At 61.6% G+C, this 55,648-nt stretch carries 61 protein-coding genes and 1 pseudogene; 26 read left to right on the top strand and 36 right to left on the bottom strand.

From position 1 onward, the window contains the following. A pseudogene (locus QMA15_RS22575) lies at window positions 1-182 on the top strand (HNH endonuclease); the annotation flags it as partial. Window positions 183-282: 100 nt separating this feature from the next. Here QMA15_RS22575 and QMA15_RS22580 read toward each other — a convergent pair. The 4 genes from QMA15_RS22580 to QMA15_RS22595 form a co-directional block, all read right to left on the bottom strand. Then, complete coding sequence (locus tag QMA15_RS22580) at window positions 283-981, bottom strand: type 1 glutamine amidotransferase domain-containing protein (protein WP_290286573.1); 699 nt, start codon at window positions 979-981, stop codon at window positions 283-285. Between the two features lie 153 nt (window positions 982-1,134). Next, window positions 1,135-2,568, bottom strand: a complete 1,434-nt coding sequence (locus QMA15_RS22585) for a lipase family protein (protein ID WP_181447546.1) — start codon at window positions 2,566-2,568, stop codon at window positions 1,135-1,137. A gap of 144 nt (window positions 2,569-2,712) precedes the next feature. After that, entirely contained in the window at window positions 2,713-3,384 is a 672-nt protein-coding gene (locus tag QMA15_RS22590) for a TetR/AcrR family transcriptional regulator (protein ID WP_081051136.1), read from the bottom strand. Window positions 3,385-3,460: 76 nt separating this feature from the next. Next, window positions 3,461-3,631, bottom strand: coding sequence for a hypothetical protein (locus QMA15_RS22595; RefSeq protein WP_175470379.1), 171 nt, complete (start codon window positions 3,629-3,631; stop codon window positions 3,461-3,463). A 152-nt stretch (window positions 3,632-3,783) separates the two neighbouring features. On the opposite strand from QMA15_RS22595, the gene QMA15_RS22600 reads away from it, so the two are divergent. Continuing rightward, entirely contained in the window at window positions 3,784-4,197 is a 414-nt protein-coding gene (locus tag QMA15_RS22600; RefSeq protein WP_269576684.1) for a hypothetical protein, read from the top strand. Window positions 4,198-4,212: 15 nt separating this feature from the next. Here the strand turns inward: QMA15_RS22600 and QMA15_RS22605 are convergent, their stop codons facing one another. From QMA15_RS22605 to QMA15_RS22615, 3 genes are all read right to left on the bottom strand, one after another. Next, window positions 4,213-5,487, bottom strand: a complete 1,275-nt coding sequence (locus QMA15_RS22605) for an RNA polymerase sigma factor (protein ID WP_019745926.1) — start codon at window positions 5,485-5,487, stop codon at window positions 4,213-4,215. A gap of 3 nt (window positions 5,488-5,490) precedes the next feature. After that, entirely contained in the window at window positions 5,491-5,919 is a 429-nt protein-coding gene (locus QMA15_RS22610; protein WP_007735729.1) for a YciI family protein, read from the bottom strand. 159 nt (window positions 5,920-6,078) lie between these two features. Beyond that, window positions 6,079-6,672, bottom strand: coding sequence for a hypothetical protein (locus tag QMA15_RS22615; RefSeq protein ID WP_290286581.1), 594 nt, complete (start codon window positions 6,670-6,672; stop codon window positions 6,079-6,081). Between the two features lie 93 nt (window positions 6,673-6,765). Between QMA15_RS22615 and QMA15_RS22620 the strand changes: the two genes are divergently transcribed. Then, window positions 6,766-7,737, top strand: a complete 972-nt coding sequence (locus tag QMA15_RS22620) for an alpha/beta hydrolase (RefSeq protein ID WP_069145344.1) — start codon at window positions 6,766-6,768, stop codon at window positions 7,735-7,737. Between the two features lie 9 nt (window positions 7,738-7,746). Continuing rightward, window positions 7,747-8,826 carry a helix-turn-helix domain-containing protein gene (locus QMA15_RS22625; RefSeq protein ID WP_229756694.1) on the top strand — a complete coding sequence of 360 codons (1,080 nt, stop codon included), beginning with the start codon at window positions 7,747-7,749 and terminating at the stop codon, window positions 8,824-8,826. 22 nt (window positions 8,827-8,848) lie between these two features. On the opposite strand, the gene QMA15_RS22630 is transcribed toward QMA15_RS22625, so the two are convergent. Then, on the bottom strand, window positions 8,849-9,748 hold the full coding sequence (locus tag QMA15_RS22630) for a LysR family transcriptional regulator (RefSeq protein ID WP_290286584.1): 900 nt from the start codon (window positions 9,746-9,748) through the stop codon (window positions 8,849-8,851). Between the two features lie 141 nt (window positions 9,749-9,889). Here QMA15_RS22630 and QMA15_RS22635 point away from each other — a divergent pair, with 141 nt between their 5' ends. From QMA15_RS22635 to QMA15_RS22655, 5 genes are all read left to right on the top strand, one after another. Beyond that, the gene (locus QMA15_RS22635; RefSeq protein ID WP_141488170.1) at window positions 9,890-11,305 is read left to right on the top strand and encodes an FAD-binding oxidoreductase; all 1,416 of its coding nucleotides are present in this window, start codon (window positions 9,890-9,892) and stop codon (window positions 11,303-11,305) included. Window positions 11,306-11,318: 13 nt separating this feature from the next. Beyond that, window positions 11,319-11,960: a histidine phosphatase family protein gene (locus QMA15_RS22640; RefSeq protein ID WP_290286587.1), complete on the top strand. Its 642-nt coding sequence runs from the start codon at window positions 11,319-11,321 to the stop codon at window positions 11,958-11,960. Then, window positions 11,960-13,144 carry a winged helix DNA-binding domain-containing protein gene (locus QMA15_RS22645; protein ID WP_290286589.1) on the top strand — a complete coding sequence of 395 codons (1,185 nt, stop codon included), beginning with the start codon at window positions 11,960-11,962 and terminating at the stop codon, window positions 13,142-13,144. Before QMA15_RS22640 ends, QMA15_RS22645 begins: the two co-directional genes overlap by 1 nt. Before the next feature lie 133 nt (window positions 13,145-13,277). Further along, window positions 13,278-14,753 (top strand): aldehyde dehydrogenase family protein, encoded by a 1,476-nt coding sequence (locus QMA15_RS22650; RefSeq protein ID WP_290286591.1) that lies wholly within the window; start codon window positions 13,278-13,280, stop codon window positions 14,751-14,753. After that, on the top strand, window positions 14,750-15,487 hold the full coding sequence (locus tag QMA15_RS22655) for an SDR family NAD(P)-dependent oxidoreductase (RefSeq protein WP_153212901.1): 738 nt from the start codon (window positions 14,750-14,752) through the stop codon (window positions 15,485-15,487). The genes QMA15_RS22650 and QMA15_RS22655 overlap by 4 nt, the downstream gene beginning before the upstream one ends. An 82-nt stretch (window positions 15,488-15,569) precedes the next feature. Here the strand turns inward: QMA15_RS22655 and QMA15_RS22660 are convergent, their stop codons facing one another. Beyond that, window positions 15,570-16,211 carry a TetR/AcrR family transcriptional regulator gene (locus QMA15_RS22660; protein ID WP_021346000.1) on the bottom strand — a complete coding sequence of 214 codons (642 nt, stop codon included), beginning with the start codon at window positions 16,209-16,211 and terminating at the stop codon, window positions 15,570-15,572. 293 nt (window positions 16,212-16,504) lie between these two features. On the opposite strand from QMA15_RS22660, the gene QMA15_RS22665 reads away from it, so the two are divergent. Next, window positions 16,505-17,854, top strand: coding sequence for a lipase family protein (locus QMA15_RS22665; RefSeq protein WP_290286602.1), 1,350 nt, complete (start codon window positions 16,505-16,507; stop codon window positions 17,852-17,854). Between the two features lie 17 nt (window positions 17,855-17,871). On the opposite strand, the gene QMA15_RS22670 is transcribed toward QMA15_RS22665, so the two are convergent. Genes QMA15_RS22670 through fepB form a run of 6 tightly spaced genes read right to left on the bottom strand, consistent with a single transcriptional unit; the run spans window position 17,872 to window position 22,699 of the window. After that, window positions 17,872-18,714: an SIP domain-containing protein gene (locus QMA15_RS22670; RefSeq protein WP_290286604.1), complete on the bottom strand. Its 843-nt coding sequence runs from the start codon at window positions 18,712-18,714 to the stop codon at window positions 17,872-17,874. Window positions 18,715-18,735: 21 nt separating this feature from the next. Then, window positions 18,736-19,560 carry an ABC transporter ATP-binding protein gene (locus QMA15_RS22675; RefSeq protein WP_020909629.1) on the bottom strand — a complete coding sequence of 275 codons (825 nt, stop codon included), beginning with the start codon at window positions 19,558-19,560 and terminating at the stop codon, window positions 18,736-18,738. Window positions 19,561-19,583: 23 nt separating this feature from the next. Beyond that, a complete protein-coding gene (locus QMA15_RS22680; RefSeq protein WP_290286606.1) occupies window positions 19,584-20,042 on the bottom strand; it encodes an iron chelate uptake ABC transporter family permease subunit in 459 nt (152 codons plus the stop codon). After that, window positions 20,012-20,632 carry an iron chelate uptake ABC transporter family permease subunit gene (locus tag QMA15_RS22685; protein WP_290286608.1) on the bottom strand — a complete coding sequence of 207 codons (621 nt, stop codon included), beginning with the start codon at window positions 20,630-20,632 and terminating at the stop codon, window positions 20,012-20,014. The genes QMA15_RS22680 and QMA15_RS22685 overlap by 31 nt, the downstream gene beginning before the upstream one ends. Window positions 20,633-20,634: 2 nt before the next feature. Next, complete coding sequence (locus QMA15_RS22690) at window positions 20,635-21,681, bottom strand: iron chelate uptake ABC transporter family permease subunit (RefSeq protein ID WP_279163393.1); 1,047 nt, start codon at window positions 21,679-21,681, stop codon at window positions 20,635-20,637. 4 nt (window positions 21,682-21,685) lie between these two features. Further along, window positions 21,686-22,699, bottom strand: a complete 1,014-nt coding sequence (fepB, locus tag QMA15_RS22695; RefSeq protein WP_269576675.1) for a Fe2+-enterobactin ABC transporter substrate-binding protein — start codon at window positions 22,697-22,699, stop codon at window positions 21,686-21,688. A gap of 103 nt (window positions 22,700-22,802) precedes the next feature. Here fepB and QMA15_RS22700 point away from each other — a divergent pair, with 103 nt between their 5' ends. Next, window positions 22,803-24,416: a helix-turn-helix domain-containing protein gene (locus QMA15_RS22700; protein ID WP_279163392.1), complete on the top strand. Its 1,614-nt coding sequence runs from the start codon at window positions 22,803-22,805 to the stop codon at window positions 24,414-24,416. On the opposite strand, the gene QMA15_RS22705 is transcribed toward QMA15_RS22700, so the two are convergent. Continuing rightward, window positions 24,404-24,781 carry a VOC family protein gene (locus tag QMA15_RS22705; RefSeq protein WP_256064089.1) on the bottom strand — a complete coding sequence of 126 codons (378 nt, stop codon included), beginning with the start codon at window positions 24,779-24,781 and terminating at the stop codon, window positions 24,404-24,406. The two genes, QMA15_RS22700 and QMA15_RS22705, sit on opposite strands and share 13 nt — an antisense overlap. 97 nt (window positions 24,782-24,878) lie before the next feature. On the opposite strand from QMA15_RS22705, the gene QMA15_RS22710 reads away from it, so the two are divergent. Together QMA15_RS22710 and QMA15_RS22715 are read left to right on the top strand one after the other, a co-directional pair. Then, window positions 24,879-25,604: a TetR/AcrR family transcriptional regulator gene (locus QMA15_RS22710; protein ID WP_141488161.1), complete on the top strand. Its 726-nt coding sequence runs from the start codon at window positions 24,879-24,881 to the stop codon at window positions 25,602-25,604. 334 nt (window positions 25,605-25,938) lie between these two features. Further along, window positions 25,939-26,175, top strand: a complete 237-nt coding sequence (locus tag QMA15_RS22715; protein ID WP_172933139.1) for a hypothetical protein — start codon at window positions 25,939-25,941, stop codon at window positions 26,173-26,175. 7 nt (window positions 26,176-26,182) lie between these two features. Here the strand turns inward: QMA15_RS22715 and QMA15_RS22720 are convergent, their stop codons facing one another. From QMA15_RS22720 to QMA15_RS22730, 3 genes are read right to left on the bottom strand one after another with little or no spacing between them, the layout of a single operon-like run. Beyond that, a complete protein-coding gene (locus tag QMA15_RS22720) occupies window positions 26,183-27,838 on the bottom strand; it encodes an AMP-binding protein (RefSeq protein WP_290286615.1) in 1,656 nt (551 codons plus the stop codon). Beyond that, on the bottom strand, window positions 27,835-28,299 hold the full coding sequence (locus QMA15_RS22725; RefSeq protein ID WP_019745949.1) for a MaoC/PaaZ C-terminal domain-containing protein: 465 nt from the start codon (window positions 28,297-28,299) through the stop codon (window positions 27,835-27,837). The genes QMA15_RS22720 and QMA15_RS22725 overlap by 4 nt, the downstream gene beginning before the upstream one ends. Before the next feature lie 14 nt (window positions 28,300-28,313). Further along, the gene (locus QMA15_RS22730; RefSeq protein ID WP_019745950.1) at window positions 28,314-29,684 is read right to left on the bottom strand and encodes an MFS transporter; all 1,371 of its coding nucleotides are present in this window, start codon (window positions 29,682-29,684) and stop codon (window positions 28,314-28,316) included. Window positions 29,685-29,902: 218 nt separating this feature from the next. Between QMA15_RS22730 and QMA15_RS22735 the strand changes: the two genes are divergently transcribed. From QMA15_RS22735 to QMA15_RS22745, 3 genes are all read left to right on the top strand, one after another. Beyond that, complete coding sequence (locus QMA15_RS22735) at window positions 29,903-30,601, top strand: TetR/AcrR family transcriptional regulator (RefSeq protein ID WP_290286616.1); 699 nt, start codon at window positions 29,903-29,905, stop codon at window positions 30,599-30,601. 37 nt (window positions 30,602-30,638) lie between these two features. Beyond that, on the top strand, window positions 30,639-31,490 hold the full coding sequence (locus QMA15_RS22740; RefSeq protein ID WP_290286617.1) for a PHP domain-containing protein: 852 nt from the start codon (window positions 30,639-30,641) through the stop codon (window positions 31,488-31,490). 73 nt (window positions 31,491-31,563) lie between these two features. Then, on the top strand, window positions 31,564-31,776 hold the full coding sequence (locus tag QMA15_RS22745; RefSeq protein ID WP_019745952.1) for a hypothetical protein: 213 nt from the start codon (window positions 31,564-31,566) through the stop codon (window positions 31,774-31,776). Window positions 31,777-31,784: 8 nt separating this feature from the next. Here the strand turns inward: QMA15_RS22745 and QMA15_RS22750 are convergent, their stop codons facing one another. Further along, the gene (locus tag QMA15_RS22750; protein ID WP_290286618.1) at window positions 31,785-32,312 is read right to left on the bottom strand and encodes a CinA family protein; all 528 of its coding nucleotides are present in this window, start codon (window positions 32,310-32,312) and stop codon (window positions 31,785-31,787) included. Between the two features lie 77 nt (window positions 32,313-32,389). Next, window positions 32,390-33,538: a glutamate--cysteine ligase gene (locus QMA15_RS22755; protein ID WP_290286620.1), complete on the bottom strand. Its 1,149-nt coding sequence runs from the start codon at window positions 33,536-33,538 to the stop codon at window positions 32,390-32,392. Window positions 33,539-33,698: 160 nt separating this feature from the next. On the opposite strand from QMA15_RS22755, the gene QMA15_RS22760 reads away from it, so the two are divergent. Then, entirely contained in the window at window positions 33,699-34,004 is a 306-nt protein-coding gene (locus QMA15_RS22760) for a hypothetical protein (RefSeq protein WP_019745955.1), read from the top strand. A gap of 57 nt (window positions 34,005-34,061) precedes the next feature. Here the strand turns inward: QMA15_RS22760 and QMA15_RS22765 are convergent, their stop codons facing one another. The 4 genes from QMA15_RS22765 to QMA15_RS22780 form a co-directional block, all read right to left on the bottom strand. Further along, a complete protein-coding gene (locus tag QMA15_RS22765; RefSeq protein ID WP_205907097.1) occupies window positions 34,062-34,331 on the bottom strand; it encodes a Rho termination factor N-terminal domain-containing protein in 270 nt (89 codons plus the stop codon). Between the two features lie 104 nt (window positions 34,332-34,435). Continuing rightward, a complete protein-coding gene (locus QMA15_RS22770) occupies window positions 34,436-36,604 on the bottom strand; it encodes a catalase (RefSeq protein ID WP_029537226.1) in 2,169 nt (722 codons plus the stop codon). A gap of 143 nt (window positions 36,605-36,747) precedes the next feature. Further along, window positions 36,748-36,984: a CsbD family protein gene (locus tag QMA15_RS22775; RefSeq protein WP_003943084.1), complete on the bottom strand. Its 237-nt coding sequence runs from the start codon at window positions 36,982-36,984 to the stop codon at window positions 36,748-36,750. Between the two features lie 177 nt (window positions 36,985-37,161). After that, window positions 37,162-37,626, bottom strand: a complete 465-nt coding sequence (locus QMA15_RS22780; RefSeq protein WP_290286626.1) for a hypothetical protein — start codon at window positions 37,624-37,626, stop codon at window positions 37,162-37,164. A 271-nt stretch (window positions 37,627-37,897) separates the two neighbouring features. Here QMA15_RS22780 and helR point away from each other — a divergent pair, with 271 nt between their 5' ends. Next, on the top strand, window positions 37,898-40,120 hold the full coding sequence (helR, locus tag QMA15_RS22785; RefSeq protein WP_290286628.1) for an RNA polymerase recycling motor ATPase HelR: 2,223 nt from the start codon (window positions 37,898-37,900) through the stop codon (window positions 40,118-40,120). Here the strand turns inward: helR and QMA15_RS22790 are convergent. Continuing rightward, window positions 40,082-40,843, bottom strand: coding sequence for an IclR family transcriptional regulator (locus QMA15_RS22790; RefSeq protein ID WP_020909647.1), 762 nt, complete (start codon window positions 40,841-40,843; stop codon window positions 40,082-40,084). The genes helR and QMA15_RS22790 overlap by 39 nt on opposite strands. A gap of 69 nt (window positions 40,844-40,912) precedes the next feature. Between QMA15_RS22790 and QMA15_RS22795 the strand changes: the two genes are divergently transcribed. From QMA15_RS22795 to QMA15_RS22810, 4 genes are all read left to right on the top strand, one after another. Further along, window positions 40,913-41,740 (top strand): fumarylacetoacetate hydrolase family protein, encoded by an 828-nt coding sequence (locus QMA15_RS22795; protein WP_070796009.1) that lies wholly within the window; start codon window positions 40,913-40,915, stop codon window positions 41,738-41,740. After that, window positions 41,737-42,681 (top strand): acetaldehyde dehydrogenase (acetylating), encoded by a 945-nt coding sequence (locus QMA15_RS22800; RefSeq protein WP_020909649.1) that lies wholly within the window; start codon window positions 41,737-41,739, stop codon window positions 42,679-42,681. The genes QMA15_RS22795 and QMA15_RS22800 overlap by 4 nt, the downstream gene beginning before the upstream one ends. Next, the gene (gene dmpG, locus QMA15_RS22805) at window positions 42,678-43,706 is read left to right on the top strand and encodes a 4-hydroxy-2-oxovalerate aldolase (protein ID WP_020909650.1); all 1,029 of its coding nucleotides are present in this window, start codon (window positions 42,678-42,680) and stop codon (window positions 43,704-43,706) included. The genes QMA15_RS22800 and dmpG overlap by 4 nt, the downstream gene beginning before the upstream one ends. A 230-nt stretch (window positions 43,707-43,936) precedes the next feature. Beyond that, complete coding sequence (locus tag QMA15_RS22810) at window positions 43,937-44,398, top strand: DUF6389 family protein (protein ID WP_290286634.1); 462 nt, start codon at window positions 43,937-43,939, stop codon at window positions 44,396-44,398. Window positions 44,399-44,431: 33 nt separating this feature from the next. Here the strand turns inward: QMA15_RS22810 and QMA15_RS22815 are convergent, their stop codons facing one another. The 6 genes from QMA15_RS22815 to QMA15_RS22840 all read right to left on the bottom strand — a co-directional run bounded on the left by QMA15_RS22815 (window position 44,432) and on the right by QMA15_RS22840 (window position 48,718). Next, a complete protein-coding gene (locus QMA15_RS22815) occupies window positions 44,432-44,926 on the bottom strand; it encodes a DinB family protein (RefSeq protein ID WP_047889414.1) in 495 nt (164 codons plus the stop codon). Window positions 44,927-45,058: 132 nt separating this feature from the next. Next, window positions 45,059-45,553, bottom strand: coding sequence for a hypothetical protein (locus QMA15_RS22820; protein WP_290286637.1), 495 nt, complete (start codon window positions 45,551-45,553; stop codon window positions 45,059-45,061). A gap of 189 nt (window positions 45,554-45,742) precedes the next feature. Beyond that, entirely contained in the window at window positions 45,743-46,777 is a 1,035-nt protein-coding gene (locus QMA15_RS22825; RefSeq protein ID WP_290286639.1) for a MerR family transcriptional regulator, read from the bottom strand. A 13-nt stretch (window positions 46,778-46,790) separates the two neighbouring features. Next, complete coding sequence (locus QMA15_RS22830; RefSeq protein ID WP_290286772.1) at window positions 46,791-47,456, bottom strand: HEAT repeat domain-containing protein; 666 nt, start codon at window positions 47,454-47,456, stop codon at window positions 46,791-46,793. An 82-nt stretch (window positions 47,457-47,538) separates the two neighbouring features. Then, entirely contained in the window at window positions 47,539-48,009 is a 471-nt protein-coding gene (locus QMA15_RS22835) for a DUF2269 family protein (RefSeq protein ID WP_290286642.1), read from the bottom strand. A 34-nt stretch (window positions 48,010-48,043) separates the two neighbouring features. After that, window positions 48,044-48,718 (bottom strand): DJ-1/PfpI family protein, encoded by a 675-nt coding sequence (locus tag QMA15_RS22840; protein ID WP_290286643.1) that lies wholly within the window; start codon window positions 48,716-48,718, stop codon window positions 48,044-48,046. 205 nt (window positions 48,719-48,923) lie between these two features. On the opposite strand from QMA15_RS22840, the gene QMA15_RS22845 reads away from it, so the two are divergent. After that, window positions 48,924-49,868, top strand: a complete 945-nt coding sequence (locus QMA15_RS22845; RefSeq protein WP_060939799.1) for a helix-turn-helix domain-containing protein — start codon at window positions 48,924-48,926, stop codon at window positions 49,866-49,868. Between the two features lie 5 nt (window positions 49,869-49,873). Here QMA15_RS22845 and QMA15_RS22850 read toward each other — a convergent pair whose 3' ends face one another. Further along, window positions 49,874-50,545, bottom strand: coding sequence for a DNA alkylation repair protein (locus QMA15_RS22850; protein ID WP_151530722.1), 672 nt, complete (start codon window positions 50,543-50,545; stop codon window positions 49,874-49,876). Between the two features lie 179 nt (window positions 50,546-50,724). Here QMA15_RS22850 and QMA15_RS22855 point away from each other — a divergent pair, with 179 nt between their 5' ends. After that, entirely contained in the window at window positions 50,725-52,071 is a 1,347-nt protein-coding gene (locus QMA15_RS22855) for an APC family permease (RefSeq protein ID WP_290286774.1), read from the top strand. A 25-nt stretch (window positions 52,072-52,096) separates the two neighbouring features. Then, entirely contained in the window at window positions 52,097-52,474 is a 378-nt protein-coding gene (locus tag QMA15_RS22860) for a hypothetical protein (protein WP_020971303.1), read from the top strand. Window positions 52,475-52,523: 49 nt separating this feature from the next. Here the strand turns inward: QMA15_RS22860 and QMA15_RS22865 are convergent, their stop codons facing one another. From QMA15_RS22865 to QMA15_RS22875, 3 genes are all read right to left on the bottom strand, one after another. Next, window positions 52,524-53,228 carry an SDR family oxidoreductase gene (locus QMA15_RS22865; protein ID WP_205907105.1) on the bottom strand — a complete coding sequence of 235 codons (705 nt, stop codon included), beginning with the start codon at window positions 53,226-53,228 and terminating at the stop codon, window positions 52,524-52,526. A 52-nt stretch (window positions 53,229-53,280) separates the two neighbouring features. Continuing rightward, complete coding sequence (locus QMA15_RS22870; protein ID WP_205907106.1) at window positions 53,281-54,162, bottom strand: MBL fold metallo-hydrolase; 882 nt, start codon at window positions 54,160-54,162, stop codon at window positions 53,281-53,283. A gap of 128 nt (window positions 54,163-54,290) precedes the next feature. Next, a complete protein-coding gene (locus QMA15_RS22875) occupies window positions 54,291-54,872 on the bottom strand; it encodes a TetR/AcrR family transcriptional regulator (RefSeq protein ID WP_021333266.1) in 582 nt (193 codons plus the stop codon). Between the two features lie 77 nt (window positions 54,873-54,949). Between QMA15_RS22875 and QMA15_RS22880 the strand changes: the two genes are divergently transcribed. After that, a complete protein-coding gene (locus QMA15_RS22880; RefSeq protein ID WP_134999358.1) occupies window positions 54,950-55,633 on the top strand; it encodes an SDR family oxidoreductase in 684 nt (227 codons plus the stop codon). Window positions 55,634-55,648 lie beyond the last annotated feature (15 nt).

Here is a 55,648-nt window from a genome sequence, read left to right on the forward strand (position 1 = left end):
CGGTGATGAACAACCTTGTCCTGCTGTGCCGTTCGCATCACCGGTTGATGCACCGAAAATCCGGGTTCGTCGGGAAATGGGTGATCCGCATCGGGGTCGACAACAAACCCTGGTTCATCCCACCGCCCTCGATCGACCCCGGGCAGCATCCGCGGCCGGCGAACACCACCTTCAAAACCTGAGGTAGTACTCCTCGGGCACAACAGAACACGGCCCAGCACCGCATCGAAAGAGTCCTCGATGCGGTGCCAAAAGCCGTGCTCGGGCCTAGCCGGTGATCGTTCAGCCCAAGTCCGCGACGATCCGCTCGGCGAGCGGCTTCGACGAAGCCGGATTCTGACCGGTGTAGAGCTTCCGGTCCACCACGACATAAGGCGACCACGCCTCAGCCTTCGAGAATTTGCCGCCCAACTCGCGTAGCCGAGTTTCGAGCAGCCACGGAGCCTTGTCCGCCAGACCAGCCTGCGTCTCCTCTTCGTTGGTGAACGCCGTCAGCTGATAGCCGTCGAACAGCCAGCTTCCATCGGATCTCTGGGCGGGCAGAAGTGCCGCCGGTGCGTGACAGACCGCCGAAACCACCTTGTCGGCGTCCAAGAACTTCACCAGAAGCTCGCCGAAGGATGCCGACACTGCAAGATCTTCCATCGGTCCATGTCCACCTGGCACAAAGACCACGTCGTAGTCGGCAGCATCGGCGTTCTCCAGAATCTCCGGCGAATCCAGCACCGGCTGCAGATCGGCGATGTACTTGCGCATACGATCAGCGCCTTCTTGCCCGCCGTTGACCTCAGGCGCCAGGCTTCCCTCATCCACAACGGGGGCTTTACCGCCAGGCGTCGCGATCACGATGTCGTAGCCGCCCTCGACGAAAACGCGATGCGCCTCGACCAGTTCTTCCGCCCAGTATCCGGTTGGGTGGGCTGTCCCGTCGTTCAGCGTCCAGTGATCTGCAGAAGTGACTGCAAACAACAGCTTTGTCATCGCGCAACCTTTCGTCGGTGACAGGAACCCAATTGTGACAAGAAGCCAGTTGTGACAAGACTCCATTGTCAAGGCCCGATCAGTGAAACAACGTCCAGTCAGTGCAACACCTTGCCCCTGGGAGAATTCCTCACCACAACATCACGTCCCCCGCTAGTTTCCGATCGGCTTGCCGAACAGGCCTGCGACAAGTTCGCCCACTGCGTCTTCCCAGACCGGCCACGTTCTCTGATCAAGCGCCATCGATCCAGCATCGAAGGTGCTGCACCCCTGTTGGGCCGGGACGCCGGCGAACCGATCACGAAGCCACAGCAGAGCACTCGGCAATGCGACGACTTCCATGCTGACATGCTCACTGAAGTGGTCTCTGGTGTAAACGACACTCGCAGAAGGATCTTGGCAATAGGTATCGACAAGTTTGTTCACCGGGCCCACAGGCACCAACCAGTCGGGATTCGACTGGTAGATGTACATCGGCACGTCAGGAACGGACTTACCCATGGCAGCTCGAGAGAGCGCGGCTCTCACCGTGGGATGTTGGACGGGATCTCCCGGTACATCGAGGAAACCTTTGATGTTGAGGAAGGGCACGGCAGCCGACGTCCAGAGCATGCACAGGTTGTCTTTGGCAGCGAAAAGCGCTCGGCCGGCGGGGCTTATGTGCTGATCTATGAAGCCTGCGAGTTCAGAATCTTCTCGGCTCACTCCGATGACACCGGCAGCGACGATCCCGGCCCCTAGAGCGTTGTTGGCATTGTCGAGCAAAGCACCGAGATCGGCTGCAACACCGCCTTCGGCGACTCCGACGACATTCAGTTCCGGGGCATAGGTGCGCCGTATTTCAGCCGCGTGACCAGTAGGAATCGACCCGCCCGAGTACCCGAGCAGCCCTACTCGAGTCGACCGACCTTGCAGATCCATGGGTTCGAAGTTCTCGGCCGCACGAATACCGTCGAGCGTGATCCGCGCGGCTACCGGGCCGGACGCGAAAGAAGAATTCGGCCCCTGATGATCGGGCACCGATAGTGCCCAGCCCTGCGCCAGCGCCGCTTGCACTTCGAGGAACTGCGCCCCACCAGTGGCAGCGCCCGTCACCAGCCACGGCAATGCGCCCTGCTGCATGACATACGAAGGTGCGCAGTAACTTCCGAGCGAGTCTTCGGCCATCTGAAAGGACAGCAGCGGACGCGGCCCGCCGTCGCGAGTGTCGCCGCGAGGCTTGATCACTGTGGTGACAGCCGGAATCGCCTCACCCGCAGCGTTATTGGAACGATAGGAGATCTGCCACGCATCAACATTGGTCGGAATCAGATTGAGAGTACCGAGATTCACTGTACGCGCGGCAATGATCTCACCCGGCTCCTTGGATTCGACGACCCCGGCGGGCGGTTCATAAAAGGCCTGGTCCAGCGCAGGCAATAGCGGCGCAACCGCAGGCGGCAGGGCAGGCTGGACCTGAACTTGGGTAGGAACACCTCCGTCCGGTGCCGCTGAGGCAGGTGCCGAAAGTGCGATCTGCCCGATTACTGCAATCACGGCAATCGCGAAGCCCCCGCATTGTCGGTCAGTTGTCCAGCGTCGTCCCATACCAATTCCTCCCCGAAAAAGCACAGATTGCCTTGTGTTGCCGCAGTTCTCATCACGGGCGCACAAGTTAGATGCGAGTGTCTAACATATTGAGGACGAGAGTAGAGCGTTGTGGGCTGGATTACAATCCCCGGTGTTCGTGACCTATTCGCCGGCACGAAGGGGCGCGTCGTCAATCAACGCGTTCAGGAGCACCGTCATCAGATCCACCAGTACCGACACAGGGGGACGAGGCTCCGTAGTGCTCCACTGGTGCACCAGCGCGGTAAGCGCACCGATGAAGGCAGTGGACGCCCACCGGTAACCACCCGGCGGTTCGTAATCGTCGCCCACAATCCCTTTGATGATCGACTCGAAAAATGTTGCCCAAACCGAACGTTGGTCCACACGATGCTTTTCCACTCGAGGACTGACACCCACGACGTCGATGAAGGCAACGTGTGCACGTCGCGGGTCACTTCCGACCGACTCGACGAAGGCAGCCATGGCCGTTGCTGCCTTGTCCCGCAGATTGACCGAAGGCTCCGCGTCGAGTGCGTCGACCATCGCAATTCTGGCGTCGAGTTGAATCTGGTCATACAGCGCCAGGAGTAGATCCTCGCGGCTACCGAACTCGTCGTAGAACTGCCTTCTGGCCAAACTCGCGGACGCACAGATATCCGCCACCGAACTTCCGGCATACCCCTTGTCGGCAAACACACTGAGAGCAGCATTCAAGAAGAGGGAACGGCGCTCGGCCTTGCGTGCCGCGACCGACCTTCCTCCATAGTTCCTGTCTGTTTCAGCAATTGCCACGCCTGCCAGGGTATGCGGCATCGCGCTGCAGACAAAACGTACCTGACCTGCTGCGCAGTTCAGTCGCCGACGCTGGCGCGCTCACGCCGAAGTGCGATCAGGCCAGTACGAAGGCCACGGCAAAAAGTGTCCAGGCGGCAGCAAGAACCGTCGACGCCGCAGTAACTGCCCCGGTCACGGCAGGTCGAGTGCTGCAGTTGCGCGCCGCGATGATCCCGACGGTCATCAAGGTCAGCGCCATCAGGAATGACAGAACCACGATCTTCACCAGCAACCCCTTCGACGTCGGCCAACAGAACCGGAGACCATTTAGATAGTACACAAATAGATCGTGCATTAATCAAATTGAATCAGTCAGGTACCTCTTGACAACATTCGATTGAAACTGTCAGGCTAAACCTGACGAATGGAGAATTTCTTATGCAAGATCTGATCGAGACCGCCCTGACCGCAAAGATCGAGACCGCCGCAACTTCGACGGCTAACGTCGCAATCTCCGAGGCCGGCGCGCAGGCGGACAAGATTGTCGGAACGGATCCATTACCTGGCAGCCCCGAATGGGAGGCAGAACAGGACACCGACATCCCGGCGCAGCGTCAGATGGCTTGGCAGTTGGCAAGTTTCCGGATCCAGCTCGCCGCAGGCATCGATTCGACGGCAAGCGTCATGAGCCTGCGAAGATTCGGCGCAACATGGGCGACCATCGGCCGCGCTGCCGGAATGACCCGTCAGTCCGCCCATGAACGGTGGGGTCGACGTGTATCGGACATGCTCGATCCTTACGGGGTCGGGATGCCGCCCATGGTGCCGAACGATGATCCGACTCAGCCCTGACTACCAATCGTGTGACTACTGATCCGACAGCAGCGCATCTGCTTTCGCGACCAATACTGCACGCTCACGCTCGTTCCCGGCCAGCCTCGCTGCTTCGAGGAGTTCGGTTCTAGCCTCCTCGGATCGGCCGAGCTGACTGAGCAACTCCCCCCGAACACTGGGAAGCAGGTGGTAGCCCGTCAATTCACCTGAAGCGACAAGCTTGTCGACGAATTCGAGCGCAGGGCCAGGACCGTATGCCATGGATACCGCCGCCGCATGATTGAGGTCGACCACGGGCGACGGGGCCAGTTGCGCCAGAGCCTCGTAGAGGATGACTATCTTCTTCCAATCGGTGTCATCGAAAGTTGCTGCTCGCGCATGACATTCGGCTATCGCTGCCTGCAAACCGTACGGGCCACGTCCACGCCCGACGGCGTCAGCTCGTTCCAGCGCTGCAAGCCCACGCGAGATCTGTAGGCGGTCCCACCTAGTCCGGTCCTGGTCCGCCAGCAGGATGGGCTCACCTGTCGAGGTTGTCCGAGCGCCGAATCTCGAGGCTGTCAGCTCCATCAACGCGACAAGGCCGTGTACCTCGGATTCCCCGGGGACCAATTCGGCGAGTATTCGCGCGAGCCGCAGAGCTTCAGCACTCAGGTCCGCCCGCATCCACTCGTCCCCCGAGCTGGCTGCATAACCTTCGTTGAACACCAGGTACAGAACTCCGAGGACGGCGCTCAACCTGCTCGAAAACTCTTCTCGTCCTGGAACTTCGAAAACCGCTTTCGATGCGGTCAACGCCTTCTTCGCACGGACTATCCGCTGCTGAACTGTCGCGGTCGGCGTCAGGAACGCCTTCGCAATTTCTTCGGTGGTCAACCCGCCCACAACCCGAAGAGTCAAGGCCACCTGCGCTTTTCGATTCAACACCGGGTGGCAGGCGATGAACATCAGCCGGAGGACGTCGTCGTCGATCCGATCCGGATCCCAGCTGACGTCGTCGAAATGCGAAGCGTCGTTCTCGAGTTCACGCGCAAAGTGGGCGTAGCGCTCGTCCAGCCTCTCACGTCGTCGCCACCCGTCGATTGCTCGACGCGTCGCAACGGAAGTCAGCCAGGCAGCGGGATTTCGGGGAACTCCGGTGGCCGGCCACTGCTCGACGGCTTCGAGCAGAGCCTGCGCTGCCAGGTCTTCGGCGAGATCAAGATCTCCGACGGTGCGAGTCAACGTGGCGACGATCTTCGCGGATTCGATTCGCCAGACCGCGTCGACAGCCTTTCTCGTTTCTTCTCGCACCGCCTCGTCGGTCATGGTTCAGCCTGCGACCGGACGATCGGTACCGAGCTCTTCGCGCCAGCCGGCTTCCTTCTGGATGTACTCGTTGTCCTGATCGAAGTCCGACATCTCGCTCACGCGGCGCACCTCGAGCTTGCTTCCCGGCCCGAGCGGGCAGCGCTTCGCCCATTCCAAGGCTTCGTCTTTGGTCGACGTCTGAATGATCCAGAATCCCGAGAACAACTCCTTCGTCTCGCCGTACGGGCCATCGGAGACCAGCGGCGGATCGGACTCGAAATCGACGATGAATCCCTCCTCCATCGCCAATCCCTCACCTGCCAGCAAGACACCGGCCTTGATCAAGGATTCGTTGTATTGCCCCATCGCGGCGATGATCTCGTCGAAGTCCATGTCCTTGGATGCTTCGATGGCTTCGTCGGTGGAACGCATGATCAGCATGTACTTCATGAGAATCTCCTTCGTTTGTGGACCGCTCATTCGGTCCCTCTGCCTACACGTCGAACGGCAAAGACGCCGATCGACAAACTTCCGAAACTAATTTTCGAAGGACAAATCCGCCGGTCGAATACGTTGCCCACGGTATCGGCAGAAGGGTCGTCTGGCAGCTCAGAAATCGAGAAATCCTGGCACGACTTCATCGGCGAGCCCGGCCGCGTCAGCGCTCCCGTAGAAATACACCGAGCCGTAGCCAAACAGGTATGCCTCGACGAACTCGGGTTGCGGCTCGGCAACCACCGGCCATCCCTCTTCATTGATCTGGAACAGGAAGCGATGCCCGTCCGCCTCGACGGCATCGGCGTAGGACGGTTCATTTTGTATGAGTACCGGTTGCGGCGCGATCAACACCAACGGCATCACTTCGTCGTCTGCGGGAAGATTGATCAACGCCGCGCCCCCCAGGCCCTCGTGAGTGCCGGCCGATTCCGCACCTCGTGATGACGGCGGGTGCAGGACTGCCCTGACCCCGATGTCCGGGTATTCGAGGTCGTCGTCGCCGATGGAGAATCCCCGACGGATGAAGACGGAAAGCTCTCGCGCACCGAGCCACGGAGTCGTGTGCGCCTCGAGCGTCAAGAGATACTCATGCGTCTGCAAAATCGGCTGACCAGCGAAAACCTGCGGCGGGCGTCCACCGATCCTGGACCCAACTTCCGAATCGCTCGAACCCACCCCGAGATGTACTCTGTCCACCGGCGTCATCCTAGGGAGATCCGACGGGCGTCGGAAGAAGACTTTCCGATTTCCTACAAACCACTGGTGACGTAGGCCACATTCAGGATCGATGATGAGTGCATGACAACATTCCCCACTCTCGACCCCGAACTCGCCGCAGCACTCACCATGCTCCCGAAAGTGGACTTCGCTGACCTCCCCAACGCGCGGGCCACCTACGACGCTCTGATCGGCGCCATGTTGGCCGACCTGCCATTTGACGGAGTCTCGCTTCGTGAACTGTCCGCTCCTGGCCTGGACGGCGATCCGGAAGTCACGATTCGTTTCTTCACCCCGGACAACACCGCCGGCCCTGTCCCCGTTCTGCTCTGGATCCACGGCGGCGGATTTGCAATCGGCACCGCTGAGTCCAGCGATCCATTTTGTGTCGAGGTAGCGCGCGAACTCGGATTCGCCGTTGCAAACGTGGAGTACCGCCTCGCCCCCGAAACCTCCTTTCCCGGCCCCGTCAACGACTGCTACGCCGCACTCGTCTACATCCACGCCCATGCCGAGGAACTGGGGGTCGATCCCAGCCGCATCGCAGTGGGCGGGCAGAGTGCAGGCGGCGGATTGGCCGCAGGCACTGTCCTCAAAGCCCGCGACGAGGGCGTTGTGCCCGTGGCATTCCAATTCCTCGAAATTCCTGAACTCGACGACCGTCTGGCGACTGTCTCGATGACGAACTTCGTCGACACACCGTTGTGGCACCGCCCCAACGCCATCCTGTCGTGGAAGTACTACCTCGGCGAGTCGTATTCAGGACCCGAAGATCCTGACGTCTCCATTTACGCTGCGCCGTCCCGGGCGACCGACCTCACCGGTCTGCCGCCGACCTACCTGTCCACCATGGAACTCGACCCTCTTCGCGACGAAGGAATCGAATACGCCCTTCGACTGCTGCATGCGGGAGTCAGCGTCGAATTGCACTCCTTCCCCGGAACCTTTCACGGGTCGGCACTAGTGGCGACCGCAGCAGTCAGCGAAAGAAGTGCCGCCGAAGCCCTCACTGCGCTCCGGAGAGGGTTGCGTTCGCTGTCGCCTGTCTCGTAGCGTTGCGAGATGCAAGGACTGATGTACCGGCTTGCCGAGCTCGATGCAGACTCGGCAGGCCTGGTACGTGTCATCGATTACTTCGACACGCTCGTGCGGCACGGCTCCGACACCGCATCTCTGCTTCGCGCGAGCGCGCAGTTGGCGGACTGCGTTGTAGGTATCGAGATCGTGGAACACGGTAGAAGCAAGAAGAATTTGCGCCGATGTGACCCACGCGGCCGATGGTCACCCGAACCCCAGTTCCCTCCGAGCATGGCCAGGGACATCGCTGTAGACGACGAGGTTCTCGGGAAGGTATGGATCGAGCGTCCTGGTGCGCACTTGCCGCTCGACGAAATGCTCGTCGACCGAATGGCCCTGACCGCAGCGATAATCCTGCAACCCCGACGCTTGCCTACCGAAGCCGAGCACACTCGAAATCTGTTGTTCCCGATGGATGAACTCGCGGTGCTCACCTCCTGCGCCGGTCTCGGTATCGAACCCCAAACCCCAGTCCGCGTCATGGCAACCAAGGCAGTCTCAGACACGGCCGGCGGCACTGCACACCTTGTTATTTCGCAAGATTGCACACCTGGCAAAGCCGTTGGGATAGAAGCTGATGGCGAGTATCTGAATCTCGTGGCGGGTTCGTTCGCACCGACACCCGAGCTGTCCGAGTCAGCACTGTCGTCATCCATTCGCGCCGGAATATCTTTGGCTGCTTCCGCTTCCGAAGTGAATACAATACTCAGCACTGCACGATTCGCTCGCGCACAGGCGTCAGCAACAACACCGATCGTGAACGCCGACGATCTCGGCGCCCTCAACCTCCTGGCACCGGGATCACACATCGATCACTCGCGAATACCGGATCTGGTTCTTGCCGAAGAGATCGGCGATACCAAACAGGGATTAGAACTACTCGAAACCTTGAGGGCATACCTGCAATCCGGAACATTGAGGGCCGCAGCCGATTCCATGCATCTTCATCACAGCAGCGTCGCGCACCGATTGGCAAAGCTGTCCCAGCACGTCGGATTCCACGTCGACACCATCGAGAACCGGGCACGCGCAACAGCCATGATGCTGGTCCTCGATGGCGGATAGGGCCCACCGCGCATCACTTGCGCTACGCAGTGGTTGACGATCTTTCGCGTTCGGCAAGCGCAACGAAGGGTGCAAGCGCGGGATTCGGGTTGTCCGGACGGTAGGTCACGGCAACTTCGAGAGTCGGCTGCATACCGGCGATCTCACACAGATGAATACCCGGGATTCGGAGCATCCGGGCCCGCCCCTGCGGGATCGGCGCAATTCCCACCCCGTCCGAGACGGCGTGCAAAACCTGCTCGTCGTCAGCCTCGAATCGAACGATATTGGGAGTGCTGTCGGGCCAAAGCTGTTCGAGCGTGCGCGAATACATCCCGGGTGCATTCGCCTCGGGCCAGAATACGACGGGGACGTCCACCAGATCTCCGAGTTCGAGTGTCGTTCGATCCCCGAACGGATGATCCACGGGAACGGCAACCAGGATAGGTTCGGTGTCGAGGACGATCAGGGGAAGTTCACGATCGTCGTCATCGAGCGGCGGTCGCACAACCGCGATGTCGACGGCTCCGGTTCGGACGAGGTCGACAGTCTGCGCCGAAGTGCCCCGGTGCACGACAACTTCGACGCCTGGATAGAGCTTGCGATAAGTGCTGACCAGATCTCCGACGGTGCCACCCGCCCACGACCGGGTGTACGCGATGCGCAGTTCCCCGTCCACGCCGCGTGCAGCCAATCGAATTCGTTCGACCGCCCGGTCTGCGCACCCGAGCAAGAAGCGTGCCTCCCGTACCGCTACCCGCCCCGCGTCGGTGAAAGTGAACTGCGGACCTCGGCGATCCACCAGAGGAACTCCGAGCTCGCGCTCGAGAACCTTGATCTGCTGACTGAGTGCAGATTGCGCCACGTGGACGTTCGCGGCGGCGCGAGTGAAGCTGCCGTGATCCGACAGAGCGATCAGATAGCGTGCGCGCTGCAGGTTCATACGGCGATTATAAGAAGAACAGATGGTGGTGTCACTACTTGGTCTTGGACAGCGCATCACCTGAGGTCGGAGGATCGAGTGCAGGTTGTTCCACCGCTCGTCTCCCGAAAAACTGTCCCCCGAACGATCACAAGGTTGAACATGAGCCCCCGAACACTCGTCGAAGCACGCGAACCTGCAACGGACGCGAGGTTCCTCGACGCCCTCGCAGAGATCGTCGGCGAAGCGCACGTCCTCACCGATCCAGAGCTGATCGAGGGTTACACACGCGACTGGACGGGACGTTGGATCGGTGACGCAATAGCTGTGGTCCGTCCGGCCGACACCGCCGAAGTGTCCGCCGTCGTCACGACCTGCTTCGAGGCCGGGATTCCCATCACCCCGCAAGGTGGAAATACCGGACTTGTCGGTGGCGGAATACCATCGGCTGGATCAGTGGTGCTGAGCACCAGGCGTTTGGATTCGATCGAGACCGTCGACCCCATCGGCCGGACAATCGCGGCCGGTGCGGGCGTGACCGTCGCTCGCGCCGACCTGGCGGCCTCCGCACATGGCCTCCGATTCGGAATCGATTTGGCATCAAAGGAATCCGCGACCCTCGGCGGCATCGTCGCAACCAACGCCGGCGGTACCCGCATGGTCCGATACGGAAATACACGGGCACAGATACTCGGAATCGAGGCAGTACTCGCCGATGGTTCCGTCTTGAGCAGGTGGACTCCACTTGTCAAAGACAATGTCGGATACGACATCCCAGGGCTTCTTGCGGGCAGTGAGGGAACGCTCGCGATTGTCACCAAGGTCCTGATGAAGTTGGTCACCCCGGCGACCGACACCCAAGTTGTACTCGCGGGTGTGCGCGACGTCGATCAAGCGCTGCAGCTGTGTAATCGCGTGCGCCAGAGCGGGTTGACCGTGGAGGCCGCCGAGATCATGACCGACGACGGCATCTCCCTCGTCTGCGCACACACCGATGCCCGTCGCCCGTTCGGAACACCGTCACCGATGTACACCCTGATCGAGGTGTCATCGCCGCGCGAGACGGAAGAGTCACTCCTGGAAGTTCTCTCTGCCTCTGCCGATCTCATCGAGGACGCGACAGTTGAGCCTGGCCCCGCTCGAAAACTGTGGACTCTGCGAGAAAGCCATACCGAAAGCATCAGCGCTTCATCGACGACTCCGGTGGTCAAACTCGACATCTCCGTCCCCTTGTCCGTGATGGGCATGTTCATCGAGAGCCTCCGCGAAGTACTCACCGAACGATTCGTCCATGTGCGTCCAATGTTGTTCGGACACTTCGCCGACGGGAATATCCATGTGAATCTTCTTGACGCCGAACCGAGCATCGCCCACGAACTGACCGATACGGTCTTCGAACTCGTCTCCGCCCATCACGGAAGTATCAGCGCCGAGCACGGGATCGGTCGCGCGAAGTCACCGTGGATAGCGCTGGGGCGCACGGAAACCGACATCGCCGCCATGAAGCTGATCAAATCGTCCTGGGATCCGCGTGGAATCCTCAATCCTGGAATACTGTTGCCCGAAACGGTCGGGTAACAAAAGGGGTCTCGTGCAGGATCTTTACGTCGTCACTCATCCTCATGCCGAACACACAGCACAGGACATCGTCGGAGGTTGGCACAATTCGGTTCTCACGCCCGCAGGCAGGCGCGATGCAGAATTGATCGCCGAAGAGTTGAAACGTCGACGCGCAGGAACTTCGCGCCCGATCCGCATCACCTCTTCCGACCTCGAACGGTGCGCCGAGACATCCGCGATCATCGCCCGGACGCTCGATGTTCCGGCGACAACAGACTCTCGATTGCGCGAAATCAGCTTCGGAGAAGCCGAAGGGCGCCCGAACTCGTGGCTGACCCAGCGGCAGGTTCCGGCTCCTGACAACAACCGCCTCGATCACCGTGGCCCCGTTGCCGGTGCCGAAACCCGCCGCGACATCGCATCAAGGGTCGGCGAGTGCGTGCGCGAACTGATGACCGAACTCGATCACGATCACATCGTCGTAACACACGGATTTGCACACACATTCGTCGTCTCCGCCTGGCTGCAGATCCCCGTCGAAGCCACAGGGTTTGCGAACTTCGCGACCACGCCCGGGGCCATCACACATCTCCAACACGACGACTACTGGCGCAATCGAACTCTCGCGCAACTAGCCGATACGACGCACTTGGCCTGTGGCACGATGGCCTGATGCGCCATGTTTCCGACGACGAACGCCGTGCACGCATAGGAGTACGTCACGCGCTGGCGCCTTCGTTCCGCGTCGATTCTCCGGAAGCTGCCACGCGGGCGATGACGGTACTGCACGCCACCGAATCAGCGACGGTCTATCTGTCTTGCTGGGCGAGGGTTCGGTCATTGGACGCCACTGACGTCGACAACGCCTTGTACGACCAACGCAGTCTCGTGAAGCAATTGGCTATGCGCCGCACGCTCTTCACCTTTCCCCGAGACTTGCTGCCGGCCGCGTGGTCGAGTGCGTCCGCCCGCGTCGCGAACACCGAGCGCGCACGAATGGCCAAGGATGTCGTCAAGGCCGGAATCGCCGTCGACGGCAACGACTGGCTCGATCGCGCGCGGGCGGAGGTTCTGACACTGCTCACCGATGCCCCTGAAGGCCTTTCCGCACTCGAGGTCCGTCAGGCAGTACCGATGATCGACGTCAAGGTCGAGGGTTCGGCAGGCGAAATCTGGTCGGCACCCAGGGTTCTCACGCACCTCGGGGCGACCGCAGACATCATGCGCGGCGCCAACACCGCCCGATTCCCCGTCTCACGCCCACTGTGGACTCTCACTCGACACTGGCTCGACGACGCCCCCACCGATCTCGAATCTGCAGACGGATACAGAGAAATAGTCCGACGCTGGCTCCACTCCTTCGGACCGGGGACGGAAGACGACATCGTCTGGTGGCTGGGCTCGACCAAGACGGTCGTCCGGGCCGCCCTCGCCGAACTCGAATCCGTTGCAGTCTCACTCGACGGAGGCGACACCGGCTGGTTACTACCGGATGACGTCGCCACGGTGCCTGATCCAGGTCCTTGGGTGGCACTCCTACCGGTGCTCGACCCGACGATCATGGGGTGGAAGAACCGTGACTTCTATCTCGGCCCGCACCGCAACCAACTCTTCGACACCCGAGGTAATGCCGGCACCACAGCTTGGGTCGACGGTCGTGTCGTGGGCTGCTGGATCCAAGACGCCGCCGGAGTGGTCCACGTTCGAGTACTCGAATCCGTGTCCGCGGATGCGCAACGGGCGCTCGACGCCGAGGCAGTTCGCCTGACCGAGTGGCTGGGTGGCGTCAAGATCGGCACCGGTTATGTCTCGCAGGCTATGAAGCAAGCGGTTGGAATTGCTGCAGCTACGCCTTGACGACGTAACCAGAACACTGTTCTAGCTGGTCTTTCTGCTGACGCCATCCATGGGCGGTAAGGCAACCATCGACAAGTGTACGAAACGTACAGTACACTTTGTCAGTCAGTGATTGACCGATCTAGGAGGTTCCATGGAGGGTCAAGCAGTTCGTGAATACGGTGCGTTCATCAACGGAGCGTTCCGAGCCATGGGCACATCCACATTCGAGGCGCGTGACGCCGCTTCCGGCGCTCTACTCGCCACACTGTCTCGGTGCGGGCCCACAGAGATCGACGACGCGGTCGAAGCCGCCAGGCGGGCATTTCCTGCATGGTCGAACCTGACCGCTGAAGAACGATCCGCCAAAATCTTGCAGTTTGCCGCGCTCGTGGAGGATCAGGCCGAAGAGCTTGCCCAGCTCGAATGTATGGATACCGGGCGCCATATCAGTGAGATGCGCGAGGACTATCGAGCCGCCGTCTCACACCTGCGATACTTTGCGTCAATCTCGCTGGCCCACCATGGCTTCGGCCGCGAGTTGGCATCGGGATACCTGGTCGCGAAGCGAGTGCCATTGGGCGTATGTGGACAGATCATTCCCTGGAACGATCCCGTGGTAATGACGGCGTTCAAGATTGCACCTGCTCTCGCTGCGGGAAACACAGTGGTCCTCAAACCTGATGAAAATGCTTGCGTTTCCGTCATGGAGCTGGCCAGGATCGCCGCCGACGTGTTTCCCGCAGGCGTTTTCAATGTTGTCCCTGGTCTTGGCGAGGAAGCCGGCGCAGCCCTGATAGACCATCCGAAGGTCAGCAAACTCGCTTTCACCGGAAGCACCGAAGTCGGCCGACTCGTGGCACACGCCGCAGCCTCACGGCTGATCTCGACCACACTCGAACTCGGCGGCAAGAGTCCCAGCATCGTGTTTCCTGATATCGAGGACATCGATGCAGTGGTCGCCGATGCCACCGCAGGTATCCTCATGTGCAACGGCCAATCCTGCTTGGCCGGAACACGTCTCTTCATCCACGAGGATATCTATGACACCTTCGTGGAAAAACTCGTCGCAGGATTCCGATCATTGCGAGTCGGGCCGCCACTGAACGAGGACACCGAACTGAGCGGATTGATCCACCGGGAACACGCCGAACGTGTGATCTCCATGATCAAATCCGGGATCGACGAAGGCGCACAACTACTTACAGGCGGGGATCGGGTAGAAGTGCCGGGATTCGAAGCCGGAAACTTCGTCGCGCCGACGATTCTCGAGGTCACCAACTCGATGCGAATCGCACAGGACGAAATCTTCGGACCTGTCCTGTGCGTCCTCAGATGGAACAACTACGAGCACGTGATCGCAGAAGCCAATGACACTCCGTACGGTCTCGCTGCTGGGATCTATACCTCCAACCTGAAGAACGCGATGCAAACCGCGGATCGTCTTGATGCGGGCTGCGTCTGGATCAATCAGTACTTCAATCTGGGAGGCGGTGTCCCCTTCGGGGGATTCAAGGAAAGCGGCCTGGGGCGAGAGTTCTGCCTCGAGACGCTCAACGAATACACCCAACTCAAATCCATCACTGTCGCCACGTCGACGCCCACGACAAACCAAGGAAGCACAAATTGAAAATCTCGGGAAATACCATCTTCATTGCCGGCGGAACCTCCGGTATCGGCCTCGCACTTGCAGTGGGATTGCAGAACGAGGGGAACAAGGTAATCGTCGGAGGGCGTCGATCCGCTCTGCTCCAAGAGATCTCGGACAAGTACCCGGGCATCAGCACGGTCGTCATCGACGTGGACGACCCGAGATCCATTCGAACCGCACATGAATCCGTCACGGAGGAATTTCCCGATCTGAACGTCCTCGTGACGATGTCGGGAATCATGTACCCGGAAGACTTGAAGAACCCGGACTTCCTCGACATCGCCGAGAGAACCGTCACGACAAACCTTCTCGGAACAATTCGCTTGGCCGGCCAGTTCATCCCGCATCTGATGACGAAGCCCAATGCCACCATCGTCACCGTCTCATCCGCCGTCGGCTTCGTCCCACTGCCCGTCACGCCCACGTACAACGCGACAAAGGCGGCGGTTCATCTCTTCACCGAGAGCATGCGCGTACAACTCGCCGATACCTCGATCCAGTGCATCGAACTCATCCCGCCAGGAGTCCGCACCACGCTGATGGGTCAGGAGAACTCGGAATCAGCTCTGCCACTTGATGACTACATTGTCGAGACCATCGGCCTACTGAAGGCGCACGACGACGCCACGGAAATCGTGGTCGACGCCGCCAAGCCGCTTCGCAACGCCGAGATCAACGGTGAGTACCAGCTAGTACTGAAGATGCTCAGCTGACACCCGAGTGTTGAGGCACATCGCAGTGCGGGGAGGGCAATTCACCCTCCACCGCGCTGCGGATTCTCAACGGAGAACCCGTCTATGCACCACTGCGGAGTCCACGAACTGCGTGATCGATGATCGAGCGCACAGTGTTGTCGTCGATACCCGCGTGCCCGACCAACATCCGATAGATCAACGGCCCGAAGAACAGATCGATCGCTTCCTCGGTGTCGATGTCTTCGCGAAAGTAGCCGGAATCCACACACCGCCGAATCAGTGCGGCGAAACCTCGACGACGTTCGTCGAGGAAGAACGTGCGGAAGTATGCCGCCGTCGTCGGATCGTTGGCACACGCGCCGACAAGTTCGGCAAAGATCGACCCGAGTGGACCTCGGTAGAACTTTCCGATGTCACCCAGATAGTCGTTCAAATCGGCTTGCGCACTATCAGTCTCGGGAAATGTCAGATGACGAGCCATGAGCACACCAAATGCTTCAGCAGCGATAGCTTGCCGCGACGGCCAGTGCCGATACAGAGTCACCTTGCTGACACCGGATTGTTCGGAGATCGCATCGATGGTCGCGGCCTTCATTCCACCGGATTTCAGAAGAGCTTCTGCTGATCTGAGGGCCTTCTCGTGAGCCGCCTCACTACGTGCACCCCTCGGAGGAGTCAGCAATCCCGTCTCGGCATCACCCGAGTCCCGAAACATGCCGTCATCGGGAGCGCGCTTACCCATGTCCACTCCTTAGTCCTTCAAGACCTTGCAGCACAGAGCATTTCCCGGCATCGGAGGACCCGGCACAGCCCAAGGCAGCAACTTGTCGCGATAGCTACTAGTCGTATCGTACACATGGCACCCTGGACCGAATCAGCCTGGTCACAACAACAAGCTCAATCCGATTGCGTCCGCGCATGATTCAAACAACCAGCACGAGCCTCTCGTTTATTACTCAAAAGTAAGATAGCGTGTGGTCGTCATCACACCAGCCCGTCAAGTACCGAGAGACATACGAAACCGAAGGGTCGATCGTGGCATCGAGGATTCTCTTTCAGGGAGTGGTGGCGCTGACAGCCATTGCACTCACAGGCATCACAGCACCTACTGTCGCCGCGCAACCGTCGGCGGATTCCTTCTATCAGTACGACGGTTCGGCACCGCTGTCGTCGTATCAGCCTGGGGCCGTTCTCAAAACGAGAACCTTGCCCTATCACGTCGTCAACATTCCTACCCCGTTGCAAGCCGTGCAGGTGTTGTACCGGTCGACCGACGCTCTCGGCCGGCCGTCTGCGAATGTCACGTCGATTCTTCGACCACCCAATGCCCAGCCGGACAAAGTTGTCTCGTTCCAGTCGGCCTACGATTCGCTGAACCCGGAAGACGGTCCGTCACGAGCTGTCGCGGGGGACACCTCGGTCGGCAGCCTGACCGCCAGCGGACGGAACGTCGCCTTCGGCGGGACTCTCGCTTCCGGCGAAGCTGCCATGTTCGGTCCCCTACTGGCACTGGGTTACACCGTCGTCATTCCCGACACCGAAGGGCCGAACGCAGACTTCGCGGCGGGACCCGAATACGGAATGATGACTCTCGACTCTCTTCGCGCCGCCCGTAGCACTCCCGAGACAGGTATTGCCGACTCAGCCGAGATCGGCCTGATGGGATACTCGGGCGGAGCAATCGCCACCAACTGGGCGTCCATCCTCGCTCCGGACTACGCCCCGGACATCAACGAGGACCTGATCGGCGCCGCCCAGGGTGGACTGTTGGTCAACCCGGCGAACAACCTCCGGTACGCAAACGGAAGCATCGGCTGGGCAGGCGTTGTCGGGATGGCAGTCGTCGGGCTTGCCCGTGCCTACGACATAGATTTCGATCCGTATCTCGGCGATCGCGGACGCGAACTCCTACCTCGCATCGAGGATGCCTCGATCGGGAACGTCATCCTGCAGTACCCGGGGGTGACCTGGCAGGACCTTGCCAAACCAGAGTATGCGAACCCCAACTCGGTGCCCGAGTACGTCGACGTCGCCAACAAAATCAACATGGGCAACGCGCCGATACCCACCATCCCTATGTTCATCGCTCAAGCCGCAAACGGAGCCCTCGAGGGCACCCAGCCAGGTGGACCCGGCGTCGGCCCTGGCGACGGAGTCATGGTTGCCGGGGACGTCCGCACACTCGCCACTCGTTATTGCGACGCAGGTTTGTCGATCCAGTACGACCAGTACGACACCATCAGTCACGTTCCCGGTGGCGCGCTTTGGCTCCCCGGCGCCATCACCTGGCTCAACGACCGTTTCAACGGGAATCCGGCGCCGAACAACTGCTCGAACATCGCACCGGGCAATTCACTGGCGCCGGAAGAACACGCGGCGAGTTGAAGTATCCAACCGCCGGGTCAGATCCCGATGGCGAGATCGTCGATATCCGCGAGGGTGCCGCCGTTTTCGAGGATGCTCGTGTAGTTCCGAAGTCTGTTCTGATCTATCTCGGTGGTGCTGACTCCGCGCTTCCAGTACCCGAAGACAACCACGTCGTCCTTCTCCAGGCCGACAGTCTTACGGAAATGCGCTCGGATGGAGCGCATTTCGTCTCGCTCACCGGCACCCCACACCGCATAGTCTCCTGGGTTCTCGAGCTCGAGGGCATACTCGGCAAGGCGATCCTCGACACGATGCAATTCGAGGCCGGGGATCACGGGCAGTTCCGCGAAAGCCTCGGCGTCACCGGTGGCGACCCAACCGACACCGGTCACACCCTCGGGCCACTGAAGCAGAATCGAATAGAGGGCAGGTATCGCGGTGTCGTCGGCAAACAGTGCGACGCGGCGACCAGTGATCTCGGGAACGAGGAAGTGCGGGCGAGGGCCGGTGAGCGAGAACGTGTCACCCACACGACGGTCGTCGGCCCACCGCATCATCGGGCTGGTGTGACCGTGCAGCACGACGTCGAAGGTCATCGAACCGCTCGACGCATCGAAGGTGCGCACCGTGTAGACACGAGAGACGTCGCCGTACTGCGGACCTAGCTGGATGCGGAATGCGACGTTGGGACGCAGCCAATTCGGGTCGTCCGCCGACGAAGTCAGCTGGACGGTGATGCGCAAGATGCTCTCGGTCGGACGTTCGACGCTTTCGACGACGGCAACCACGTCGTTGAGACCGCGGTCGTGATCTTCGCCGCGTGGCGCCTTTGCCGACGCAGAGGTTTCAGTTTCTTCAGGTCGAGATGCGGTAGTCATTGATATCTCCTGATCGATGGTTCAGTTGTGGACGGGTAGCTGACTGGCAGTTCTTCGATCACGCGGAACAACAAGTGGCCGTCCGGTTTCGGGATCTTCGAGGACCAGAGCCTCGAGGTCGAACACTTCACGCAGCAACTCAGGGGTGAAGACGTCCGAGGCACTGCCCTGCATGACGATTTTTCCGGACCGCATGGCAACTACGTGCGTGGCATATCGAGCCGCGAGGTTCAGGTCGTGCAGGACCGCGACCAACGTTCGACCAGACTGGTGCAGTTGGGAACAGAGGTCGAGAACCTCGATCTGGTGGGCAATGTCGAGAAAGGTGGTCGGTTCGTCGAGCAACAACACCGGGGTGCGCTGCGCGAGTGTCATGGCGATCCATACCCGCTGCCGTTGTCCACCGCTCAGTTCGTCCACCAATTGATCTGCTGCATTGCGCATTCCGACCTCGGCAAGCGCTTCGGCGACAACACGCTCGTCTTCGGGTGACCATTGGCGCAGCATGCTCTGGTACGGATATCGGCCGCGAGCCACGAGGTCTGCCACGGTGATCGCTCCGGGTGAGAGCGGAGACTGCGGCAGCAGAGCGATGCGCCGAGCCACTTCCTTGGTGCGGTAGGACCGAATGTCGTTACCGTCGAGCAGAACCCGACCCGATCGCGGCGCGAGCATTCTGCCGAGCGCACGCAACAACGTCGACTTGCCGCACCCGTTCGGTCCGACGACCACGGTGAAACCGCCGTCGGGGATCTCGAGACTCAACTCGTCCACGATGGTTCGATCGGCGTACCGGAGCTCGATCTTCTCGGCCTGTAGCCGCGATACCGGAGTAGCTGTAGTCATGAATCTCTTTCGTAGCAAGGTTTTCAGGCCTGACGGGCCAGCAGCCAGATCAGATAGGCGCCGCCGAGCAGACTGGTGACAAGACCGACCGGAGTTCGGAGACCGACCTCGACCGCTTGGGCAATCAAGTCGGCGCCCGCCAACAGAACCGCGCCGAGCAGGAAGGAGGTCGCGACAAGAACACCGCTGCGCCGAGCCAACCGTCGTGCGATCTGGGGAGCTGCGAGCGCCACAAAGGCGATGGGACCGGTAGCTGCAGTTGCTGCTCCGGTGAGCGCGACCGCAAGCAGGATGCCGGCGAATCGGTATCGCTCCACGGAGATTCCGAGCGAAGACGCTGCGTCGTCGCCCATTTCCATCATGGTGACGCGCCTGGACACCACGACGAGAGCAGGAACGAGAACACCGACGGCGATCGCAACGCTGATCGCGTGTGGCCAACCGCGCCCGGTCAGCGAACCGGCCGTCCACTGCTGCACCACGGTGGCGTCGTCGATATCCGCGCGTACACCAGGAACGACATCACGGCGCTCAGCATCGCCCCAACTCCGATGCCGACCAGGACGAGTCGAAGACCGCCGCTGACTCCGTCTTTGCGTGCCAGCGCGTACACGAGCAATGCGGTCAGCATGCCGCCGAGAACAGCAGCGCCCGCGGTCTGGAGTACCCCGCCGCCGAAGAACACGATCTGTACCACCGCCGCCGTCGCAGCGCCGGTGGTGAAACCGATGATGTCCGGCGAGCCGAGAACATTGCGCGAAAGCGTCTGGAAAACCGCGCCGGCCACACCGAGGCTTCCACCCACCCCGATCGCGGTGATCAGCCGTGGAAGACGGCGATTCTGGACGGACCGAACCGCCGCTGGGGTGCCTTCGCCGTTCAGAGCGCGCCACACCTCGCCCAAGGACAGGTCCAAGGTTCCGTACATTAGCGTGGCAAACGAGAGCGCCGCCAATGCCGCGCTGATTGATATGGCAACGAACAGCACTCGCGGGACTATTCGCCACGACCACGACCCGATTCGAACCACCAAACCGCGAAAGAGCGGTGGGACCGGCTGCGCTGCAATCATGTTCACAGTGACGCCACCCGCCGTGAACGAACGAGCGCGACAAACAACGGTCCGCCGAGCACAGCCACCGCGATCCCCGTCTGCAGATCTCCCGGCGCGGTGACAACGCGACCGAGAACGTCGGCCAAGAGCAGAAACGCCGGCGCGACGACGAGCACGCACGGCAGAAGAAGACGCAGGTCCGGTCCGACCACGCCGCGCACGATGTGCGGCGCAGCCAGCCCCACGAATCCGAGCGGGCCTGCCGCCGCGGTGGCTGCCCCCGCGAGCAGGATGACTGCTACAGCGGATCCGGCCCGGGCGGGACCAGTGCGGGCGCCGAGCCCTTTGGCAACGTCCTCGCCGAGAGCAATGGCGTTGAGCGGTCGAATCAGCAACAACGACAACACGATACCGATCGCGATGAAGGGAAGGACGGTGACGATCACGTCTCCGCCGCGCCCCTGCAACGAACCCACTGCCCAGAATCGGAACTGATTGAAGGCAGCCTCATTGCTGATGAGAACCATACTGGTGAGCGCCGTGATCGCCGTTGCCACAGCGGCACCGGCGAGCGCCATGCGCGCTGGGGTCGCGGCGCTGCGATGCGCAGACCCCAACATGTACACACCCACCGAGGCAACAGCCGCGCCGGCGAGCGCGAACCACAGATAACCGCCGACCGAAGTCACCCCCAGATAGGCAATCGCAATCACGACTGCCGCTGATGCTCCGGCGTTCACACCCAGTAGCCCCGGATCGGCCAGTGGGTTGCGGGTGATCGACTGCATCAGCGCGCCGGCCAGTCCGAGCGCAGCCCCGACCACCAGCCCGAGAATTGTTCGGGGCAAGCGTGATCCGATCACAACGAGGTGTTCGTTGTTGCCGGCGTCGTAGGAAAAGATCGCGTCGAGCACGGTGGCGACGGGGATGTTGCGAGAGCCGAGTACCAGCCCACCAACGGACGCCAGCACGATCACGACCACGGAGGCCAGGACCAACAACCCCGCACGCGCGGCTGTCCCGGACCGCAGCGGTGCTTCGGTCCGGGACTGTGAAGAAGCGCTCACTCCGTCATCCACCGAACGTGGACACCAGCGACTCGACTGTCTGCTTGGCACTGAAGTAGTCGAGGCGGAAAGCCGCCGTTCCCATCGCGTAGACCCGATCACCCTTGACAGCAGGTTGATTCGCGAGAAGCGGATCGGCGGCAAGTTGCTTCTCCACATCCTTGGGTCCCATCGAGACGGCAAACAGCGTCTGCGAGCCGTCAAGGGCGGCAGACATGTTCTCGGAGCTGACGATCGCGACGCCGGAGGCGCCCCGCTTGTCCGGAGCGACAAACTGCTCAGCGGGCTCGGCATAGGTAAAGCCGAGCGAGGTCAACAGATTGCCCTGTGGGCTGTCGGCTCGGAACGTCCAGACACCGTCGGCACCCATGTAGACCAGCGCCGTCACCGGCTGCTCGGGAAGTTTGATCTTCCCAGCCTGCGTCGTCACCCAGCTGTCGTACTCGTCGACGGTCTTGCCTGCCTCGCTCTCGAGTCCGGTGACAGTCCCGAGCTGATCAGCGAGTTCCTCCCAGGAGCTGGCGCCGTAGTCGAGAAGAACGGTGGGTGCGATGTCGCTCAGCTGCGCGTAGGCGTCGAGCGTCGAGTCACCTCCGTTGGCGGACCCGATGATCAGATCGGGTTCGAACGTCTCGATCGCGTCGAGGTTCAGCTCGAGATTTCGGTAGAGAACCTCGACTCCACGATCAGCTGCCACCTCCGACCACTGGGAGAAGAACCCCTGGTCATCGGTCATTCCCGACGGCGTTGTTGCCGCGCTGGCGACGACCGGCGCACCGATTGCAAGCAGCGTGCCGGTCAACGACGGCGAGGTGGACACGATTCGGGTCGGCTTCGAGGTGATCTCGGTACTGCGGTCGCCGTGATCGACGGTGCGCGGCCATCCCTCGGCAGAACCTGAGGTTTTCTGGGTGTCCTCGGTTCCGGTATCGCTATCTGACGAGCTGGAGCAGCCGGCAAGAGCGAGGGCGACGACCGCGGCGAGTATTGCCGCCGTCGGGCGAAGTGATCTGCGCATGAGTATGGCTTTCTGAAGGTACGAGAGTGCGCCGCTGCGAACGCAGACAGCAGAGGTAAAGTTAGCCATACTTAAGTAGCAAGGGTTGTCCAGGAGCGCCAACGTGTTACCACTATCTGAGCCGAACGCGATCGGTTTGGCGCCGGTCCGTGCGAGCGCCACCGAGCCCAGCACCGCCCGCTCGCCGCTGTTGTTCTGGGTTCTTGCAGGCAGCGGACGCGTCCGAGTCGGATCGACGGTCCACGAGATACCAGCTGGCGAATCGCTGTGGATCCCGGCGGGTGCGCGATACGCAATGGAGACGGACTCGGATTCCGTCGCGTTTCCCATCCTGCTTCCGCCCTCGAACGGCGTCAGCGCCGGGCCGGCTAACGTGACGCGCCTGCGCGTTCCGCCCGGATGGGAAGACAGACTGATCCACGAGTTCGTTCACAACCTGGGCTATCTGCGCGGCGACGCTGCACACCCGTCGTCCTTGTTCGAGATGATCGCCCGGGCTGACGACGGGGCCACCTCGCTGCCGCGATTGCCGCAGTCACGGGAAGCGTTCGAGATCGCGCACGCCCTTTTGCGAACGCCTGGCACCGACGACACCGAGGGACAATTCGCGAAGCGTGCCGGGATCAGCATTCGAACGCTCCAGCGGTACTTCGTGGAAGAAACCGGCCTCACCTTCACGCGCTGGCGGCTTCGAGCTCGGATCGCCGCCTCGTTGGAGTATCTGAAGCAGGACCGCGAGATCGGTTGGATTGCAAACGAAGTCGGCTTCGAAACAGGAAGCGGATTCACCCGCGCGTTCCGGGCCCAGATGGGAGAGAGCCCGAGTGACTACCGTCGACGGGCCCTCTCCGGTCCAACCGATCGCAGCGTGGACACCGACAACGATCAAGCATTGGTCCGCATGCTCGCAGAGCCCAGGCAGCCCGGAGAAACTGCGCCGCCGATACCGGCCAACGCGACGTGGCCGCGCGTCAACGGCGCCCACGTCGCAGTGTGGGTTTACCGAGGCCAAGCCCGGGTGGACGTCGCGGACCGCAGCTGGGAACTGCGCACCGGCGAGGCCATGATTCTGCCTGCAGGCGTCCTCAATACCGTCACGGTTCCGACGGGTTCACTGCTGCTACCGCTCGGCTTCCGCTCCTCGAACGGGTCGACCGTATCTGCCGACGCCCTTGAGACCGTGCAGTTCTCCCCCGATGACGAATTGGCATTGCTGCACACTTTCGTCGCCGCCTACACACCCTTGCGCCCGCGTGGCCACGACAGCGCCGCAGCATTCGACATCATCGCCACCGGCCCTCTCGCACAATCGGTTTCGAACGGGTCTGCCGCCGATTCGATTGCCACACGACTGGCAGCGACAATCGCCGCCCGACCGGCCGACCCTCGCACTCTGGACGAGTGGGCGCAAGAGTTCGGTACCGACGCGGCCAGGCTGCGCCGGGAGTTCCGTATCGAGACCGGCACTACGTATCCGCAATGGCGATCGCTTTCACGGATGACCCAGGCACGCACCCAACTCCAACTCGGGGTTGCTCCCGGAACGGTGTCGAGGAACCTGGGTTACGCGCACCTGCCCGCATTCAGCCGAGCGTTTCGCACTGCGCACGGGATCTCACCGCAGCGCTTCCAAGCTCAGTCCGTCGAACGCGCCCTCTGGTTACGTTCTGTGCCGCGCGCCGACGAGCCGAGCGCTCGGGTTCTTCACACCCACTGAACGAGCTGCCACACGATGCCGTTGGGATCGACGAACTGGCAGTAGCGCTCGCCCCACGGTTCGGTCTCCGGCTCTGTGACGACGGAGGCACCTTCGGCAGCGATGCGGGCGAACTCGGCGTCGACGTCATCGACCACGAATGCGATGAGCATGCCTTGCCCGGCCGAACCTGCGACGAAGTCCGGCTTGAACGTACCGAGACCCGTGCGCAGGAAGACCACGTTGACCCCGGCATCCGGATGATTCAGAGAAACGAATCCGTCGTCGGCCATGGCCTCGGTGAAGCCGAAATGGGTTTTCGCGAAGCGGGCCGACGCGTCCGTGTCGGCAACGTTCAAGGACAGAGCAGTGCTGGTGATTTTCATCGTGGCCTCCATGATCATAAACCTTGTGCAGTGCATACAGTATGCACCGTATAAGGTATACCACTGTTGAGGTATTCCCGATTTCTGGAGACGGCTGATGGCACGCGAACTGATCGACCTACTGTGGCGCGATCACCCCCTCGCACCGAAGGGTGGCGCCCGCGGCCCGCGCGCGAAGGTCACCACTTCACAGGCGGTCGACGTCGCTCTCGCCCTCGCGGACATGGAAGGGCTGGACGCGGTGACGGTGCGCCGATTGGCCGCCGAACTCGGAATCTCGGGCATGGCGGTGTACACCCACGTCGGGTCCCGTGACGATCTCCTGGTGCTCATGGTCGACACCGTGCGCAGCAACAGTCCGCGCCTGTCGTACGGGAACATGACGTGGCGCAAGCGCGTGCGCCGGGTAGCCGAGGAGGAACTTGCCCTCTACTCGGAGCACTGGTGGCTCCTGGACATCACCGATCAGCGCTCCGCGTTGGGTCCGGGAACTATCGCGAAGTACGACCACGAACTACACGCGTTCGACGGCACCGGGCTGAGCGACATCGAGCGGGATTCCGCGCTGACGTTTGTCGCCGACTTCGCCCGGTCCTCGGCGCAAGCACGGCGCCCCGACCCCCGAGCGGCCGACATGGCCGAGGTGTGGTCGTCCTGGAACCAGCGTCTGGCTGCCTATCTCGGCGACAACTTCCCGCTGGCGCAGCGAGTCGGAGGAGCGGCCGGCGAAGCCAAGAACACCCCGTACAGCCCCGAGGCAGCGTGGAAATTCGGGCTGGACCGGGTCCTCGACGCCCTGGAAGGTCTTGTTCACATCGAATGACATTCCTGCAATTCTAAACCGCGAGAGCTGTTGCACGCCTATGAGAATCAATCGACCCGAGAGGTAAGGGGTTCCAGTGAGCTTCTGATCGAGATTCCGCTGCGCGACGCAACCAGCTAGCCCCGACTTCAGCGGCATATATCCGCGGAGAAGGGGTAGACGAGTAGATACCGGCGGCACATCGACTCGACTCCAGGCGTGGTGGACAATGTTTCTCAGCGACCAGTCAATTCGTCATCACACCCGCCGTTTCGGTGCAGCTCTGTCGCCTTCTCACAAGTGGCCTCCCCCGACCGAAACACAGCGCGTCGCACGCTGGAGTGAGAGGTCGGAGATGCTCGGCGCGCTGTCGGTACTCCTGTTCTGGGCTTTCGGCTTCGGCATCCTTCTGGGTGTGGGCGCGATTACAACAGGAATCTTTGCGCTCCGACGTCACCCGAAGAAGTCTGGCGGGCATCTGCTCTCGAATGCCCGCCAGCTGCCGTGGGATGCAATAGTCGGCCTCTTCACCGGCGTCATCGGTCTTGCCCTGAGCGGTTGGTTCTTCGTCGTGGTCCTACCCAACATGTAGGCGTCTGCTAGCCAAGGCCGTTCGCGCCAGTGGCCAATGTTCGGAGTTCCCGCCGTAGGATCTTGCCCGTGGTGGTGAGCGGCAAGCTGTCGATGAAGGTGATCTGCCTGGGGTACTGGTAGAAAGCAAGGCGGCTTTTCACGTGGGTCTGCAACTCCTGGCGAAGCTCTTCCGAAGAGTTCGTTCCTTCGGACAGAACGACAAAAGCGTGAACGGCTTCCCCGCGCAACGGATCCGGAACACCGATGACGCCGGCCATAGCTACCTCGTCGTGCGAGAGCAGGCACTCTTCGATCTCGCCGGGGCCGATCCGGTACCCCGCGGACGAAATGACGTCATCGGCACGCCCCTGGTACCAGAAGTTCCCCGCTTCATCGGTCCGACCCAGATCACCGGTATGAATCCACCCGTCGTAGACCTTTTCATCAGTCTTCGACGGTTGGTTCCAATAGCCGAGGAACTGTCCGGGGTTGCCTGCCTTCACACAGATCTCGCCTACCTGCCCCACCGCTACCGGCTCGCCGAGCGGATCGAGGAGGGTGACGTCGAAGCCAGGAAAAGCGCGACCCATCGAGCCGCTCACGGGCGTCCACTTCGAACGCGAAGTGCCGATGGTCAGATTCATTTCCGTCTGCCCGTAGAACTCGTTGACAGCTACGCCGAGTGTGTTTGCAACCCACGCCTGCAATGCGTCACCGAGGGCTTCACCACCAGTTCCCAATGCCCGCAGCCGAATACCACGCGCAGCGGTGCCGTCGATGCCGATACTCCGCATCTGCTTGAGTGCAGTCGGAGGAATGAAGGCACCCGTTACTTTGTGACGGCTCAGAATCTCGACCGCACGCGCCGGTGTGAATTTGTCGGGCGTCGCAACAACGGGGCACCCCAACGCAAGGGCTGGAAACAGAACGTCGAACAGACCGCCGATCCAGGCCCAGTCTGCCGGCGTCCAGAAGACGTCTCCCCGCTGCGGCGCATTGTCGAATGCCGTCCGCATACCGGGCATGTGCGCCAGGAGAATTCGGTGCCCGTGGAGGGCGCCTTTCGGATTCCCCGTCGTTCCCGAGGTATAGATGATGATGGCGTGTGAATCGGGGCCCGTCGCTGCCAATTCCGCGCTTTCTGCGGCACTGTCGACGAGGCTGTGGAAATCGAGAAGTCGAACGGGGGTCGAATCGGAGGGCTGATCCGTATTTCCGACAACGATGACGGCTTCGATGCCGGGTATCTCACCTATTCCGTCGGCAACTCGTTCGTAACAGTCCTTGTCGACCACAAGCACTTTCGCTCCCGAGTCACGCATTCGATGAACGACCGCATCCGACCCGAACTTGACCGATAGCGGAACGGTGACCATTCCGGATCGGAAGGCGCCCAGATGTGTCGCGAGAACCTCGATCCCCTGTGGGACCATCACACCGACGCGATCCCCTGAGACAAGGCCGAGATCCGCAAGCACGGTTGCGAATTTACGGCTTGTCGTGGCGACTTCACCGAAGGTGTACCGACTCCAGTGTCCACCGGTGTCTACGACGAGGGCTAGATCATCGGGATTCTGCACATCGACGCAGGCGTGCGCGATGTTGAATTGCTCTGGCACAGTCCATTCGAAGTTTTCTGCTTCGAGATCCTGCCACCATGACATATGCGGCCGAGAACTCACCGAGCACCCACTTCGAGGTCGAGAGAATGGGTCTCGCCTACCAGGAAAGAGAATTCGCCGGAGAAAACAAGGTCTCCGTCTTGGTTGACGAGTGAGCCTTTCGACGACACGATCGCGGTCTCACCGTCCGAGCGAGGGCGCACCGACAGCACTTCCGACACCGCATGCACCGAGTCGCCGAGGTAGGTCGGCCGGTGGAACCTGACGTGATCAAGTCCGTAGAAGCACTGGAGGTAACGGGGATCCAACTCCACCAGGCCGAGCAAGGTGGACAGCATGAGTGCGCCGTGGGCGATCTGGCGACCGAAGCGCGTCTGCTGCGCGTAGTCGGGGTCGAGGTGAAGAGGATGGCGATCCCAGGTGAGGTCGGCGAAACTTCGCACATAGTCTTCGGTGACGACCCGCGGGTCCGTTACCGCAATGTCTCCGACAGATATCTCTTCGAAACTCTTTGTGATCATTGAAGTTTCCTCTACTAGTTGACAACCGTTGAGCGTTGATCGACCGGCGGTAGATAGGCCCCGTTGTCATCGATGTACATGTCGCGGCTTCCTTCGTCGAGGTCGGTGTCACGGACGAAGTAGACGCTGATCAGCGAAATCACCGACAGGGCAGCGATATACACAGCCACCGCGAACGATCCACCTGTCGCGCGGACCAACATGGCCGCGACCATCGGCGCGATTGCTCCACCCAAGAGCACACCGATCTGGAAAGCGATCGAGGCCGCGCTGTAGCGCACCCGGGCGTCGAACAATTCGGCGATGAACGTCGCCTGCGGCCCGTACGAGATGCTGAGCATGAAGGCGCCGACCGCCAATGCGCCGGTGGTGATCCAGAAGTTGCCGGTATCTATCGCGGCGAATGCAACGAAGACCCACAGACCCATGCCGGTGATGCCGACCATCAGGATCCGGCGTCGTCCGAATTTTTCGGACAGTTGACCGAAGATCGGAATGAAGATGACGGCAACGAGGGCGGAGACCATGACCGCGCCGAGCATGAGGTTTCCGGACAGCAGATCGAATTGATCGGCGTACGTCAGGCTGTAGGTGTTCAGGATGTAGAAGTAGGCGCCGGTGCTGATCATCGAACCTGCGGCAAGAATGATCTGGCGAGGATAGTTCTTGAACGCGTCGACCATCGGGATCTTGACCGCGGTGTTCTGCTGCTTCACGCGAGCGAATGCCGGAGTCTCTTCCAACGCCGTGCGAATGTACAGCCCCACTGCAACCAAAGCGATACTCAGCAGGAACGGAATTCGCCATCCCCACACCAGGAATTGGTCTCCGGTGAGCGCCTTGGTGCCGAACATGACGGCCGTCGCCAGCAGAAGGCCGGCGGGCACACCCACCTGCGGCATGCTGCCGTAGAAGCCGCGGCGATTCTTGGGTGCGTACTCCACAGCAGTCAAAACTGCACCGCCCCACTCGCCGCCGACGCCGAATCCTTGAATCAGCCTCAACACAACGAGAAGAATCGGGGCCCACACACCGATCTGGGAGGACGTCGGAAGGACGCCGACCAGGAATGTTGCAGCTCCCATCAAAAGAAGTGCAAGCACCAAGACCTTCTTGCGTCCGATGCGGTCACCGAAGTGGCCCATCACAACACCGCCGAGTGGCCGCGCCAGAAAGCCGACCGCAAAGGTAGCGAAGGAGAGAATCGTCGCCAGCGCGGGATCTGCGCCCGAAAAGAACAGCGGCGCAAAGACCAAAGCGGCGGAGGCGCCGTAGATCTGAAAGTCGTACCACTCGATCGTGGTGCCGACCAGAACTGATCCGGCTACACGCCGCAGGGCAGGCCTGTCGACAGTTGCGGGAGATGGAGGATTCGCGTCGTTCATGTCATTGCTCCTTGTATGGAGTGCCCTGTTAGCTCGCGCACCGAGGGGAGGCTCGACAAGAACACTATGCAGTGACCCAACGCACAGTCAAGCATTTTTCAATCGATCGATTGATGAATAAATATGTAATTTGCCAGTACACAGACAGCTATCAATCAATTGATTGACGGTCAGTCGATTTCGGCGGCGATGCTAGCATGATTGGGCAACCAACCGAAATGAGGATCATGGACCTGGGGCGCGTTCAACGGGCGGCAGTCACGCTGTTCGCGACGAAAGGGTTCGCCGCTACCGGCATTCGTGAACTCGGAGCAGAAGCCGGCATCAACTCGGCAACGCTCTATCACTACGTCGGCAGCAAAGAGTCACTGTTGGCCTCGATCATTCGGTCGTGCCTCGACGAGCTGACACAGTCGGGAGAGCGGGCGATGCGCCGCAGCGCCGATCCCGTGGTCCAGCTCGCCGGCCTGGTGTCGTCGCACGTCGGCATTACCGCTGTCAACCAACTGACTGCCCGCGTCGCCGAGTACGAGATGCGCGGATTGACCGGAGACAACCGCATCGAGTTGCAGACGCTGCGCGACGAGTACGAGCTTCTTTTCGGACAGATCCTCGAACGCGGACAACGCGTGGGCGCCTTCGACATCGAAGATCTGGCATTGAGCCGACTCGCGATACTGGAGATGTGCACCGGGGTTGCGCACTGGTACCGGCTCGGTGGGCGTCTCGAGTTGGAAGATGTCCAGCGATTCTTCGTCAGCACCACATGCAAGCTTCTGTCGGTTCCGTCCGACGAACTGAACGGAGTGGACTTCATTCACGAAGTTCGAAAGCTGGACAGCGAACCCGAGACTCAGTCCTCCGAAATTTGGGGCACCCACGCACAGAGCGACTTCGTACGCCAGTCCGAACTGTAATCACACCAGAACTTCCGCGCTCTGATACGAACTGAACATGCAACTACCCGCGGACAGTCATGTTCACAGCGAGTGGTCGTGGGATACCGGCGGGCCACAGTCCGACGCTTCCGGGCGAATGCAACAGACTTGCGCACGTGCCGAAGCAATCGGATTGCCCGCGTTGGTGTTCACCGAGCATCTCGACTTCGATGCTCGGTGGCGCACAACCGCCGCAGATCTGATGCCCCATCAACATCACCTGCTGAGCACCGACGGCTACGTCCGCGCACCCATCCTCGACCTCGACGGCTATCTCGACAGCATCGAACGATGTCGACACCGTTTTCCTGAATTGCGGATTCTCACCGGAGTCGAGTTCGGACAACCGCACCTGCACGAAGCGCAGGCGTCGCACCTCCTTGATCTCGGTGTGATCGACCGGGTATTGGGGTCCTTGCACACGCTCGAAGTCGGCGACGATCGGAGTGAACCGAACACCCTGTTTCGAAAGTGGGGCGCCGACGAAGTGATGTGGGCTTACCTCGGAGAGATCCCGCGTATGGTGGCTGGCTCTCAGACCTTCGAGGTGTTCACCCATATCGACTACGCCGTGCGTGCATGGCCGACCGAAATCGCCGGACCTTTCGATCCCCGCCGATTCGAGGACGGATTCCGAAATGCGATGCGCGCTATCGCCGAAAGCGGTCGGGCGCTCGAGATGAACACCCGTCGACTGTGGTCCTGGATACCCCAGTGGTGGAGCGAAGAGGGAGGCAAAGCGGTGACATTCGGAAGCGATGCCCATGTGCCCGAGGCTCTGGCGGCGAACTTCCCGGAAGCGACAGCGATGCTCGAACACTACGGATTCCGTTCAGGTCGAAGGCCCGAAGATTACTGGACCCGCTGACCTTCTGTTCTCCTGGCCGACATTTCCGTGAGCAAAGGTTGTCGGAGGCGGATCTACCCGCAATAGTCGATGTATGGATCGGTACAAGATCACGATGCCCGACGGCTCCTCGACCGAGGAACCTTTCGACTCCGACAAGGAAGCAATCGCGTGCGCCGTGGATGCCAATCGAGGCGTCAGCAAGCACCTTGTAGTCGAGAAATACACGGCCGACGGCCGTCTGATTCCTACTGCTCAGGCTCCTGCGAAACACAAGGGACATCACAAGAATCGTTCGAACAGTTGAATTCTCGACTACACCACGCCTGTCGAACTTGGTGTGCGGCGACCGGACGCGTGACGCAGAAGTAGACCGATCGCATGCTCGACGGTTGCTCCCAGGACGGCTTCGGGGTCACCTGAGAAGACCTGTTTCTCTGTTTCAGCGGTCCCATGGTCGACGACTCCGAACCACACAGTTCCCGGTGGGACGTTCTCCTGGGTATCCGGACCGGCTTCGCCGGTGACGGCCAGTGCCAACGTCGCGCCGAACAGTGTGGCAGTGCTGTGTGCCATGGCCCGAGCAGCGTCCTCGCAGACGACTGGGCCGTCAGGAACATGAAGAACGGAATGCTTGACCGCTCGGGTATATGCGACGATCCCGCCACAAAACCAGGAACCGGCGTTCGGCGCCTTTCCTAGATGTGCGGCGATGTTCCCGGCGGTCAACGATTCCGCCGTCGCCACCGACAGACCGTGTTCCTCTACTACTGCAGCCAACTGCCTGCACATATCGTCGAGATCCTTGTCCGACGGAAGCTCGGGTCGTGGATCGCCATTCATATGTTGCTCCTCCTGCTGTCCGATCGGTGACCTCGATAAGAAATTGGAAGTCTCGGAATGCCAATTCCAACCGTGCCCTACAGCTCACTGCCACCTTGTGAACTGCACCCTTCGAAAGTGCGTCGGGCGCACTCGTCGATCACATCGGCCACCCGTGACCGGCGCGCGAGTTGCCGGCGCTGCACGATCGCTCCGTTTCCGTTCCTGAAGATCTTGTCCAAGGAAGCCGTGACCTGCTCGAACTCTCCGAATGCGGTCAGAGCAGGTTCGACATGATCCACCAATCGCCGAACCGCCTGATGTGCAGTCAGCAAGCGCACGGATTCCACGTCGAGCGACCTGCCGTCAAGTCCGTCGCTTGCTGCACGCCAGCAAGCCGCGCGGAGTAGCTCCTGATCGACGGCAGGCGCAACCTCACCTTTGGTGATCGCAGCGGATGCGGTGCCGACGAGTGCCTGCACCAGTGTGGCCAGAGTCATCGTCTCCTCCACGGTGGCGGGCACGTCGCTGATCCGAATCTCCACGGTGGGAAGGTGATCCGACATGCGCACGTCCCAATAGACCATGTGCGGATCGAGAATGACCCCCGTCTCCAGCATCGCTGCAACGGCATCTTCGTAGTGCCCCACGGACTCGAAGAAGGGTGGCGGACCCGAACTGGGCCATCTGCCGAACAGAACGTAACGCCAACTCGCATAACCGGTATCGCGTCCCCCGCTGATCGGGGAGTTCGCCGTCAATGCCAACAAAGTTGGTAACCATGGACGCAGATGATTGATGATCTGGACCGATCGTTCTCGATCTTCGACACCCACGTGAATGTGGCAACCGCACATCACACCTTCGGTGATTGCACCGAATTGACCGGCCATCCGTTGGTACCGCGACTTCTGCGTGATCTCGTCGACCGGTGGATCGTAGAAAGGCGTTCCGACAGCGATGAGTTGACATCCCACGCGGGCAGCGGCATCGGCGGTGAGGGCACGAGACTCACAGAGTTGGTCACGAAGGTCACGAATGTGGCTGCCGATCGAAGTGGAAGTCTCCACCTGACAACGTGTGAGTTCGAGTTGCAACGAGATACCGAGTTCTCGCCCGGCAGCAGCAACCTCGGAGTTGCGCAGACTGGGACGCCCAGTCTGCGGATCGCAGAGCAAAAACTCCTCCTCGACACCGAGAGTCGGTGTACCTACCGAGAATAGGTCAGGAGTCGGCTTCCCATTCATAGGCCTTCCTCGCACCGGTTTTCCTCCACACCCGATACTTCGAGCGTACGGCTTTCTCCGCACTTCGGCACTACTCCATCTGTTTCATTCACCCATCGATCGGGTAGTTGCCCTGTGAACCGACGACGAGCGAAGAATCGCAAGTCTTCATGAGCGAAGGATGGAGTGCGCCGTGACCAACATGAGCGGGAGTTCACCGGTAGATGACGAACACACCAATCGATCGCACGTCGGGGAGGCAATCAGCGACGGGCGCAACTATCCCGGATACCTGCTGATCGGGCTGGGTCTGGCAACACTCGGATTGACCTTGGTGGCAGCAGGTTACGGATTTCGCGGATGGGCAGTCATCGCCGGCGCGGTGTGCGTCGTGTCCTTCGTCGTCGGAACACTGGCCATCTTGATGGAACACCGTCGGGTCAAGCGACTGGAAGGTCAGGAACTCTTCGATCAAGAAGGGCACTGAACCGAACGCTCGAGTTGTATTCTGCACAAGCAGAATACAACTCGAGCAGAATGCAGCTCAGTGATTGCGGAGTTTCTCGATCAGCTCACCCTTGTTCAGTTTCGAGTACCCGTGCAGATCGAGTTCCTTGGCGCGTTTCTTCAGATCGTCGACCGTCCACTCCTCGTACGGCGAAGATTGTCCGCCGGACTTGGCGACAGTCGACCGCCCTCGATTGGCGGCCGCATTGGAGATTCGAGCCGCCTTCTCCTTGGAATCGCCCTTCTCACGTAGCTCTTCGTAGAGTTCTTGATCCTTGAGTTGAGGTTGTGAGTCCTTGCGAGCCACTGTTTCGTCCCTTCACTCGTCTTCACTCCGACGGTGTGGCCGAACTTGCGGTGTGGCCGAGTTGGCAGTTCGGCCACACCGCAAGTTCGAACGTACGCCGGCACTCAGGATGTGGGCGGCACCTCGAAACGCCCCCACACGCGGTGTGTCTTCAGAAGCTGAGCGAGTGAGGCGAGGGCTCCTTCCGCGTCAGCATCGACGACGACTCCCAATGCAGACTCGTCGATACCGGCGGCAGCCAGCGCACTCATGCTCTCACCCCAACCACCAATTGCCTTGCTGTGACGATACATTTCGTTCAGCAGAGTCTCCACCCGTGGATCCAACTTGCCCTCGCCGATCCGAGAAACGTCGCCGCTCAGCAGGATTGCATCGAATTCGATCGAACGAGCTGTGAGGTACGTTCGCTGCACCGTCACCGCGTCGTCACCGTCCCCGATGGTTCCGCCGTGCGGGCCGAGGATCAGCGGCACCATGCCGGCGTCGAAGATCTTGTCTCGAATGGCGACCACGGTGTCGAGATCGGAGTTCTCGTCGACCAGTAGCGCGATGATCCTTCCGTCTACCGGCCATTCCGCGCCAACCTGAGACAGTGCAGGGCTGAGCTCCGGATCGCTCAACGGCTCCGTCGGTTCGGGAACCGGAAGGCCAAGCCCCCCTGCGACGATCGACACGAGACCCGCGTCGATGTTCGCCAAGATGCCCAGATTCCGGGTCTTGATGTTCTCCTCGTAGCACTTGCCCAATTCGAAGGTATACGCCTGCGCAACGTGCTCCTGTTCGACAGGGGAGAGACTGCGATAGAAGAGTCGAGCTTGCGAGAAGTGATCGTCGAACGATGCCGGCGCCTGCCTCACCTTTCGCCCTGAAACTTCCTCGGGCACCTCGATATAGGCCGCGCTGTCCGCCGAGGCCATGAACGGGCACCCACCGTCCAACGAATTGGGATGGTACGGCGCGACTCCGGTATGCACACCGTCCTGATGGAAGCCGTCGCGAAGCATGTCGTTGACAGGAGCGTGAGGACGGTTGATCGGAATCTGGTCGAAGTTGGGGCCACCGAGTCGCGTGATCTGGGTGTCGAGGTACGAGAACAAACGCGCCTGCAGGAGACGATCGTTGGTGATGTCGACGCCCGGAACCAAGTGGCCCGGATGGAATGCAACCTGCTCGGTCTCGGCGAAAAAGTTCGTCGGATTGGCGTCGAGTGTCATCGTTCCGATGACCTGAACCGGCGCTAGTTCTTCGGGCACGATCTTGGTGGGATCCAATAGATCTATGCCTTCGAACATTTCGTCTTCGGTATCAGGGAACACCTGCACGCCCAAATCCCAGGACGGATATGCGCCGGCCTCGATGGCGTCGGCAAGATCGCGTCGATGGAAATCCGGATCCACACCGCCGGCGATCTGCGCTTCCTCCCACACGAGTGAATGCACTCCGGCGGCCGGCTTCCAGTGGAATTTCACCAGATTCGTCTCGCCGTCGGCATTCACGAGCCTGAACGTGTGAATGCCGAAGCCCTCCATCATGCGATAGGAGCGCGGGATGCCTCGATCGGACATGTTCCACAATGTGTGCGCGGTGGCTTCGGTGTGCAGCGACACGAAATCCCAGAACGTGTCGTGCGCGCTCTGCGCCTGCGGAATCTCCCGGTCCGGGTGGGGTTTCGCGGCATGGATGATGTCTGGGAACTTGATTCCGTCCTGGATGAAGAACACCGGGATGTTGTTGCCCACCAAATCGAATACACCTTCGTCGGTGTAGAACTTGGTGGCGAAGCCGCGTGTGTCTCGGACGGTATCCGCCGAACCGCGTGAACCCAGAACTGTCGAGAAGCGTACGAATACCGGGGTTCTGGCACCTGAAGCGAACAACGAGGCTTTACAGATGTTTTCGGCTGCGCCATTCGCCAGGAACGTGCCGTGCGCGGCCGCCCCGCGGGCGTGGACGACACGCTCCGGAATTCGCTCGTGATCGAAGTGTGTGATCTTCTCACGCAGATGGTGATCCTGCAGAAGAGTCGGGCCCCGCTCGCCTGCGGTCAGTGAGTGGTCGGTCTCGTAAAGCCGTGTACCGGTGGCGGTGGTGAGGTACTCCCCCCGCTGGCCACGTCCATTTCCCTTCACCTTCTCTTCGGCACCCGCGACGGTACGCACCTCCGGCTGCCGCTGGTCGTCCTTGGGCGGCAACGGCTGTCGAGGCTTGACCGGTTCTTTCAGGTCCGGCGCTTTCGGGGCCGGTGCACCTGGGACGGACTGAGATGAAGGCATCGAACAGCTCCTCTTGATCGTCATGCTGGGCGCACGAATCTTGTTACGCCCTAAGTAAGTAGAGATTTCAAACTGAACGCGGAGCCACGACTCACCCTCGGGCTGGGATCAATCCCAGGCCGAGGGTGACGAGTGCGTCAGGGCTATTGCTCGGACTTCTGTCGCGCTTCGTCTGCGGCCGCTTCGGCGCGAGCCTTCTCGGCTTCTGCCTCTTTCTTCGCGACCTCTCGCTGGCTTTCGGCCTTGTCCTGCTGGGCGCGGCCTTCTCGGGTCAAACTGTCGTTTCCGGAAACCGCACCAACGGCTTCCTTGGCCTTACCCTTGACGTCCTCTACTACGCCTTTGATTCCCTCGCTGGGACCGCTCTTGTCATCTGGCACGTTGACCCTCCAATACGTTTCGGATTCTCGCTCAGGGCTCCCACACAGGCAGGACTCCCACACAGAAGGCCCTACCCCGTCGAAATTCGCATAAACATCCGTGCACCGACTAGGCGCAGACCATGACTCGTCGTAGCCGAACGACGAGGTCGTTCCTCGAGTAACGATCAACCGTTCTCAGAAACTGTTTACCGGGCACAGGAATTGGCGGGACTCGTTCCAGAAGGGGAAGAGGTCGGTGGTGGTTGCCGCAGGGTGGTCGATCTCGGCGAGAGTGTAGAAATCGAGAATCGTCCGACCAGCTGCGGCGCTGACCTCGCATGCTTGCAAGCTCAGCTTTGCCTCCGCCACGAAGCCGATGCTGCGGGCGAAGGGACCGAGAGTTCCCGCATTGACGAAACTGTCGAGGTCTTGTCCCCACAGGTTGTAGTCCGACTGCAAAGCGAAGCTGCACGTTTCGCCGAACAACTCGCCGCAGGTGGTCGGCTTTCCGCCGATCGTGTGCACCGTATCGGCAAGCTCGTGTGAGGTGCTTTCGCGCGGAGATCCGGAAAGGAAAAGCAAGATGGCAACGGCCAAGGCAACCACCAGAAGGATGCTTGCGGCCGTTGCCAGTATCGCCTTCACAATCCCTCGATCCACGTAAGTTCATGAGGGCAACCGATTTTGGAACACCGGCCACTAGATTTGTACCCGTGGCGTTCAGGGTCCAAACATCGACCAGGCTGGGAGCCATACGTCAGTCTGGGGGATCTGTTACAAGAACTGTGAGGGAGGATCAACACTCCCTTCCACTATCAATATATATCCCACTGGGGGCCTTGCGGCAAGGCCCGGGTAGTGCCGCAGAATGGCTCTTCCGATCCCGCACGACCGACTACGGGATCGGGACAGCCAGCGGAAGTGAGGGCACGTGCCAACCCAGGGACACGAAGAAGAACTGCGATCCGAGCGGAACTATGTGGAGGGGCTCTACGCACGCCTCGATGCGGAGCGCGCCCGAGTCAAAGGCAGGTACAACACCGCTCTGCGCGGAAACGGCGAAGCACTCGTGGAACGCGACGCCGAGGTGCGCGCGCTTGCCAAAGAGGTGAAAAGGCTGGACGTAGCCGACAACGGACTGTGTTTCGGCCGGTTGGACTCGCTGTCGGGCGAGACCTCCTACATCGGCCGGATCGGCCTTCTCGATGCGGACAACGACTACGAACCGGTGCTGCTCGATTGGCGGGCGCCGGCGTCTCGCGCGTTCTACGTTGCCACTGCTGCCAACCCGGAGAACATGCGTCGACGCCGTCAGTTCCGCACCCGGAGTCGACGCGTGGTCGATTTCACCGACGAGGTACTCGGGCGCCCCGACGGCGTAGAACACGACACGCACAGCGATTCCGCCCTGCTCGCGGCAGTCAACGCACCCCGCGGTGAGGGAATGCGGGACATCGTGGCAACCATCCAGGCCGAACAGGACGACATCGTCCGACTCGAACACCCCGGGGTGCTGGTGATCGAAGGTGGCCCAGGTACCGGGAAAACCGTCGTCGCCTTGCACCGCGTCGCCTACCTGCTCTACACCCAGCGAGAGCGGATGGAACGTCACGGCGTTCTCGTGGTCGGGCCGAACCCGGCGTTCCTGAACCACATCGGCCGCGTACTGCCCTCGCTGGGAGAGTCCGACGTGGTGTTCATGACCACCGGTGATCTCGTTCCCGGTCTACGCGTCACCTCCGAGGACACTCCGGAGGCCGCTGGGCTCAAAGGTTCGCTGAAGATCCTGGACGTTCTCGGCGCAGCGATTGCCGATCACCAGCAATTGCCCGAGAACCCACTGTTGATCGAATTGGCGGACGTCACGGTGCGGATCGACGCCGAAACCGCGGAGTGGGCCCGAGAAGAAGCCCGTTCGAGCGGACTCCCCCACAACGACGCACGCACTGTGTTCACCGAAATCCTCACCTGGGCGCTGACCGAACGGGCGATAGCGCGGATCGGCAAGGGGTGGTTGACACGCAGTGACCGTGAAGCCTGGGAGCAAGTGCGGACGGACCTGACCGCAGAGCTGGTGGAGAACAGCGCATTTACCGCGGCGCTCGACACGCTCTGGCCGATCCTGACTCCGAAAGAGCTACTGACACAGCTGTTTACTTCTCCCGCTCGTCTACGTGCGGCAGGCGCGGACGAGAAGCTGCTTCGCCAGGACGGTGACGCCTGGACTGTCTCGGACGTTCCGTTACTCGACGAGTTGGTGGACATGCTCGGCCGGGACAAGCCCGTCGACCAGAGTGCCGAACGTGAACGCCGCGACGAGGCCGCGTATGCAGCGGGCGTGCTGGACATGATGATCAGCCGCGAGGATCTGATGGACGACGAGGATCACCTTCTCGCCCAGGACATGCTGTACGCCGAGGACCTGGCGGATCGTTTCGTCGAACGCGATACCCGGGAACTCGCCGAACGCGCTGCTGCTGACCGAGACTGGACGTACCGGCATATCGTGGTCGACGAGGCCCAAGAGCTGTCCGAGATGGACTGGCGAGTCCTGATGCGCCGTTGCCCGGACCGGTCTTTCACGGTGGTAGGTGATCTCGCGCAACGACGTTCACCCGCAGGTGCCCGCTCGTGGGCGACGATGATGGAGCCGTACGTCCCCGGCCGCTGGATCTATCGATCCCTGTCGGTGAACTACCGCACCCCCGCCGAGATCATGAGCGTCGCCGCCGCTCTGCTCTCCGAGTTCGCGCCGGACGTGCAGCCACCCGAGTCCGTCCGCGCCTGCGGGATCGCGCCGTGGTCCAGACAAATATCCTCCGACGAACTAGCCTCCGCCATCGACGAATTCAATCAGGACGAGGCCGGGCGCGAGGGTACGAGCATCGTCATCGGACCTGCGGACGTGCCGGGCGCTGTGCCTGTTTCGGAAACGAAGGGTCTGGAGTTCGATGCCGTGCTCGTCGTGGAACCGGAGCGAATCATCGCCGACGGCCCCCGCGGCGCGTCGGAACTCTATGTCGCCCTCACCCGCGCAACCCAACGTCTCGGCGTCTTACACGAGGGGCCTTTGCCGCAGGCATTGACCGGGCTCGTCCAGGCCGGGACGGCCGGATCACCGCAGTCGTTCGCGGCGAGCGATGGTGCTGTGTAGGCCTTCGGCAGCGGCGCGAACGTAAGGCACTTGGCTCTCGGGAACGAAGCGACTGGTGGGACCGGTGACACTGATGGCGGCGACGGGTTTGTCGTTGGTCCCGAATACCGGCGCCGCAACGCACGCGAGACCCGGCGCTGATTCCTCGCGCTCGAACGCAATACCGGTCTCGACCACTCGGTTCAGTTGGGTATTGAGAATGCCGGGCGCAACGATCGTGTGCGGGGTGCGTCTGGTCATCGGTTCCGACAACACTTCGCGACGAAATTCGTTGTCGGAGAAAGCCAGGAGTGCCTTGCCGATTGCGGTGCAATACAGCGGTATCCGGCCACCGGTCCGGGACGGCGAGTTGGCTTGCCGGTGTCCGCCTATCTTCGCGACGTATACGACGTCGTGGCCGTCGCGAACTCCCAGGTGAACTGTCTCGTGGGTCCGCTCGTACAAGTCTTGGAGAAACGGCATTGCCATCTCCAGGAGGCTGCGTTCGAGGGAGGCGAGCATGCCGAGTTCGAAGAGGCCGCCGCTGAGCCGGTAGCCACCGTCGATACGGTCGAGTAGCCGGTTCGCGACCAGTTCGTTGGCCAGGCGGTGCACCGTTGCCTTGTGCAGTCCGGTCCGTTGGACCAGGGTGGCGAGAGGCAACACGTGGTCGTCAGCCCGGAAGGCACGCAGGATCGTCACCGCCTTGCCGAGCACGGTGTCGAGGTTTGCGCCGCCAGTCACCTGCCCAGCGTATCGCTGAGTGAGACAGTTCCCTGGCGCAATCTCGGCGCCACGGCGAAAGTAATGGTCATGAGCCAGCCCACGAATACCAGTACAGCGAGCGAGACGCACATCTCAGCTGCTGCTGACCGCCTCGCAGCCGCCATCGCGAGCGGTACTCCCTGCGCACCGGTGCGCGATCTGATCGGCGCCGACGATCTCGTCGCTGCCTACGCTGTCCAGCGCCGCGTCGATGAAATCCGTCGGCAGGCGGGTGCCGTCGTCGTAGGCCGCAAGATCGGCCTGACCTCGGTGGCAGTCCAGCAGCAGCTGGGCGTCGACCAGCCCGACCTCGGCGTTCTGTACGCCGACATGGAGTTCCCCGCCGGCGGCACCATCCCCATGAGTCGTTTGATCCAGCCCAAGGTCGAAGCGGAAGTTGCCTTCGTGCTCGGTGCCGACCTCGTGGACGGACCGCTGGACAGTGCGCAGGTGCGCGAGGCGATCGACTACGCCGTCGCAGCGATCGAGATCTGCGACAGCCGCATCGCGTCGTGGGACATCAAATTCGGTGACACCGTCGCCGACAATGCGTCCTCGGGCGTGTACGTCCTGGGAACCGAACGCCGCACCCTCGACGAGGTGGAACCCGCCGGCGTCGTCATGTCGATGTCCGTCGACGGCACCGAGGTGTCCACCGGCGTCGGAACCGCTTGCCTGGGCGATCCGATCGAAGCAGTCGTCTGGCTCGCCCGCACGGCACGCGAGTTGGGGCAGCCGCTGACGGCAGGCCAGGTGATCCTGTCCGGCGCACTCGGTCCCATGGCGCCGGTCACCGCAGGCAACGAAGTCACCGTGACCGTCTCCGGGTTCGGTTCCGTCACCACCAGTTTTTCCAGCGAAGAGGACAACGCATGAGCAAGGTCAAGGTCGCGATCATCGGATCGGGCAACATCGGCACGGATCTGATGATCAAGGTGCTGCGCAACTCCGACTACCTGGAGATGGGCGCGATGGTCGGCATCGACCCGGCGTCGGACGGCCTCGCCCGCGCAGCGCGTCTGAACGTGCCGATCACGGCTGAAGGTGTCGAGGGTTTGATCGGTCTGCCGAACTTCGACGAGATCGAGATCGTCTTCGACGCCACCTCGGCAAAGGCTCACGTCGCCAACAACGCGCGGCTGGCTCCCCTCGGCAAGCGCATGATCGACCTGACGCCTGCCGCCATCGGCCCGTACGTCGTGCCGGCCGTCAACGCCGACGAGCACCTGGACGCACCCAACGTCAACATGGTGACGTGTGGTGGCCAGGCCACGATCCCGATGGTTGCGGCTGTTTCTCGGGTCGTCCCGGTGGCGTATGCGGAGATCGTGGCGTCCATCGCCTCGAAGTCTGCAGGTCCCGGAACGCGCGCCAACATCGACGAGTTCACCGAGACCACATCCGAGGCGATCGTGGCAGTCGGCGGCGCCCGCCGCGGCAAGGCCATCATCATCCTCAACCCCGCCGAGCCGCCGCTCATCATGCGAGACACGGTGTTCTGCCTCGTCGACGCCCCGGACCCGGCTGTTCACGAGGAGATCCGTCAGTCCATCGAGAAGATGGTCGGCGACGTCTCCGCCTACGTTCCGGGCTACCGCCTCAAGCAGGAAGTCCAGATCACCGAGATCCCGGCCGACCAGCCCGTCGAGACGTTGCTCGTCGACGGCAATCGCCCCACCCATCAGGTGTCGGTATTCCTCGAGGTCGAGGGTGCTGCACACTACCTGCCTGCGTACGCCGGCAATCTCGACATCATGACGTCCGCCGGAATGCAGATCGCGGAGCGCATCGCCCAGCAGAAGGAAGCAACCAAGTGAGCAACCGCAAGATCTTCGTCCAGGACGTCACCCTTCGCGACGGCATGCACGCTGTCCGCCACCGTATTTCGCCCACCGACGTCAAGCGGATCGTCACAGCTCTCGATGCTGCCGGCGTCGACGCGATCGAAGTTGCACACGGTGACGGCCTCGCCGGCGGCTCGCTCAACTACGGCCCCGGCTCGAACACCGACTGGGAATGGATCGAAGCAGCGGCCGAGGTACTCGAGCACGCTCGTCTCACCACGCTGCTGCTTCCGGGTGTCGGCACGATCAGTGAACTCAAGCATGCTTACGACCTCGGTGTTCGCTCGGTTCGTGTTGCCACGCACTGCACCGAGGCCGACGTCTCCGCGCAGCACATCGAAACCGCCCGCGAGATCGGCATGGACGTCTCGGGCTTCCTGATGATGAGCCACATGGCGCCGGCCGAAGAACTGGCGAAGCAGGCCAAGCTGATGGAGTCGTACGGCGCGCACTGCGTCTACGTCACCGACTCGGGTGGACGTCTGGTGATGAACGACGTCGCGGATCGTGTTCGCGCATACCGCGACATCCTCGACGAGGGCACCGAAATCGGTATCCACGCGCATGAGAACCTCTCGCTCTCGGTTGCCAACTCCGTTGTCGCAGTGCAGAACGGCGTCACCCGCGTCGATGCTTCGCTTGCAGGTCACGGTGCCGGAGCCGGTAACTGCCCCCTCGAAGCCTTCATCGCCGTCGCGAACATCGAGGAGTGGGAGCACGGCTGCGACCTGTTCGCCTTGCAGGATGCCGCCGACGACATCGTCCGTCCGCTGCAGGATCGGCCAGTTCGCGTCGATCGCGAGACCCTCACGCTCGGCTATGCAGGCGTGTACTCGAGCTTCCTGCGCCACGCCGAGGCCGCTTCGGAGCGCTACGGAATCGACGTTCGCACACTGCTTCTCGAAGCCGGCCGCCGCCGTCTGGTGGGTGGTCAAGAGGACATGATCGTCGACATCGCGCTCACCCTCGCAGCGCAGGCGACAAAAGAAGCTGTCTGACGCGCTGCCGAGTTCGCTGATACCCGAGTCCCGCTCCCGTCTCCGGACGGGGGCGGGACTTGCCATTTCGGCCGAGAGAGCCCACCGACACGGCACTCGAAAAGCTGGCAAAGTTCGTCGCACGACATCTCTGACGCTCAGAGTAGAAACTTCTCCGCTACAGACGAATTCAGGAAACCAGCTTCATCGATGCAAGACCTGCAGGGTGATACCTTCGATAGGCTGAGCTCGTGGAACCTACCGAATACCGTGACGAATTGAGATCTGTCCTCGATACCGCGTCGGGGGTAGTGAGCGATCGACTGGCTGCGATCCACAACGCGGCAACCCCGCGCACCGAAGGGATCGTCATCGACGTCTCGCTCGACCAAGACGGCGAGGGAACATTCGGCGTCTGGGCACGGTTCGAGGGTCCCGACGCATTCAGTCTGAATCAGCAGATCGGTGACGAGAGAGAGCTATTCGGCGTGATCTGGGGCGAGGAGGGCTGGGAACCGCCGGTTCCGCATCGACCGCGAAAGTGGTCACGTGTGGAACTCGAGAAAGTGGTCATCGGTGTCGTGGCCAAATGGATCGGCGGGCTCATTCCCTCGACCGCCACCGAACTACCTTGGGAAGTAACGACTCCCGACGGAACTATCGATGGTGTACTCGTGGGCCCAGGGATCAGCCGTGGACATTCGCCTCGGTGAAAGCGCGGAAGCATCGGCGAACACGTTGCAGCGTCAGCGTCCGGTCGAACCGTCGATCAATTCGCGGAGGATGTCAGCGTGCCCGGCATGGCGTCCGGTCTCTTCGATCATGTGCACGAGCGCCCAGCGGACACTGGGAGCGGGTCGTTTCGCCCCCGGTCGCGGGATGGGCGCGGCAAGATCTGTGCATCCGTCGAGAACTGCGTTGGCGCGCTCGACCGTCTCGCGATAGCGACTGACGACACCGTCCACGCTGTCTTCCGATGACGGTTGAAACGTCGCTTTCCAATCCGTCACGTTTTCTGCAAGGAACATCGATCGTTCGACAAAGGTCAGATGATTGGCCAGCCCGAGCAAGGTTGTTCCCGACGGAACAATTGTGTTGCGCACCTGAGGTTCCGGAGCACCTTCGACCTTGGCGGCAATCGAATCACGGAGGTAGTCGAGAAACGCTCGTAGTGTGGCTGCCTCGCTATTCCCTGTCCGGGGTGGTGGGGCATCTCGGCGGCTGCGACGCGACGTTGCCATGGTGGTTCTCCTTCCTCGGCGAAGAACGATGAAGAGGCTTCATTCCTGGATGGGTAGAACCGATCCTTCCGAACTCACTCCGATCCCGCATCAAATTTTGCCGTTACAGCAAAGACAACTTGGTTGCCGGTGTCAGCGTGCCGAGTTCAGGTCGCGCACAAGTTGGGGTCTCCGCCACTTGCCGACCTCGAAAGGCCACCGCCGCAGCGGATAGGCGAGACGAGCCACGAAGTAATTGACGTACTCGACGACGCCGAAAACCCACACCGCCACGACGCCCACCGCCACGCCGGAGTGATCTGGTAACCAGATGACAACGCCGAGAAGAGCTATCGCCAACAAGAGAACATCGAGAACCCGAAACACGCGGTAAAGCGCTGCGAGGCGGGCCGGCATCGACTCCAACTCGACCCGGCCCCGCGCAAGCAGCCAATAAACACCTGCTTGCACGAGGATCACAAGCAGTGGGGCCAGCGCCGACCACAGTGCCGCGGAGTCTTGCGAACCTTCGAGCCGGGGCATCACGACACCGACCGCCACAGCGGCAAATACGGCCGCGGCAGCCAGTTCGCCGAGGCCGAGGCTCAGGTACCTGCGTCTCAAACTCTGTTGCCGTTGATCCACCACGTAAGAACCCTATCCGTTGATCACCATCGCTTGCCACGTGGCGCTCGGACCGATTCTGCAGCGCGAGTGAGGAATACATCTCGACTTCGATCTCGAGCTCCATGAGGCGGGTGGATCGATCTGGGACGTGCTGGCGGATCCGGCGGGAAACCTTTTCTGCGTGGGTGATCCGCACTAGTTGCGCCGTTGTCAGTCCCCGATACGCGGTCGTTCGCGCCGACGTGGTCCTCGATCGCGCATCTCGAGAATCGCTGCTGCGGTGGACGCGACCGTCTTGTCGTCGTCGTGGGTGATCCGGGCGAGCGCTTCGCGTGCTGCAGCGCCAGGAATCTCAGCGAGCGCCTGCGTAATTCGCAACCTCGTCGGGGCGTCGTCAGTGCCGTCGAGCCTTGCATGCACGGCATCGACGACCTCACCGCTTGTAGGTGAGTGCTCCGCGAGAAGACCGAGCACCTCGCCTGCCTCGACGTCGCGGCGCCCGTCGGCGACCATCTCGAGGAGAGCGGGCATCGGGACAGTCTCTCCGCGAGTTCCGAGGGCGAGAGCGGCGTCAGCGCGGACTATCGCGTCCGAATCATCGAGAGCTCGCTTCAGAGACCGAGTTGCTTCCTCGGTGTTGATCCCGGATATGGCCGACGTCGCGCGGCGTCGAACCTCGACGTCCTCCGATTCGAGCCCCTTCGTCAGACCTGCAAGGCCCGCACCTTCGGTCCTCGCCAACGCCCACTGCAATGCTCCCGCCACGTTGGCATCCCTCTCCGACAGGATGGCCTCGACGAGTGCGTCGACCGGCAATGCCGCATTCGCGTCCTGCGAGAGGATCGCTTGCTGACGGTGGGCGGCGAACTCGGATTCGAGTGCACGCAACAGCGAGACCAGGCGGAGGACGTCGTCCCACTCCGAAGGGGCGGTGGCGTCGACCCTTTCGAGTTTGGTCAGCAATTCCTCCTCCGCCGCGATCCGTTGCCGAGTGTGTTGCATGAGTTCACCCACCAAATCGGCCGGTGCGAAGTCTGGTTCGTCGAGTGCACGCTTGGCCTCGTTCAACGAGAGCCCCAATGTCCTCAGGCTCTCGACGTGGAAGAGGCGACGGATGTCGTCAGCGGAGTACTCGCGGTAGCCACCGGACGTGCGGCCCGTCGGCTTCACCAGCCCCAAAGTGTCGTAGTGACGCAGCATCCGTGTGCTGACACCACAACGCCGCGAGACCTCGCCGATCAACATCCGTCTCCCCTTCCTACGCGTCCGGTCCGATTGCCGCGACGCGCTTCGCCAATTCGTGTGAGAGAGCGAATCCACCGTCGGGGTCGTGCCAGAGTTGCTTTGTAGCATCAGCATGCGCTCGGACACGCGGATTCGGGCTCGTACCGGCCGCGTCGAGCACCGGGAGCATAGCCTCGCCGAGCCCGGTCAGGGCGCGGCTCAGACTGAGCTGCATCTGCAGTTCACCCCGACCGAGTTCTGTGGCCAGATCGGCCGCGAGTGCGCCCTCGTCTCCCGCCGGCACGAGAGCCACAGCCGCGCGCCACGCACTGCGCGCAACCTCGTCGTCCTGGTCGTGGACCAGCGCAGAGACCTCGGGCCACGCGATCGGATCGCCGATCTTGGACAAAGTGTGGAGCGCCTGACTGCGGGCTTGCGAGCCGTCGGACCCGAGCTCACGGATCAGCCTCGGCACCGTGATTTCGGCCGGCAAGCGGCACAACGCCCAGGTCAGCATGTCGCGGACGAAGAAGTCCGGCTCGACGGCGCACCGATCGATCAGGGCATCCGTCAACTGAGGATCCGGGCGTGTGCCGACCGCAAGCGCGGCGCGCAGCCGAACCGAGGGATCGGCTGCGGCCACGGCGTCGACGAGGTGAGCATTCTGCCCACCGTGGTTGGTTGTGTTCACGACAACCACCTCCTTCACCGACCAGTGGAACCCTTGTCACTGTGTCAAGGTCAAGCGTCACTGCCTCCGACACGTGAAATGTCGCCTCGGATCACACGCCGGTTGTCGATCCTGGCCGAAAGATCATCAGCACGACGACAACGACCCAGAGCAGATTGAAGATTCCCGTCGCGGTGCCCAGTCGACGCGTGAGCCGCGTTGCGACGTCCACAACGGACCCGGTGCCTTCGATCGCCGCCATTGTCTGCCGTTGGGCGGGAAGCACGACCGCGGTGAGTATCACGGCGGCAACGACGGTGAGTGCGATCGAGGTGAGGATCCACAGGTCACCGAGCACTCCGAGATTGACGGCGGTGGCGATACCGAGCATCGGAACGACAACGCCGATCGTGGCATACACCCGAACGATGCGATGCAGCATGCCCGTCGTCGCAACACTGGCGCTGTCCGGATCGGCGAGCGCGGCGCGGCTCGCCACCGGGAACATACTCGTCGCCACAGCGACGGGGCCGATGGCAAGAATGGCCGCAATCACATGGAGGGACAGCAGGATTCCGGTCATGGGATTTCTCGCGTTTCGGTGCTCACAAGCGTATTCACGCGGCGTCCGGGGCGAAGGTGATTACAGGCTCGGCGCCCTTCGCCGACCACACCGTTCCTCGACGCTCGTAGTCGAAGAGCGCTTCGACCTCGAGACTTATCCGGGGCCCGAGGCATCGTTCCAACAGGTACAGGCCCAGGTCGAGACCGGATGTCACACCGCCGGCGGTGATCAGGTCACCGTCGTCGACGATTCGCGCCTGGATCGGAATTACACCGCCGGCCGCCAGTGCGTCCACGGCAAGATGGTGCGTCACGGCGCGGCGCCCTTCGAGAAGCCCCGCCATCGCCAGCGCCAATGATCCTCCACAGACGGTCGCAACGAGCACACCAGGATCGTCGAGTGCACGGCGCATCATGACAGGCAGTTCGGTTTCCGTTGTGGCCGCGAGTCTTTCCGGCAAGCTGGAACCCGGCTGGTCCGCATTGGGTTCGAAGAGACCCGATGCTCCGGGAACGATGATCAGATCCGCGTGTTCGACATCGAGGGTTGCAGTGGCGGTCATCGCGAGTTCACCACTCCCGCTCACGACGGTCCGAGGCCCCTCCGCGCTGACGAGTTCGACACTCAACGCCCCACCGCTGGTGAGACCCCCGGCGTAAAGCACCTCGTACGGACCCACGACATCCATGGGACCGAATCCGTCGAACAACACGATCTGCGCGTGCACTGCAACCTCCGATTTTGTGCGACGCGCTCCTGTGCACGTCGCTGTTCCCACGACAGTAGGAGGAAGTTGACTTCTGCAGCGACGGCTGAAAGCCAACCTTCGACGGCTTTCAGCCAACCTCACACATTCTGTGAAATACCAGTTGAGAGGATATTTCAAGACACGAGATCACCGAATCTCGCGCCACATACGCTACGTTTCAGACATGCATGACGTTGCAGTTCTCGCGTTGCCCGGGGTGGTGCCGATGGACCTGGCGGCACCCCTCGAAGTCTTCGGACGATGCAGGCTCCCCTCGGGTGCACCGGCGTACCGGACCTCCGTGTGCGCGCTCACCGAGGAGGTGGAGACCGGAACGTTCACGATGCGAGTACCGCACGGACTGTCACGTCTCGCCCAGGCAAGCACGATCATCATCCCGGGCACCGCCGATCTCGACGTGCCGATCGCCCCCGAGATCATCTACGCCCTCAGAACTGCCGCGGATCGCGGCACGCGCATCGCCTCACTGTGCGTCGGTGCATTCACACTCGCCGACACAGGCTTGCTCGACGGACTTCGCGCGACGACGCACTGGGCGGCTGCGTCGGAGTTGGCCCGCCGGCACCCGGCCATCGACGTCGATGCCGCCGTTCTCTACGTAGACAACGGGCACGTCCTGACTTCCGCCGGCGCCGCGGCCGCACTCGACCTTTGCCTGTACATGGTCCGTCAGGACTACGGGTCCGCGGTCGCCGCCGACACGGCGCGGCTGAGCGTGATGCCGCTCGAACGTGCCGGAGGGCAAGCACAATTCATCGTCCACGAACCTCCCGTACCCAGCGGGACAACCCTTCGGCCGCTACTGAACTGGATGGAAGAGAACCTCGGGGAGCAACTCGACATCACGACAATCGCAGCCAAGGCAACGATGAGCACCCGCACGCTCAACCGCCGCTTCCAGGAACAAATCGGTACGACGCCGTTGCAGTGGCTCCATCATGCGCGACTCCGTCAAGCACAATTTCTGCTCGAGACCACCGACCACTCCATCGAACGTGTTGCGGGACAAGTCGGATTCAATGCCGTCACCACGTTCCGCGAACGCTTCCGAGACTTGGTCGGCACCAGTCCACAGCGATACCGGACGCAGTTTCGAACGTCGCGCTAGCTGACCTACTTCTCGCTCTGTCGACGCACCATCTCCGAGATCCAGATCGGCGCAAACGGCGAGGTGCAGTTCGGGGGAGTCGGGTAGTCCTCGAGCACCCGCAGACGTTCACCGATGTCGATTGCGCGGGCCCGGTACTCGGCATGTTCGATCCCGATCTGGGCCAGGCAGTGGTTCATCGCCCATTGCAGGCGATCAGGGGCATCCTTCATCTCCGCCTCGATGACGTCGAGCAATCCTGAAAGATCAAGGCCCTCGGGCTTCTTCGCTACGCGCTCGGTAGTCAGCGCCCAACCGGCGCTCGCAACCACGGGATCGGAGTCGGCGGTCCAGGCCACCCGCAAATCCTCCGCGTGCGGGTTCTTCTTCACCACGTAGTTGACGAGCCAGTCATGCACCTTGGGAGTACGAGCCTCACGCAACATGACGTCCAACTCGTCACGCTCGAACGCCTTCGGACGACAGATCAAGAGGGCAAGCAGCCTCGCTGCGGTATCGCCCGTCGCCCAAAGTTGTTGTGCAAGTTCTTGCTGAGTCTTCAGTCGCTTCGCGACTGCCCGCAGTTTTGTCAGGTTCACACCGTGATCGTCACCGTGCTTCTCGTTCACTGCGCGCACCTTCGGATCCTCGAGCGCAGCCAACTCGTCCATCACCTCGGCAACCGTCGATTCAGCCACGTCGTCCTCCAGTCACTACTTCTGCGATTCACCTACTGGCAAGTCACCTACAAGGAAAGCACGGGACGGCACGCGCCGACGCATCCACGTCCGACCCGTGTTTGAAACTTCGACCAATGGGTACATGTCTGCTCCTGAGGTGGCGGCACGTCACCATGAAGACAGGACGAACCTTGCATATGCGACGCGCCGCGGGTGCCGAGAACGTGGACGAAACCGCAGGCGGAGATGAAGGCGGGAGTAAGAACGTTCTCACTCGGGCTATAACCGGCCCACTCCTTTTCGTGTTCATCCTCGGAGACGTCCTGGGCGCCGGTATCTACGCATTGGTGGGCGTCATCGCCGGTGAAGTTGGTGGAGCCGTCTGGGTACCACTGCTCGTAGCGCTCGTCATGGCATTGCTGACAGCAACGTCGTATGCCGAACTGGTCACGAAATATCCGCGAGCGGGCGGTGCAGCAGTATTCGCCCAACGGGCGTATCGGAAACCGCTGATCTCATTCCTCGTCGGCTTCTCGATGCTGGCGGCCGGTGTCACGAGTGCAGCAGGACTCGCCCTCGCATTCTCGGGTGACTATCTCAAAGCCTTCATCGACGTCCCGACCGTTCCAGCCGCGCTCGTCTTCCTCCTCCTGGTGGGGCTTCTCAATGCCAGAGGCATCAAGGAGTCGATGCGCGCAAATGTCGTCATGACAGTCGTGGAGGTCACCGGCCTCGTCATGGTTGTCGTCCTCGCCTGCGTAGTTCTCGGGCACGGCGACGGAACCTTGAGCCGTGTCGTGGAGTTCGACGACAGTCGATCGCCTGCACTCGCCGTGTTGGCAGCGGCGCTCCTCGCGTACTACTCGTTCGTCGGCTTCGAAACGTCGGCGAACGTCGCCGAAGAAGTGAAGAACGTGAGCAAGGTCTACCCACGCGCACTGTTCGGAGCCCTGTTGACGGCGGGCGCCGCCTATGTCCTTGTCGGCCTGGCTGTCTCGGTGGTGCTGCCCGCCGACGAGCTCGCCGCGTCCTCCGGCCCCTTACTGGCAGTGGTGTCAGCCGCCGACGTCGGTGTTCCGCCTCGCCTGTTCAGCCTGATCGCTCTGGTAGCCGTCGCCAACGGCGCACTGCTGACAATGATCATGGCAAGCAGGCTGACTTACGGAATGGCGTCGGAAGGGTTGCTCCCCAGCGCATTCGCGCGCGTGCTGCCGCGGCGCCGGACCCCCTGGGTGGCGATCATCGCAACCACAGCCGTTGCCATGGCTCTCTGCGTCACCGGATCGTTGTCAGCCCTGGCAGAGACGGTGGTACTCCTGCTGCTTTTCGTATTCATCAGCACCAACATCGCGGTCCTGGTTCTGCGTCGTGACGCAGTGCAACACAGCCATTTCCGGACACCGATCATCTTTCCGATCCTCGCCCTCGGTACGTGCGTTGCGTTGCTCACCCCGCAGAGCGCCGCAACGTGGTTGCGCGCATCATTACTCTTGGCGGTCGGAGTAGTGCTGTACGCCCTCTCCCGCCGTCGATCCACGAAGTAAGGTGCGATGTTCGAAAGGGGGTGTGATGACCGACAGTTCTGACACACCAGATGTAATTCAGCGTCGAGAGCGAAAGATCAACAGGCGAACCCTGACGTACGGCCTGTCCGTCGTTCTGGCTACCGCGGCACTGGTTGTCGCGATCGTCTGGTTGGGCTCCCGGCGGGGCGAATGCTTCGGTACCGACACCTTGCTGTGCTCACAGAAAGATCGCCGACTGGCCGTCTTCGTCCCGAGCCTCATGCTGCTACTCGGCTCCGTGGGCGCGTTCTTGCGAGCCTCCCTGCGATTGCACCGTCTGCGGCGCCTCTACATCCGGCCGTACATGGCGTGGCTCCTGACGGGGCTCACCCTGGTGTACCTGGCGGGAGCCTTCATCTTTATCGAGGGCAATATTCTCTGAATACATCTGTTCGGCAATCGGATTCACAGACCGAAGCGGTAGCTGTCGTTCAGAATCGTGTGTCGTCGATGGCAGTAAGGACCACTTCTCGAACCGATGACGAAGACGACAGATTCGAGATGGAGCGCACGGTATCCACGACGTCGTGCACGGGAACCAGAGACCCATCTCCGCGGGCAGCAGCGATGTCTCGGGGCACATCGAGTCCATCTTCCGTGTTGAGATATCCGAGGTGAAGGACCGTCACTGCGAGTCGGTCCTTCCGGTAGCCCTCTCTCAACGCGTCGGCAATGCCGTTGATCGCGGACTTCGATGCGCCGAACGCAACTTCCGGCCTACCGCTTCGCGGGAGCCCCGAGGTAGAACCGGTCAAGAAAATCCGAGGTCGAGGACGCCCGATCATCCGTGGGATCAGGCGCTTCGACAAAAGGATCGTGCCGGTGATGTTGGCGTTGATCATTTCCAGCATTTCGACGTCCGATTGATCTGTGAACACATAATCGGAAGTAAAGGCGTCCCCTTCCCAAATTCCGACGTTGCAAATCAGGGTGTCTACACCTCCGACAAGCTCCTGGTCGATCGAATTCGCTGCCGTAACTGGGTCGGTCAGGTCTGCTTCGATCCACTCGGAGACGTCGAACCCGTCAGGGCGCCGACGAGAAATACCGACAACGTCGTGACCATCGCTCCTCAAGCCCTCGATCAATGCACGACCAAGTCCCCGGCTCGCGCCGACAACAACTACCCTCGCCACAATTACACCCTTCTGCCCGCTCTGTTCACATCCAATGGATGACACGACACATTCATGCACGCCGAAATACGTTGCCCTCGAGCGTGACAACGGCACCGGCCGCAACGAGTCGCTGAAGGTGCAGCTGCGCAGTTCGTCGTTCGACTGCATCGACGTACGGCGCGGTGACGTGCGGACGGTAGACGAGGCGATGCGCGACGATGTCTTCCAACTGCCTTGGTTCACCGAGAAATTGGACGAGTCTTTCTTCGCGGCTGAGCAGTTTGTCGCGGTAGGCGGTCAACCGGCGACGGAACTCGTCGCTACCTTCGACGACGCCCTTTTGATGGAAGGTGCCGTACCACCGAGCGTCGATGCCCGCGGCGCGGTCGATGGAGGCGAGGAAGTCGTCGACGCTACTGCCCAGGTCGCCGTACATCGGGCCGAAGGAGGTGAGATCGATGTCGGCGACATAGAAGAAGCCGTCGGGCTCGATGAGGAGGCCACAATGTCCGGGAGTGTGACCAGGTAGGTGAATGACCGTCGCCGTGCGGTCTCCGAGGTCGAAGACGTGGCCGTCGGCGATCCCGGAAACGTCATCGTGCGTCGGGGGAATGCCGTACTGCACTGCTATTGAATGTTCGACCTCAGCTCGCTCCTCGGGGCGGAGTCCGTAATTTGTGAGCATCGTGTCAAGGGAGGCGACCGACGGTGCGTCGAGGTTGTGCGCGTACGTCGGTGCTTGAAAATGCCGGAGACCGGCAACGTGGTCCTCGTGGCCGTGACTGATGAAGACGAGGTCTGCGCCCACGGGATCTCGGTCGAGGGAGAGGGACGGGTCGATCACCAGCGTGCGTTCGGATCCGTGCACGACCACGGTGTTCCCGAAGGGGACGGTCCCACCGTTCTCTGGTACCAGCACCGAGACTTTGCCAAATTCTGTGGGTGTGAACATCTCTCGCTTCTCCCTGCGGCCATCGGGTAGTGACGTTGCAGATCTCGAAGCAATCGAAGGTATCGCTGACAGAGACCTCAGTCAGTATGCATGGCCGGGTCAGCGGACCGTACGCGGATCTTCCTGGACTACCCGGTGAGCTCTTCACGAGCAGCGACAAGGACTTCCTCGGAGAGGGACGATCCCTTGGTGGCTCGCGAGAGGACCAGAGCGCCGATCATGGTCGAGAGACGCACCAGCCCGTCATGCTCCTCATCCGCGAGCGCCTCGGCAAAATCACCGACCCCCTCGACATACACCCGACGGGCCTCACTGTCTGCCGGCTCGCGTGCCATGTCGGCGGCGAGTGCAGCAGCGGGACATCCGTCTGCCGGATTGTCGCGATGCTCCACGGAGAGGTAGTTGTCGATCAGGGCTTGTCGAGCCTCGTCACGCTGGCCAGCGTGCCTTTCGAGACCTGCTGCGTGCAGCTGCGCCAGTTCAGCGAAGGCATGGGTGGTCGCTTCGTCGATGAGCGCGTCCTTGGACGCGAACTGCTTGTAGAAACCACCGTGGGTCAGCCCCGACGCCTTCATCAAGTCAGCGACGCTGAGGTGAGTGCCCTTCTCTCGGAACAGACGAGCTGCGGTTTCCACGACGCGCCGACGGTTCTCTTCCGCTTGTTGCTGCGATACGCGGCCCATCACAACGCCTTCCAGTTTGGATTTCACTTGACATCTATCCTAGCCCACACTTAGATTTGATTCATAATCTAAATGTCACCGACAGTCACAACCCTGGGAGAATCATGGACCTGAACAAGACGGTTGCGGTCGTCACCGGAGCCAATCGCGGACTCGGCCGCCATCTGGCCGCAGGGCTCGTCGAGCGCGGCGCAAAGGTGTACGCGGCTGCCCGCAATCCGGAAACTGTCGATCTGCCCGGCGTCATCCCCCTGAGGTTGGACGTGACGGACGCCGAATCGATCACCGCCGCAGCGCAAATCGCATCGGATGTGACCTTGGTGATCAACAACGCCGGAATCTCTACCTCGGCACCCTTGATCGGAGGCGACATCGATGACGTTCGCCGCGAGATGGACGTCAATTTCTACGGCCCGCTTGCCGTGACCCGGGCGTTTGCTCCGGTCGTCGAAAACAACGGAGGCGGAACAGTACTCAACGTTCTTTCGGTGCTGTCCTGGTTCCATCCGGCTGCGCTCGGGTCTTACGCGTCATCGAAGGCAGCGGCGTGGGCGATGACCGACGCCGTTCGAGAAGAACTGGCGCCGCGGGGAATCGCCGTCTCGGCACTGCACGTTGCATACATGGATACCGACATGGCTGCGGGCGTACCGGCCGAACAGAAGATCGCTCCGGCCGATGTCGCCGCGCAGGCCCTGGACGGCATCGAACGTGGGCTGGCTGAGATCCTCGCCGACGACACCACCCGGTATGTCAAGGGGAGTCTGTCGTCGTCGAACTCCGAGTAACCAAGGGACTGTTGA

Source organism: Rhodococcus sp. APC 3903 (assembly GCF_030407755.1).
Lineage (GTDB): Bacteria > Actinomycetota > Actinomycetes > Mycobacteriales > Mycobacteriaceae > Rhodococcus_F > Rhodococcus_F erythropolis.

Excerpts from the sequence above, each read along its gene's own strand:
- QMA15_RS22845 (WP_060939799.1), top strand. The coding sequence starts at position 48,924 with ATGCATGACGTTGCAGTTCTCGCGTTGCCCGGGGTGGTGCCGATGGAC.
- QMA15_RS22760 (WP_019745955.1), top strand. The coding sequence starts at position 33,699 with ATGGAGTGCGCCGTGACCAACATGAGCGGGAGTTCACCGGTAGATGAC.
- QMA15_RS22660 (WP_021346000.1), bottom strand. The coding sequence starts at position 16,211 with ATGGGTAAGCGCGCTCCCGATGACGGCATGTTTCGGGACTCGGGTGAT.
- QMA15_RS22825 (WP_290286639.1), bottom strand. The coding sequence starts at position 46,777 with ATGTTGATCGGCGAGGTCTCGCGGCGTTGTGGTGTCAGCACACGGATG.
- QMA15_RS22605 (WP_019745926.1), bottom strand. The coding sequence starts at position 5,487 with ATGACCGACGAGGCGGTGCGAGAAGAAACGAGAAAGGCTGTCGACGCG.
- QMA15_RS22670 (WP_290286604.1), bottom strand. The coding sequence starts at position 18,714 with ATGACTACCGCATCTCGACCTGAAGAAACTGAAACCTCTGCGTCGGCA.
- QMA15_RS22730 (WP_019745950.1), bottom strand. The coding sequence starts at position 29,684 with ATGAACGACGCGAATCCTCCATCTCCCGCAACTGTCGACAGGCCTGCC.
- QMA15_RS22705 (WP_256064089.1), bottom strand. The coding sequence starts at position 24,781 with ATGAAAATCACCAGCACTGCTCTGTCCTTGAACGTTGCCGACACGGAC.
- QMA15_RS22755 (WP_290286620.1), bottom strand. The coding sequence starts at position 33,538 with ATGAATGGGAAGCCGACTCCTGACCTATTCTCGGTAGGTACACCGACT.
- QMA15_RS22835 (WP_290286642.1), bottom strand. The coding sequence starts at position 48,009 with ATGACCGGAATCCTGCTGTCCCTCCATGTGATTGCGGCCATTCTTGCC.
- QMA15_RS22815 (WP_047889414.1), bottom strand. The coding sequence starts at position 44,926 with ATGGCAACGTCGCGTCGCAGCCGCCGAGATGCCCCACCACCCCGGACA.
- QMA15_RS22735 (WP_290286616.1), top strand. The coding sequence starts at position 29,903 with ATGAGGATCATGGACCTGGGGCGCGTTCAACGGGCGGCAGTCACGCTG.
- QMA15_RS22620 (WP_069145344.1), top strand. The coding sequence starts at position 6,766 with ATGACAACATTCCCCACTCTCGACCCCGAACTCGCCGCAGCACTCACC.
- QMA15_RS22645 (WP_290286589.1), top strand. The coding sequence starts at position 11,960 with ATGCGCCATGTTTCCGACGACGAACGCCGTGCACGCATAGGAGTACGT.
- QMA15_RS22580 (WP_290286573.1), bottom strand. The coding sequence starts at position 981 with ATGACAAAGCTGTTGTTTGCAGTCACTTCTGCAGATCACTGGACGCTG.
- QMA15_RS22750 (WP_290286618.1), bottom strand. The coding sequence starts at position 32,312 with ATGAATGGCGATCCACGACCCGAGCTTCCGTCGGACAAGGATCTCGAC.
- QMA15_RS22715 (WP_172933139.1), top strand. The coding sequence starts at position 25,939 with ATGCTCGGCGCGCTGTCGGTACTCCTGTTCTGGGCTTTCGGCTTCGGC.
- QMA15_RS22795 (WP_070796009.1), top strand. The coding sequence starts at position 40,913 with ATGAGCCAGCCCACGAATACCAGTACAGCGAGCGAGACGCACATCTCA.
- QMA15_RS22745 (WP_019745952.1), top strand. The coding sequence starts at position 31,564 with ATGGATCGGTACAAGATCACGATGCCCGACGGCTCCTCGACCGAGGAA.
- QMA15_RS22600 (WP_269576684.1), top strand. The coding sequence starts at position 3,784 with ATGCAAGATCTGATCGAGACCGCCCTGACCGCAAAGATCGAGACCGCC.
- QMA15_RS22675 (WP_020909629.1), bottom strand. The coding sequence starts at position 19,560 with ATGACTACAGCTACTCCGGTATCGCGGCTACAGGCCGAGAAGATCGAG.
- QMA15_RS22870 (WP_205907106.1), bottom strand. The coding sequence starts at position 54,162 with ATGTTCACACCCACAGAATTTGGCAAAGTCTCGGTGCTGGTACCAGAG.
- QMA15_RS22855 (WP_290286774.1), top strand. The coding sequence starts at position 50,725 with ATGCGACGCGCCGCGGGTGCCGAGAACGTGGACGAAACCGCAGGCGGA.
- QMA15_RS22625 (WP_229756694.1), top strand. The coding sequence starts at position 7,747 with ATGCAAGGACTGATGTACCGGCTTGCCGAGCTCGATGCAGACTCGGCA.
- QMA15_RS22635 (WP_141488170.1), top strand. The coding sequence starts at position 9,890 with ATGAGCCCCCGAACACTCGTCGAAGCACGCGAACCTGCAACGGACGCG.
- QMA15_RS22685 (WP_290286608.1), bottom strand. The coding sequence starts at position 20,632 with ATGATTGCAGCGCAGCCGGTCCCACCGCTCTTTCGCGGTTTGGTGGTT.
- QMA15_RS22610 (WP_007735729.1), bottom strand. The coding sequence starts at position 5,919 with ATGAAGTACATGCTGATCATGCGTTCCACCGACGAAGCCATCGAAGCA.
- QMA15_RS22710 (WP_141488161.1), top strand. The coding sequence starts at position 24,879 with ATGGCACGCGAACTGATCGACCTACTGTGGCGCGATCACCCCCTCGCA.
- QMA15_RS22880 (WP_134999358.1), top strand. The coding sequence starts at position 54,950 with ATGGACCTGAACAAGACGGTTGCGGTCGTCACCGGAGCCAATCGCGGA.
- QMA15_RS22770 (WP_029537226.1), bottom strand. The coding sequence starts at position 36,604 with ATGCCTTCATCTCAGTCCGTCCCAGGTGCACCGGCCCCGAAAGCGCCG.
- QMA15_RS22740 (WP_290286617.1), top strand. The coding sequence starts at position 30,639 with ATGCAACTACCCGCGGACAGTCATGTTCACAGCGAGTGGTCGTGGGAT.
- QMA15_RS22615 (WP_290286581.1), bottom strand. The coding sequence starts at position 6,672 with ATGACGCCGGTGGACAGAGTACATCTCGGGGTGGGTTCGAGCGATTCG.
- QMA15_RS22860 (WP_020971303.1), top strand. The coding sequence starts at position 52,097 with ATGACCGACAGTTCTGACACACCAGATGTAATTCAGCGTCGAGAGCGA.
- QMA15_RS22585 (WP_181447546.1), bottom strand. The coding sequence starts at position 2,568 with ATGGGACGACGCTGGACAACTGACCGACAATGCGGGGGCTTCGCGATT.
- QMA15_RS22630 (WP_290286584.1), bottom strand. The coding sequence starts at position 9,748 with ATGAACCTGCAGCGCGCACGCTATCTGATCGCTCTGTCGGATCACGGC.
- QMA15_RS22590 (WP_081051136.1), bottom strand. The coding sequence starts at position 3,384 with ATGCCGCATACCCTGGCAGGCGTGGCAATTGCTGAAACAGACAGGAAC.
- fepB (WP_269576675.1), bottom strand. The coding sequence starts at position 22,699 with ATGCGCAGATCACTTCGCCCGACGGCGGCAATACTCGCCGCGGTCGTC.
- QMA15_RS22800 (WP_020909649.1), top strand. The coding sequence starts at position 41,737 with ATGAGCAAGGTCAAGGTCGCGATCATCGGATCGGGCAACATCGGCACG.
- QMA15_RS22725 (WP_019745949.1), bottom strand. The coding sequence starts at position 28,299 with ATGATCACAAAGAGTTTCGAAGAGATATCTGTCGGAGACATTGCGGTA.
- QMA15_RS22650 (WP_290286591.1), top strand. The coding sequence starts at position 13,278 with ATGGAGGGTCAAGCAGTTCGTGAATACGGTGCGTTCATCAACGGAGCG.